The organism is Prosthecobacter sp. GW821-HT29F12 (assembly GCF_058803405.1).
Genome location: NZ_CM179517.1, coordinates 2,070,614 through 2,126,802, shown reverse-complemented (window position 1 = coordinate 2,126,802; position 56,189 = coordinate 2,070,614). Strand labels below are relative to the sequence as shown.

The window sequence follows — 56,189 nt, the reverse complement described above, 5'->3', positions numbered from 1 at the left end:
GCGCAGCTGGGCTTCGGTCCAGGTGGAGGAGTCGCCCCAGCCAGCCAGTTTGGACCAGATGCGCGTGATGTAGTGCAGTCCGGGGCCGTGGAAGTCTTTCGGGTCGTATTTGAAATGGCCAGTGGCCTGAAACTCAGCGGACTTCATCGCGAGGATGGCCTCGTCGGTGTGCATGGGGCGCTCGCCAAGGGTGGGGAAGCGGTAATAAGCGCCAAGGAAAAGAGAGACTAGGGCGAAGATCGTCAGGCCCAGGCGGCCGAGAGATTTTTTCTGAGGAGGGGGCATGGGGGGAGACGAATGACGAAAGCAGAATGCGAGCCGGGCACCGCAAAGCAATGGCGGAAGGTTTTAGATGAGTTCGCGGCGTTCGACCTGAAGGCTTTGCTGACGGGTGCGGCGCAGGTGAAAGCGCTCCTGGGTGGGGGGCAGGGTTTCGCTGCCGCCGTGCTCCACGACCACCGTGACGTATTGCGGATGCACGGACAATTCGAGAAATCGCAGCACGGGGGTGCCGCGCGTGCGGAAGAAGCAGTGCAGGGGAATGTGCGGATGCGCAGCGTTCCACAGCCAGCGCGCTGGTGAAAAACGCTCCTCATCCATCAGGGCGCAGAGGATCTCACGCATCACCATCTCGCCATGCTTGCGCGACCACTTCCAGGCCTCCCGGCGGTTCATGAGTTCATTGAACTTGGCCACAAGCGGGTTGGCATGCGCCTGCTCCATCTCCTGAATGATCTCACCGGTATGCACCGCCATGGCGGTGCGGAATTCCTCCCGTGTGATTTGGCCGCTGTCGAACCAGCGGAACAGCTGCTGCGGCGTGGGGACTGGATCGAGTGGAAGCATGGCGAATCGCCTAAGTTTGGCGCGTTCGCGGGCGTTCGCAAATTCACTCTTGGTCCCGGGCCCCTATTCCTTGATATTCTGCGGGATGTCCAAAATGCGCAGCAGATTGTGATACCGGTCGGTCCAGAGCCGGACGTCCTGCTTCAGTTCGGTCTCATTCCCAAGCAACTCCGCTGGCGTGGCCTTGAGAAAGGCCTCGTTACGGGTCACCAGGATGTAGTCGGTCGAGTCATGGTCGCCATCGGCCTCGGTGGCAATGCGGACGGTTTTGAAGCCGACCGCTGCGGCGATCTTTTCGATCACCGGCGCCAGCACGAGATAACTGTTGGTGATGTGCACGGCAATGATGCCGTCCGGCTTCATGTGGCGGTCATAGATGGTGAAGGCCTCCTGGGTCAGCAGGTGCACCGGTACGGAGTCACCGCTGAAGGCGTCGAGCAGCAGGACATCAAACTGCTGCGATGGCTCGCGGTCGAGCGCCAGACGCGCATCGGAAACGACGATCTCCACCTTGGCTCCGCGCTTTCGGGCATCCGCGAGGTAGAAGAACCATTTCTCCGCGATGCGCACCACATCGGGATTGATGTCATAGAAGCGGAAAGTCTGCCCGCTTTTGGCATAGCAGGAGACGGTGCCTGCGCCCATGCCCACCACGCCGACGCGCGCGTCCGGGCGGTCCTTGAGGCTGTCGAGCGCCTTGCCGATGCCGGTCTGGTGGCCGTAGTAGGTCGTGGGTTCCTCACGGATCGACGCAGCGAGATTCTGCATGCCGTGGATGATGCCCCCGTTGGTGAGCTGGCGGTATTGCAAGGTCTCGCCGCCGCTTTGGTAATCATCCTCCGAGACCGAGAGCATGCCGTAGAAATTGCGCACACGTTCCACCTTTTTGTCATTCTTGAAACCGAGGTCGGTCATGGTGAGCAGGACGAGGGTGAAGAGCATGCCGAGCATGGTGATGGAGATCAGCGCAGGCCGCATGAAGCCGCGCCGGATGGTGCGGAAGACGAGCACGGCCAGACAAAGTCCGATGCCCGCCAGCGTGCTATAGATCACCTCTGGCGGCGGCATGAGGTCGATCTTCAGCTGCTTCTGCACCTCCGCCTGGGTGAGAATGCCGTGATGAATCAGCATCCAGGCCACCCCGCAGGTCACGGCCGTGATGGTCAAAGCGAGCAGCCATTCCCACACATGTTTGACCCTCAGCACCGAGCGCAGCAAAATGTAGCACGCGAGGGCGGCCACCACGATGAGGCTGATCGGCCACTCCGCAAAGGAGGTGAACAGGTGAGGTGCACCCAGGCTCACGAACAATCCGCCCAGCGCGCCGCCGAAGGACATGAGGAGATAAAATTCCGTGAGCCGGCGCGGGGCGGGTTTCAGGCGCGTGAGTTCGCCATGGCAGAGCATGCAGGCGATGAACATGGAGCTGAAGGACCAGCCCAGCTCCCAGATGAAATTCGGCGTGAGGTCAATGCTGGCCAGGTGGAACTTCTGCCCGGTCAGCCGGTTCAGCAGGGGCTCCACGTGGTTGTGCATCATCAATTCGAAATCGATCCAATATGATTGTCCCTGAAGGCGGCTTTCCGTGCAGGTGAGAAACAAAACAGGCAGCGCCAGCAGCGCCCACAGTGCGCAGATGCGCGCATACCAGCGCTCATGCTCAAAGCAGATGATGAAAGTGAGCAGGTAGAGGCTCAGCGGCACGACCCACAGGAAGGGGATCACCGCCACGTCCTGGCAGACGTGATTCGTTGCGGAAAGCAGCACACAGCTGGCCAGTGCGGGCAGCAGCACCCACTGGACTCTCTTCAGCCAGCCGGGGTGATCGGCGGCCGTGTCAATCACCACCGTGGGTTTGGCTTCTGCCTCGATGGCGTGATTGCGGTCCAGCCAGATGCCTGCCAGGGAGAGCACCACAAAGGCGCCGAAGCCCACCGCCCAGAGCGTCGTCTGCTCCACCACATCCCAGTGGACTTCAAAGAACAAAGGGTAGCTCAGCAGCGCCGCGAGCGAGCCGATGTTGGAAAGCGCATACAGCCGCCACGGACTGGCGCCATTTGTGGTGCGAGTGAACCACACCTGCACCAGCGGACTCGTGCTGGAGAGCACGAAGTAGGGCAGCCCCACACTGACAAAAAGCAGCAGCAAAATGCGCAGTGCGGGGTCTTCAGTTCCCGTCGGCTTCCACATCTCATTCGGAGCGATGGGCAGCATGGCGATCGCCATGCCCAGCAGCAGGCCATGGACAATGCCCTGCCAGCGCCGTGGCAGAAGCGTCAGCGTGTGCGCATAGGCATAGCCGGCAAACAACACCACCTGGAAAAACAGCATGCACGTCGTCCACACACCCGGGCTGCCGCCGAACCATGGCAGGATGAATTTGCTGATGATCGGCTGCACCTGAAACAGGAGAAAGGCGCTCAGCAGGCTCAGTGCCGCGAGGATGATACCGGGGACGGCACGGGAAGGGGTGGCGGACATGGGAGAAAGGGCGTGAGGCTGGCATATCACGCTGTTTGTGGGAAGATAAAAGTAAGGACATTGTGCAGAGCCGCTGGCAATCCACGCCTATCGCGACATCATGCCGCATGCCGCAACCGCCTCGCCGCCCCTTCCGTCCTCGTCCCTCACCGCCCCGTGAGCCGGGCAGCCGCGAACAGGATGACCGCCCGCAGGGAGGTCGCGAGCATGGCGATCGTCCGCAGGGGAATGGTGAGCCAAGCAACCGTCCGCAAGGAAACCGCGAATTCGGCAATCGTCCGCAGGGCAATCGTGAGCCATTCAAACGTCCGCAGGGCAATCGTGCCCAGCGCAAACTTGAGAAGAGCAATCGTGCTCAGGGCGGCCACGCACACGGCACCTCCTGGGAAAAATCCGCCGACTGGTACGACGGCATCATTGGCGAGCGCGGCTCAGAGCTTTATCAGGCCGTCGTCATTCCCGGTGCGCTCAGTCTTCTCGCACCCAAGCGCGGTGAGCGGGTGCTCGATCTCGGCTGCGGGCAGGGTGTGTTTTCACGCGCACTCGCACAGGCGGGTTGTCAGGTCACCGGTGTGGACGCCGCTCCCACGCTGATCCAAAAAGCGCGCACCTACCCCGTGAAGCCGCCGGTGCGTTACCTTGCGCGCGATGCCGCGCAGATCGAGGATCTCGGCGAATTTGATGCCGCCTCCGCCATCCTCTGCGTGCAAAACATGGAGCACCTGGATGTCGTCAGCGCTGCCGCCGCCAAAGTCCTCAAGCCCGGCGGCCGCATGCTCTGGGTCGTCAATCATCCCGCCTTCCGCATCCCGCGTCAGACGAGCTGGGGCAATGATGAAGCCACCAAGATCCAATACCGCCGCATCGATGCCTACAGCAGCACCCTGAGCATCCCCATCATCATGCACCCCGGCAGGCCCGACAGCGAGACCACCACCTCCTTCCACCGCAGCCTGCAAACTCTCACCGGCACCGGCTTCGGCGCGGGCTTGCGGCTTGCCGGCATTGAAGAATGGTACTCCCACAAAGAGAGCCAGCCCGGCCCGCGGGCTAAAGCTGAGAACCGTGCGCGGAAGGAGTTTCCGTTGTTTCTGGCGCTGCTGTGGGAGAAGCGGTGAGCGGATTGTTGAACCCGCGCCCGTTCAGTAAACCAGCACTTCGTCTTTCTCCGCCTTGGGCTGCGCCTGCTTCCAGCGGTACACGATGGGATGCACGGTGCGGTTGTCCCCGAAAAAGTCACTGATGAAGGGCGGTGCGAAAACGGTGAAACCGAACTGGCGGTAGATGGGAAGCAGATGCGTTTCCGTCTTGGCGATGAGGTATTCGGCCTTCCATCGCTGGGCGATTTCATTGACGCCAAGACAGAGCCTGAGGAGATAGACGCCGGCGCTGCCGTCTTTGGCGCATACTCGGGAGGATTCCAAACCGAGGCCCTGGGTGGGCAGTGTCAGCCCCTGTGCCTTGGACTCAAGAAAAAGTTCGAAAGGCTGGATTTCATCGCTGCGGAGGATGCGGGCCATTGCCAGAATATCCTCGTTCTTGTCGCACAGGGCAAAGTGATGGGCCAGCGGGTCAAAATCATCCAAGACCCGGAGCAGAGTGCCTTTATAAGCGTCGCGGCGAAACCGCTCGATCAGTTGTTTATGGTTGTTGAATGACAGCTCACGAAGCATCGAATGCAAAAAATGAGTATGGTTGGCCGCAGGGGGGTGCCGTGGGGGGGGCTGCGCTGCAAAATCACGCGATATTCTGGGTGCTGTCAACGGACTCAGAGACACGCATCGCGCGAACTTGCTTGTCGTATGAATGAAGGTTTACACCAGCCTCACATATCTTCTTCCCGGCAGCGCTCTGATCAACCGCTTCATCTCCAGCCGCATCAGTGTCGCTGAAACAGTTGCGGTGGTCAGGCCGGAGGTGGTGGTGATATCGTTGATGTGGGCTTCGTCAGTGCTGATGGCTTTGTAGAGGATCTCCTCTTCCAGCGTCAGCGTGACGACCGGGCGGGACTCTTCGACCTTCGGCGCTTTGGGCGCGGTGGGGAAGAGGGTCATCAGATCATCCAGCACATCGGCGCCATCCATGATGAGCTTGGCACCCTGCTGAATGAGGCGGTTGCAACCGGCGGAGGTCGGCTTGTCGATGGGACCGGGCACGGCATACACGGTGCGCCCCTGCTCGGTGGCCTGCTGCGCTGTAATGAGGGAGCCGCTGCGCAGCGGGGCCTCCACGACAATCAAGCCGCAGCACCAGCCCGCGACGATGCGGTTGCGGTAGGGAAAGGTTTGTTTGTCGGCCACGCGATCCACCGGATACTCGCTGATCACCGCGCCGTTTTGCGCGATGCGTTCGGCCAGCGCCATGTTTTCCGGCGGATACAATTTGCCGATGCCGGAGCCGATGACGGCGACCGTGCGGCCTTTGGCTGCGAGTGCCGCTTCATGCGCTGCGGTGTCGATGCCGCGAGCAAGTCCGCTCACCACGGTGTAACCCGCATAGGCGATCTGGAAGCTGAGCTTCTTGGTGGTGCTCAGACCGTAGTGCGTGGCATGGCGGCTGCCCACGACGCCGAGGGCGTTGTGATCCCGCTTGGTGAGTTCACCCCAGACGGTGAGGACGAGGGGCGGGTTGTAGATTTCGCGCAGCAGCGGCGGGTAGAGCTCATCTTCCTGAGTGAGCAGGGTGAGATCGCGCTCCTTGACCTTCTTGAGCTCGCCTTCGAGATCGACCTGCGCTTCCCATCCGGCGATGCTCTCCGCTTGATTGAGTCCGAAACCTTCGATCTGGAGGATGTCGCTGCTCTTGGCGCTGAGAATGCGCTCAGGGCTGCCGAAGTGCTGCAGCAGTTTGCGGACACGCACAGGACCCACCTGTGGGAGCAGGTTCAGTACAAGCCAGGCCTCGGTGCGGGTCATTGCACGCTCAGGCTCAGGCGGCAGAGGCGGTGGCTTCGCCGTTTTTCGCGGCAGCAGCGGCGGATTCGGGCAGGGCGACGTTCGTTTGCGCGGAGCCGGAACCGATCAGTTTGCGGAAGATCTTCGAAGGGAAGGACTGGCCCTTCTCCTCGTTTTCAAGCTGGCCCAGAGCCGCCGATTTGGCCATCTCCCATGCCGGGGCGAATCCGGGGGCGCTGATGACCATCTGCTTCTCGGCGCGGGCCAGGATTTCCAGCTCGCGCTGCATCTTGTTGTCAGGGCGTTCGTTGAGGCGGGCGATCTGCATGCGCAGGTTTTCGTTTTCCTGCTTCAGCGCGGCGCGCTCCTTGTTGATGTCCTGGCTCTGCTTGGAATCGAGGTCCAGTTTGTCGCTGAGCATGTTTTTGTAGCGTTTGAGTTCGCGCTTGGTCTTCCAGTGGCCCCAGAGGGACTGGACGAGGAAAATACCGCAGAGCACGACGCCGTAGATGAAAGTGTTCTGGGGGGATAGGAGGTCTTTAAACATAACTGGCGAAAACTAACTCATGCCCCGGCGTGTGCAACCGGGCAAAGCACCCCAAACAGGCCATTCCTGCCTCACTTTGTGGATGAAGCCGGATGTTTGGCAAAAATGGGGGGGGGAAGAAAAAGGTGGGTTGGGTTATTTATACCCGGATAAAAATAGCCTTTGATTTTTATCCGGGTAATATTAATAGTGACCCATATGACCGAACCATTGCTCAATCACTCATTCACCACCTTTGACGGCCTCCGACGCATAGCAGAGGGGGCATTGCGCACGAACGCTCTGGCGCTCAAGAATGCGCTCGAAAGTGGCTCACCTGGACCGATCCTGATTTTTGACGATGCTACGGGGCGCACCGTCGAGGTGGACACCCGGGGGACGGAGGAGGAGGTCTGCGCCCGCCTGACTGCGCTCTTCCCATCGCAGGAACAACCTGCTGCTGAAACGCCTGCACTTGAGCCTGCAACTCCCCGGGGGCGGGGACGGCCCAAGCTGGGGGTGGTGCCGCGAGAGATCACGCTGCTCCCAAGGCATTGGGAGTGGCTGGATACGCAACCCGGCGGCGCGTCCGTGGCTCTGAGAAAACTGGTCGAGGAAGCCCGGCGCCAGAGCAGCGAAAAAGACCAGATGCGTAGAGCTATCGAGCGGGCCTACCAGTTCATGGTCACCCTTGGCGGCGATCTTCCAGGCTTTGAGGAGGCTTCACGCGCGCTCTTTGCCAATGACTTGCGGAAGCTGAAAACCCTCCTCTCCACCTGGCCCCGGGACGTAGGCGATCATGTGCTGCGGCTTGCCCAAGCTAAACAGGGAGGCTCAGAGCCATGATGGCCGCCCCGGCATCCGCACCTTATCTCGCACCGACGCAGCAGTCGGGTCGTGAGTTCATCAGGAGAGGCATGCAAGGCGAGGTCATCATGCTGAACCTGCTGCGCTTTCGTGAAACAGCCGACTACTCCGCAGCTCCTGAGCTGGCCCCCGACACCCCCATCCGTGGTGCGGAGGCTTTTGACCGCTACATTCGCCATACCCTGCCTTTTCTACACCAAAGCGGGGGAGATCTCCTTTTCCTCGGTGCGGGTGGCTCGTTCCTCATCGGCCCTGAGCATGAGAGGTGGGATCTGGTCATGCTGGTGCGCCAGAGCAGTGCGGAGGCGTTTCTGGCCTTTGCGGAAAATAAAGACTGCATGGCCGGCCTCGGTCACCGGACCGCTGCGGTTGAAGATTCCCGTCTGCTGCCCTTGAGTCAGATCAGCAGCTTTGACGGCAGCATCAACTAAATGCCAGGCATTATTTTGATGCACCAACGGTGTCCAAAGCACGGAGAGCAAAAAGCCCGAAGGAAGGTGGCTGCGCGGCCATCGTGGGGCCGCTGACGAGTTGCTTTTTTCGGCACGTGCCGGGGATTGAGTGCCACCTCACCAGAGGCTCCAAGGGCACGCCAACAGCTCAAAATATCGCTGCAATCAGTTGACTTCAGCGGGGTGCGAAATTTTTGTTTTTATGCCCACCTCACTTGCGGACGCCCCGCTCTCCGCGCGCTTTTTCACCCCGCTGCTCGACCTCCTCGCCACTTGCGCAAACCGGCGGCACTGCCCCGAACTCCCTGACTCCGACTGGCTGCGTCTCGGCGTCGAGCGCTGTCTCCAGCCGCAGACCAGCGGCCGCGGCTTTTTGCAAACCCTCGCCGCTCTGGCCGCGCCCTGCCGTCCGGAGAACTCGCACTTTTTTGAGTCGCTCAAAAGCCAGCGGCGTCTGGCGCTGTGCGCCGAGATCAACGCCCGCCTCTGCGCCCACGCACGCACCGTGCTGCCCGATGCGCTCGCCGCCTTCCCCTCGCTCAACAAGTTCGACGTGCATGCCGGTGACGGCCACTTCCACGCCCATGCCGCGCACGATCCCACCGACAGCAAGGGCGTGCGCCTCGCCGTGGGCCATCTCTACAGCCGCAACCTGCGCAGCGGCTGCCTGCGCCACCTCACCGTCAACGACCAGCAGGCGCGCAGAAAGGAGCACGACATGCGCGGGCTCAAGCGCCTGGAGATCGCCACCCTGCGCCAGGGCGCGCCCAAGGGCCGCAAGGTGCTCTACATCTGGGACCGCGCAGGCATCGACTTCAAGCAGTGGCACAAGTGGCAGCAGGGCAGTGGCATCTACATGCTCAGCCGCACCAAGACCAACCTGAGGCTCCTGCCCTGCGGCAACCTGCCCTTTGACAGGACCGATGAGATCAACGCCGGCGTGCTGCGCGACGAACTCGTGGGCACCGCCACCAGCGGGCTGATGGTGCGGCGCATCACCTTCCATGACGTGGTCGCAGACCGGCACTTTGAGTTCCTCACCAACGTGCTGGAGAGCGCCGTGCCGCCCGGCGTGCTGGCGCAGCTCTACCGCATGCGCTGGGAGATCGAGAAGAGTTTTGACGAGGTGAAGAACAAGCTCGGCGAGAAGAAGGCCTGGGCCACCAGTGCGACGGCCAAGAGCATGCAGGCGCAGTTCATCTGCCTGAGCGTGAACCTGCTGCAGCTGCTCGAACATGAACTCGGAGAACAAGGCATCCGCAACGAGCCTGAGGAGAAGCGCCGCACGGCAAGGCTGAAGCAGGCGGTCGAGGTCGCCGCCAAGGCCCAAGCGGTGCTGCCCAAAACGCTGCGGTTGATGCAGCGGATCACGCAGCACAGCGTCAAGTTCATCCGCTGGGTAGCAGCCCAGCTCTGGAACTCCATCCCCTGGCAGCAAGCCTGTGCTGTCCTCATCGCCCTCTACGCCAAGTTATGAAGCGCGAGCTTTGGACACCGTTGTGATGCACGTCGATTAACTGACTGAAAGTTAATTGATTGAATCGCATCTAGTCTGCCAAGATTGGCGCGTGAAACAGCATCGGCACGGCGACTGCCTGACATGAAGTGAAAGCTCCAGCCCACATTGGATAGCCGTTGTTGCAGCGGTCTGTTCTGGTGCGAACCAGAGTTTCAGGATCCCAACTCGGTGCCGCAATTCGGACAGGCCACCCAGCCTTGCTGAATGCCGTAGCCGCAGCGGGAACAATCCGCGACGACACGCATGGACTGCGACGGATCAAATTTGGTCTCCGGCACTGGTTCGCGAAGCAGTTCTTGAGACCACGGGGTGCTTTTCCAATAGACCCCATGCCAGATGTTGCATTTGCAGGTCGCGCTCACGAGTTTGCCTGAAGGGAGCGCCAGGGTCACTTCATAAAACGTGTCGTTCCTATCCCCGCCGCCATGGAAGGGCAGCCATTTGATGCTGATGAGCTTCGCCTTCAGCTTGTACACCTCAGTCCGGATGGAGGACTTGTGCGCCCCCATGGCCAGCCAATGGCAGAAAATGACGATGGCGATCACCGGAATGATCAGCCAACCCGAATCGTGGGACGAAGTTTGGGCGAGGTGCACGAGGGGGATGGTATGGTGAATTCCATGGGCGTCGATTCCAGATTAGAGCCGTATTCGCACTCAGCGGTCAGGTCCTGAAAAGCTGGGACCCTGTTGGGAGGGAGCGAAATTTGGCGCTCATGGATGTCTGGTTGCATCCCGCGGCGGCTTCGCCTAGATGCGGGGTAGATCAACCATGCCCCACGCCCTTCTTCTCAAATTTCCTGGAACCAATTGCGATGCCGAAACCGCTCGTGCCTTGGAGGCGGCGGGTTTTACAGCGGAGGTGCTGCCGGTGGCCCTGCTGGAAGCCAGCTCACTCGACAAAGCGCAGATGATCGTGTTCTCCGGCGGCTTCAGCTACGGTGACTATGTGATGTCCGGCCGCATCGCCCAGCTCATCACGAAATCGAAGCTCGGCGACCAGTTGAAAACCTTCGTGGACAAGGGCGGCTATGCTCTGGGCATCTGCAACGGCTTCCAAATTCTGACCCAGCTCGATCTTCTGCCGAAGGGCAGCCTGATCCATAACACCAGCGGCAAGTTCATCTGCCGCTGGGTGGGGCTGAAAAAGACCAAGGGCAAGGCCAGCCCGTATCTGAGCAAGCTGCCCGAGAATTTCGAACTGCCCGTGGCCCATGCGGAAGGCCGTCTCGTCACCGAAGGCGATGCCGCCGCCGGCTATGTGAAGTCCGGCCACGCTGCGCTGCTTTATGCCACCAATGTGAACGGCTCCACGAATGCCATCGCCGGACTGCAGGATGACACGGGCCGTGTGTTTGGCCTGATGCCGCACCCGGAACGCTTCATCTTCAAGAGCCAGCATTACGATCCAGATTGGAACGGCGACACCCAGTACGGCTGGGGACATTATCTGTTCCAGTCGGCCCGTGAGGCGCTGAACTAAGCCCCTTGGGCTAGGGAATAGACTGGATTTATATCCAGTATTTATGGTTAATCTGTTCTGATTCGAATGTTTTCGTTTGTGTTAATATGGTATTTATATAAAATACATATTAATTACTTAGATTCATGAAATCAGACTCATCGTCGGCCTCTTCTCATCCTAACGTTCGCACGACTCAGCTGGCTCTGGCCCTGATTCTCATGCTCTCCGGCTTTTGTTCGCTGGTGTATCAGACGGTGTGGCTGCGTGAGTTCCGGCTCGTGTTTGGCGGGGCAGCCCCGGCAGCTGCTGCTGTCATGGCGGTATTCATGGGGGGACTGGGATTTGGCGGCAAACTGTTCGGCTCCTGGGTGGAGCGCGTGGGGCGGCCGTTTCGGTTTTATGCCAGGCTTGAGGTGGGCATCGCCATCGCGGCGGTGGCTTCTCCCACGCTGCTTGGTCTGGCACGTTCGCTGTATTTGAAGACGGGAGGCACCGCAGGAATGGGCCTCGCTCCGGCGACCTGCCTGCAACTGCTCATGACCGCACTGGTGCTGGGCGTGCCGTGCTTCCTGATGGGGGGCACCTTGCCAGCGGCGATGAAGTTTGCCCAGCGCGATGACGATCCGCGACGTTCGACCACCGCTTTTTTCTACGGCATCAACATCGCCGGGGCGGTGAGCGGGGCGCTCCTGAGCACTTTCTGGCTGCTGCCCACGCTGGGAAACAAAGGGGCGCTGACCATCGCTGTTCTTGCGAATCTCGGCATCGCCCTCGCTGCGGGTGCCATCTCGATGGTACAGGAAAAAGAGCCACGGCAACCTGCACCGGTGGACGAAACACTGCCTGAGGAAAAAGTGGGTGCAAAAGCACCGGCTGCCTTTGTGCTGGCTGCCGCCTTCATGAGCGGCTTCACCTTTTTCGTGGCCGAGCTGGTGTGGTACCGCATCTCCACGCCGCTGCTCGGTGGATCGGTCTATGGGTTTGGTCTTGTACTCTGCGTGGTGCTGGCCGGCATGGGCATCGGCGGGCTGCTTTATGCGCTGATTTTGAAAAAGGCAGAGCCAAGCATCGCAGGCTTCACCATCGTCTCGGCCCTGCAGGCGCTGGCCATTTTGCTGCCCTTCGCGCTGGGGGATCGCATCGCGCATCTGGCGCTGATTTTGAATGACAGCCTGCGCGGAGTGGGCCTTGGTGAAATGGCCATGGGCTGGGCGGTCGTCATGGGCACGCTGGCATTCCTGCCTTCGCTGCTCAGCGGCATCCAGTTTCCGCTGCTCGTGTCCTTGCTTGGCCGTGGCAATGCGGGGGTGGGGCAGCAGCTTGGGCGTGCCTATCTCTGGAACACCTTCGGCTCCATCACCGGATCGTTGCTCGGCGGTTTCCTGCTGGTGCCGCTGCTCGGGCTGAAAGGTTGCTGGCTGCTCGCCGCGCTGCTGGTGGCTGCCATGTCCGCCGCCTCGCTGTGGCTGCAGCTGCGCCGCCGGGAAGGGGATGCTGGCAGCTTTGCCGACCGCTTCACTTGGAATGGCCGCATGGCGCTCGCGGCGCTCTTTGTCTGCGGATTTTTCGCCTTTGGCACCACAGGGCCCACGGCGGTGTGGATGCACACGCCCATCGGCTACGGCCGTGTCTCACGGGAGGAGTACCGCTCGGCGCTCGGTCTGGAAACCTGGCAGCGCAATGCGCGGCGTTCTCTGGTGCAGGCTTATGATGGCCGGGAGACAAGCGTCGCTGTCGTCGGCGGCATGCAGTATTCGTTTTTGACCAATGGCAAGAGTGATGGTTCCGCCGTGGGCGATGCCGCCACGCAGGTCATGCTCGGCATCACGGGGGCTATTTTGCATCCGAATCCGCAAAACGCCTGCGTCGTGGGTCTCGGCACAGGCACCACAGCAGGCTGGCTGGCGGATGTTCCTGGCATGCAGCGTGTGGATGTCCTCGAACTCGAGGAGGAAATCCGCAAAGTCGCGAAATTTTTCGATCCCGTGAGCCGCAACGCGATGCAGAACCCGCGCATCAACAACATCACTGGAGACGCACGGGAGTTTCTCCTGACCAAGGGAGAGAACTACGACCTCATCGTCTCCGAGCCCTCCAATCCCTGCCGTGCAGGCGTGGCCAATCTCTACACACGCGAGTTCTACGAGAACGCCAGCCAGCGACTGACGCGCAATGGCATCTTCTGCCAGTGGCTGCAGGGGTACGAAGTCGAGCCCGGCACCATCACCACCGTCATCAGCACGCTGCGGAAGGTTTTCCCGAAAGTCGAGGTCTGGGCCACGCAGAGCGTGGACATGCTGCTGATCTGCTCGAATGACGAGGCGCCCTGGCAGCTCGAATCCCTGCGCAAGCGTGTCAAACTGGAGCCGATGGCCGAGGCGCTGCGCCGCTTCTGGAAAACGGACAGCGCTGAAGGTTTCCTGACCGGATGCCTCGCCAACAGCGAGTATTGCACAGCACTGGCGGCTTCCTCCAAAGCGGTGAACACCGATGACATGAACCGCCTCGAGTTCAGCTTTGCCCGCAGTGTGGCCAAGCAAACGAACTGCTCGTTCGATCTCGCTCGCGCCGCCACGCGTGCAGGCTGTTATCTGCCCAAGGTCGATGCGGCCATCGACATGCCACGCTACCTTGCAGAGCGTGTCCACATGCCGGGCCGTTTGTGGGAGTCCGCCTCCGCCGATGTGCTTTCCGCTGATACACCTGCGGAGGTCCGTGGACGTGTGGATTCTTTGAAGATGTTCTGGAAGCAGAATTATGCCGGCTACCTGGCCGCCCCCATGCCTGCGGCACCCGTGCTGGCAGACCGCGTCCTTCAGGCCTTTGCCAAGGCGCACACCGGGGCGCCAGATGCGTTTGCAGCCATTGATGCCATTGAAACGCTCTCCGCTGCGGACGCCCACTTTTTGAAGGCCATCGCCAGTCACGTACGGAAGCAGTCGGCCGAGGTGCTTGTCCACATTGAACAGGGGCTCGACAGTCTCATGACCTCGCCGTGGTGCCGCATTCCTCTGGTGGGTGAGGCGGTGACCCTCCTCGGCGAACTCGCCCGCTCCAAAGCTGTGGTGCAGGATCCGCGCTTCCTCGTGATCTTTGACAAGCTGGGCCGTGACTATCCCGTGCATGTCGCACGCACCACCCTGCTGGGCATGCGCTGTGAGATGGCCATGCACCTGAAGGTTCCGCAGCAACTCGCCGCCATTGAAAGCCTGGGCCTGCCTTATCCCTGGCATGGCCGTTCGCTGGCCCTGCGCGTCAGCGCCTACATGCAGGCAAATGATCCACGGCTGGAAATGGCCATGGCAGACATGAACCGCTTTCTGGATCAAGGCGGCACCATCGGCGGTGAAGCCCCTCCCTTTGTCGTTCAGGTGAAGCGGCCCGTGCCCGCTGTCGCGCCGGTGCAGCCGATGGTGATCGGGTCCCAGGCTGGCGAGTGATTTTTCGCGAGCGTGAGATCGTGGCAATTTCATGCGGTGGCGACCGTATGAATCTGCCCCCCCTGAATGTCATTTCTCGCCTCGCATCCTGTACTCCGTCTTCTCGCCTCGCCCCAGCACCTGTGGCGCACACTCTCACTGGGCATCAAGACCATCTGGCTGCACAAGCTGCGCTCCTTCCTGACAGCACTCGGCGTGGTGTTTGGCGTGGCCTCCGTGGTGGCCATGCTTGCCATTGGCGAAGGCGCGAGCCATGAAGCGCAGGAGCAGATCCGCAAGCTGGGCAGCCAGAACATCATCCTGCACAGCGTCAAACCGCCCGACGGACAGGGCTCCAGCGGGGAGTCGCGCAGCATGATCAGCGAATACGGCATCACCCTGCGCGACATCGAGCAGATCCGCCAGACCGTGCCCGGCATCCGCATCGTCGTCCCCAGCCGCTACATTTCGGAAAACATCTGGAACCTGGACCGCAGCGTGGACGGCCACGTCATGGGCGTGCTGCCCGTGTACCCCGAGATGCGCAACCGCCGCATCCTGCAGGGGCGCTTTTTCAACGACATGGAAATGAAGGACAACCTCGCCGTCTGTGTCATCAATGAATCCGTCGCCGCGCGCCTCTTCCAGCTCTCCACCCCCGTGGGCAAATCCGTGCGTGTGAAAGGCTTTTACTACAAGGTCATCGGCATCATTCAGGATGAAGGTGCCGCCGTCGGCGCGGATGCTTCCGGTGGCGATCACTCCGCCCAAGCGCAGGCGCAGATCATGATCCCGTTCACCACGCTGATGGATCAATACGGCGAGGTCTTCTACCGCTTCCGCACCGGCAGCTTTGAGGCCGAGAAAGTGCAGTTTCATGAGGCCGTGATGCGCGTCGATGACGTGAACATGGTGGAAAGCCGCGCCGAGGCCATCCGCCATCTCATGACCAGCAACCACAAAAAGGAAGACTGGCGCATCATCGTCCCCGTGGAGCTGCTGAAGCAGGCGGAGCGCACCAAGCAGATCTTCAGCATCGTGCTCGGCAGCATCGCCGCCATTTCACTTCTCGTCGGCGGCATCGGCATCATGAACATCATGCTCGCCAGCGTCACGGAGCGCACCCGCGAGATCGGCATCCGCCGCGCCCTCGGCGCGCGGCAGAACGACATCGTCGTGCAGTTCCTCATCGAGACCGTCCTGCTCGCCGGCGTGGGCGGCATTCTCGGCGTGGTGCTGGGCTTGAGCATCCCCATGGCCGTGACCAAATTCGCCGGCGTCACCACCGTCATCAAGATGTGGTCGCCCATCCTCGCCTTCTCCATCTCCGTCCTCACCGGCATCGCCTTTGGGATTTATCCCGCCAGACGCGCGGCCATGATGAATCCGGTGGAGGCGCTGAGGCATAATTAGAGGGGCGGTCAGCTGAATGACGAATGCCCGCTGGAATTTCGCCCTCTTCCACTTATCCTTTCCAGCATGAGCACCCTCGTACTGCATCTGGACGATCATCTCGTGAGCCGCCTTGCTTCTGCGGCTGCTCGCAGCCACAAAGCCTTGCCAGACTGGGCGGTCGAGCAGCTTGACCGCGTTGCAGGAGCAGCCAGTGCAGCGACAGAGGAGACTGCAGATTCTCCAGCACGTGACCGCATGCGCGCAGCACTCGCCAGCGTCACTGGCATCTGGGCAGGCCGCGGCACGACCGACGAGTTGATGAACCTCACCCGCGGCGAGGACTGAGGCCATGCCCGTCCTAGTCGATACCAACGTCCTCTCTGACGTGATCCACCAAGACCCCGTATGGTCTGGCTGGTCCAGCGCACAGCTCATTCAGCATGCTGGCGATCTGGTGGTGAATCCCATCGTCTTTGCCGAGCTTTGCTGCCGTGCCACTTCGGCTGCCGAGGTGGATCAGATCATCCGCACGCTGGGTCTGGGCTATGAGGAACTCAGCCAGGAGGCGCTGTTCCTCGCTGCAAAGGCTTTTGTAGCCTACCGCCGTCAGGGCGGTGGTAAAACCGCGCCTCTCCCGGACTTTTTCATCGGTGCCCACGCACAAGCCGCCGGCTATGCTTTACTCACACGGGACAAAGGCCGCTACCAGACCTACTTTCCCTCCGTCACGCTTATTTGTCCGTGAACTCGGCGATGATTAGGATGAACACTGCGTCACCAAGTTCGCAGGTGCCTCGACCGTCATCAAGATGTGGTCTCCCATCTCCGTCCTTACCGGTGAATCCGGTGGAGGCTCTGAGGCATAATTAGAGAGCCTCTTTTGCTGTGGATTTAGAGGCTGAAGTTCAGCATCCGCTGGAGGCGTGACGGCGTAATCACCCCCGCTTGTTTTCCTGAAGGAGCCGGAGGCGCGTAGTGGCTCCAATCGTCTCCTTTCTCAGGTTTTGACAGGCCTCCTTCAGACGAATCCAACCAACGACATGACCCATTTGCAAAAGACGACAGCCGCAGAGATCGAACCCGCCCGAGTGGCACTGCTGGGCCACCCCTTGTATGCCAGGCTGCGAACACTGGAGGATCTGGCGTTGTTCATGGAGTGCCATGTGTTTGCCGTGTGGGATTTCATGTCGCTGCTGAAAGCTCTGCAGCAGCGGCTGACCTGTGTGCAGGTGCCGTGGGTGCCCGTCGGCGACAACCGGGTGCGGCGGCTGGTGAACGAAATCGTGCTGGGGGAGGAGAGCGATCAGGCCCCGGATGGCACGCCCTCCAGTCATTTCGAGCTTTATCTGCAGGCCATGCAGGAGGCCAGGGCGGACACCGCGGCGGTGCAAGGTTTCATCCGCCGGCTGCAAGAGGGTGCCAGCATCGCGGACGCACTGGCCTCTGGTGGCGTGCCGGACTGCGTGGCGGATTTTGTGAAGCACACGTTTGCGGTGATCGAAGGCGGGAAGCCCCACGTGATCGCCGCAGCCTTCACGTATGGGCGCGAGGATCTGATCCCGGCCATGTTTCATGAACTGGTGTCGCGGCTGGAAAGTGAATTTCCCGGCAGGCTCAGTGTGCTGCGCTACTACTTGGAACGGCACATCCAGCTGGATGGTGACGAACACGGCGAGATGGGGCGCACCATGGTGGAACTGCTCTGCGAAGGCGATCCCCTGCGCGAGGAGGAGGCCCGCCGGGCAGCCGTGGAGGCCCTGCAAGCCCGCCTCAAGATGTGGGACGGAATTTCAGCGATGATCGAGTCCGCGAGCCGCCACCAGGCCTAGCGGCGACTCCCTCACACCCTCTCCGCCTTGTGCTTCGCAAAGATGGCGAGGCAGCGGTCGCGTTCTTCGTGGTGATCGACCATGGGAAGGGGGTAGCCTTTGGCCAAAGGCAGACCGGGTGCCGGGGGCTTGTGGAGGAGTTCGGCGGGGACGTTTTTGAGCTCGGGCACCCATTGCTTGATGTAGGTGCCTTCGGGATCAAAGCGGACGCTTTGCAGCCAGGGATTCTGGATGCGGAAGTAGGGGGCGGCGTCGGCGCCGGTGCCGGCGGACCACTGCCAGCCGCCGTTGTTGCTGGCGTTGTCGCCATCCACGAGCTGCTGCATGAAGAAGGCTTCGCCGAGGCGCCAGTCGCAGTGCAGATCCTTGGTGAGGAACATGGCGGTGATCATGCGCAGGCGGTTGTGCATGAGGCCGGTTTGCAGGAGCTGGCGCATGCCGGCATCCACGATGGGGAAGCCGGTGGTTCCGGTGGCCCAGCGCTGGAAATCCACCTCGGTGCCGGGCCAGGGGATGCCCTGCCAGTCGGGGGCGAATTCCTGCTCAAAGACGTGCGGGTAATGCCAGAGGATGGCGACGTAAAATTCACGCCACGCGAGTTCTTTGACGTAGGTCTGGACGGAAGGCTGCGCGGCGCTGGTGCAGGCCATGCAGCGCTGGTAGATCTCGCGGATGCTGAGGAGGCCAAAGCGCAGATCCTGGCTGAGCAGGGAGGTGGTCTGTCCGGCGGGGATGTTGCGCTGCGCGCCGTAGCCGTTGAGGATGCCGGACTCGATGAAGAGCTTCAGGCGGTCGCGTGCGGCGCGTTCACCGGGGGCGGGGATCTGGGCGGTGCAGGGGGGCAGGTTCCAATGCGCGAGCGTGGGGGGCGGCAGGCTGCTGATGGCGGCGTCCGCTGGCGGGCCGAGCGAGGTGATGCGGCCCAGCGGTGCGGTCTTGGGCAGATTGAGCCAGTTTTTGGAATAAGGTGTGTAAACGCGGTAGGGCTGCCCGCCGCCGGTCAGGACGGTTTCGGGTTCATGGAGAACGCTGTCCTGGTAGGAGTGGCACTCGATGCCGAGGCGTGCGCAGAGCGCCTGGACTTTGCCCTCCATGGCGCGGCCGAAGATGTCGTAGTCGCGATTGAAATACAGGGCTTCGGCGCCGGTCTCGCGGATGAGGCGCTCCAGCTCGGCATCGGCGATGCCGCTGCGCAGGATGAGGCGGCTGCCGAGGGTGGTCAGATTTTTGGACAGGGACTCAAGACAGCCGCAGAGGAACTGCTGGCGGTTCGGGCCGGTCCAGCCGTGCTTCTGCTTCCAATCGCTGAGAATATAAAAGGGAATGACCTGGTCTGCGGCCTGGGCGGCGTGGTGCAGGGCGGTGTTGTCAGTGAGGCGAAGATCGCGGCGAAACCAGTGGAGGACAGTGCGGGGCATGTAAAAATAGGGGGAGAGCGGCACAAGATACGGTCAGGATCGGACAAAGGGTGATGTGAATGTTTGCAGCATCCACCATCAGGTTCATGATGAATATTTCACTGAGCTGCCGTTACTAAAAGCGCCATATTATTCCCCCAACCCCGAACTTGATCCCATGTCTTCGAATTCGCCTGAGACCGACGAACCGAAATCTTTAACCGCCGCCTGGATTGCCACGATACTGCTCATCGTGGTGTATGTGGTCGGTCTGCTGATCTTCCCGCCCCTGTATGATGCGCCCAAGGGGGACGCCTCCAGCACCGTGCTTTTCATCGGCCGCTTCCACCCCATCTTCCTGCATCTGCCGGTGGGCATCCTGAGTGTGCTGGTCTTCTTTGAGTTGGTCTGCTCCACCCGGCGTGGCGAGCAGAAGTTTGGCGAAGCCTCCCTGCTGATGCTGGTGCTCGGCTCGGCGGGTGCGATTTTGGCGGTGTTTGCCGGCATCATGCTGTCACGCGAAGGTGGCTATGTGGGTGGCAATTTCAGCCTGCATCAGACGATGGGGCTGATCGGCACAGCGGGTGTTTTGATCTCGCTGGTGGTGCGCCTCATGGGAATGGCCCGTGGCAGCATGGAACTCCTGAACGCCTACCGTGCGGTTTACTTCGTCAGCTTTGGCATCATGGGCCTCGGCGCCCACTTCGGTGGCAACATGAGCCACGGGAACAAATTCCTCGTCGAGCATGCGCCCGAGTGGTTCAAAGCCCCGATGGTGGCCACCGAGAAGCTGCTGCTGAGTTTTGTGGAAAAACCCAAGGCGGGAAAAGCCACGCCTCCGGTCGATTCCACGCCACCAGTCACTCCTGCGCCCCCTGCAGAAGTGAAGCCCGAGGACAAACCCGTGGTGATGGACAAAGGCACCACGCCTCCACCTGCCCCCACGCCTCCAGCGTCCGCTCCTGGCGGCGATGAAAAGCTCGTCTTCCAGCATGTCATTCTCCCGGTCCTCACCGCGAAGTGCAACAAGTGCCACAGCGCGGAAAAGGCGAAGGGCAAACTGCGCATGGACACTTACGAGGCGGCCATGGAGGGTGGTAAGAACGGCAAGAATTTCGTGGCTGGCAACTTGAAGGACAGCCTCAGCATCGTGCGCATTCTGCTGCCTGACAGCGATGACGAACACATGCCGCCGGAAGGCAAGGAGCAGCTCACTCCAGAGGAAACTTCGCTCCTGAAGTGGTGGGTTGAGCAGGGGGCCAGCGGCACGCAAAAGGTCAAAGATGCGAAATTCCCTGCCGAGCTTCAGGCCACTGTTGATGGAATTCTGAAAGGCTAGTCCAATTCACGCCTTTTGTTGCCTGTACCATTTCTGCCGAAAATCTGTCTCATTCATGAAACCAACCTCCCTCCTCTTCGCCCTGGCTCTGGCCTTCACCGCGCATGCCGCCGATGACAAAGCCGCCGCAGATCCCGCTGTCGCCGCTGCGATGCGGAAAGTGAACGCCACCGGTGCTTCATTGATGCCCGTCGCCGCTGACGCGAAGACCTTCCGCTTCACCGCGCTCAATGTGGCCAAGGAGTTCGGGGATGCCGGGCTCGAACCGCTGGTGCCCATCGCCGACAAGATCGCCTCGCTCGACATCGCGCGCAGCAAGGTGACGGACGGCGGCCTCAAGGCCCTGGCTGGCATGAAGAACCTCAAGGAACTGCACCTCGAAGGCACGGCCATCAGCGATGCAGGCATTGATCAGCTCAAGGGCCTCGCGGAGCTCGAATACATCAACCTCTACAACACCAAGGTCACGGATGCGGGCCTCGCCAAGCTCGCCGGACTCGGCAAGCTCAAGGCCATCTACCTCTGGCAGAGCGGCGTAACGAAGGCCGGCGTGGCCGCTTTGAAAGCGAAACTGCCCAAGGCCCACATCAACACCGGCTGGACCGCCGAGGATGATGCCAAGCCCACCGCCGTGGTCGCGGCTGCCGCACCGGCTGCTGCACCTGCCAAGCCTGCTGCCACACCGGCACCTGCCGCCGCCAAACCCGCCGCTGCGCCTGCCACCGCACCTGCTGCGGGTGGCAAGCTGGACCCCGCCATCGCCGCGAAGGCAGTGCTTTACAAGGATGTCGTCGCTTCCATCATGAGCGCGAAGTGCACCGCCTGCCACGGCGTGGAAAAGAAAAAGGGCAAGCTTCAACTGCATGACTACGCCTCCATTTTGAAAGGCGGCAGCGATGGCGCGACGACCGTGATCGCCAAGAACACCAAGGACAGCCTGATGCTTGTCCGCGCCAATCTGCCGAAGGACGACGACGACCACATGCCGCCGAGCGATGAGCCGCAGCTCACGAAGGAAGAGATCGCCGTGCTCAAGTGGTGGATTGAAACCGGTGCCTCCGAAACCGCCACCGTGGCCTCTTTGAAAGCTCCGGCCGATGTCGAAGGCGCGCTGGCCGTGCTGCTTGCCAAAGGCCTGCCAAAAACAGAAGCCGTGGCCAAGGTGACCAAGCCCAAGGCCAAGCCGCTCACCGATGCGGAGAAGAAGCAGGTGGCGGACATTTCTGCCAAGATGCAGGCCCTCAACGCCTCGCTCATGCCGCTGGCACAGGACACCGAGCAGCTTCGCCTGGGCGTGATCAATGCCGCTGATAAATTTGGCGACAAGGAACTCGCGCTGCTGGCCCCCATCGCCACGCAGGTTCTCTGGGTCGATCTCTCCCGCAGCCAGGTCACCGATGCCGCTGTGGAAACACTGGCGAAGATGACCAACCTCGAGCGCCTCCATCTTGAAAACACCAAGATCACCGATGCGGGGATCGCCAAACTCGGTGCGCTGCCCAACCTCGAATACCTAAACATCTACGGCACCAAGACCACGGATGGCGGCATCGCCAAGCTGGCTTCCGCCAAGGGTTTGAAGAAGTTGTTTGTGTGGGAAACGGGAGTGACGCAGGCCGGAGCCAAGGCGCTCGAAGGTCAGGTGCCCGGCCTCAAGGTGAACGTCGGCCTCTCGGCGGAAGAAATCGCCAAACTCACCGCTCCTCCTCCTGCGCCGCCTGCACCACCCGCGAAACCCGCCGCTGCTCCAGCAAAACCTGCTGCTGCTGCTGCGACGCCTCCAGCAAAACCTACTGCCGCACCTGCCACGCCTCCAGCCACTCCTGCGAAACCCGCCTCTGCTCCTGCCCCACCTGCGGCAGGCAGCGATGTCATCAAGACAGTCATGAAGCAGTATCACAAAGGCGATGCCGCCCTCTGCAAAAAGGTGGGCACGACCGCCACGGATGCGGAGCTGGCCTCACTGCTCAAAGCCTACCAGGACATGTGCGCCGCCACGCCGCCGAAAGGTGACAAGACTGCATGGGTCACCAAATGTCAGGCACTCATCGGTGCGGTGAAAAAGGTGCAGGCGAAAGATCCTGCCGGTGCCACCGCCTACAAGGCTGCGGTGAACTGCAAAGCCTGCCACACCGACCACAAGGGCGCGTGAGCTGCCGCGCTGGGAGCGCCGATATTTTATCGGCTCTGGGCGAACGTCCCTGTGCTTAGGCGCGGGATGAGGCTAGTGGCGGTTGGTGAATCAGGGGGCAAAGCCAGAGCCGGTTAAAAATCGGCGCTCCCAGTCCTGACTGCCGCGCGGTTCGTATAGCTTCAGACTCCCAAATCTGCGAGCAACACCCTCCATCAAGCACCCTTCATCCCTGCCTGTTTATCTCCGCGTTCCTGCGCATCTTCGTGGCAATCACGAAGGATGCTGCTAATCATTCCGCCCCCTCATGCGTTCCCTGACGATGACATTCCCCCAACCATCCTGCGCGCTGCTCGCGTGCAGTCTTTTCATGACTTCCTGCGATCGTTTGCAGGAGCGTGAAGCCATCACCGAAACGCGTGACATTTCCAGCCATGCCGCGAAGCCGCATGCGGACATTCCCAGCTCCACACGCTTCTATGATGATGCGAAAGAGCAGCCCCAGCAGCGGCCCAATTTCCGCGAACTGCTCACCTGGACTCTGCCCGAAGGCTGGAAGGAATCCGCCACGCCCGACCCCATGGGCATGCGTCTGCTCGATCTGAGATTTGGCCCGAATCAGGAGGGTGAATGCTACATCTCCCTCATGCCCGGACCCGCAGGTGGGCTGGAGGCCAACGTGAACCGCTGGCGCACGCAGATGGGGCAGCCGCCCTACACGGCGGATGAGATCGCCAAGTTGCCGAAGAAGCCCTTCTTCAACCGTGACGCGACGTTTGTGGCCTTCGATGGCGACTTCAAAGGCTTCGGTGCTGAGGCGGCCAAAACCGGCTACCGCATGCTCGGCCTCATTCATTCCGCCGATCAGGCCACCATCTTCGTCAAGCTCACCGGACCCAAGGCTCTCGTGGAGCAAAACACCGCCGCCTTTGATGCCTTCTGCCTGTCGATCAAACCGAACCTGCCCAAACAGGAATGACGAATGTTGAATGCCGAATGCCGAATGACAGAACCTTCGCATTAGCATTCCCCCTTCAGAGCCCATTCGTCATTCTGCATTCGTCATTTTCCAGCCCACGCCTTTTCCATCGTGTCCTCTCAGTCCCAATCTCCCTTCGCGAAACTCTTCGCCTTCCTCTCCAGCTTCGGCCTCGCCACCTCCGTGCTGGTCATGCTGCTGGTGCTCACCTTTCTCGGCACGCTGGAGCAAGCGGAGCACGGCCTCGTCGCAAGCCAGGCGCGCTACTTTGAGTCGGCCTTCATTGACCGCATCGACATCGGCGCCTGCTGGCGCGCACTCGCCTTCAATGCCTACTGGGACATCGGCAATGTGTCCCTGCCGCTCTACATTGTGCCCGGCGGTTACACGCTCATGGCGATCCTCTTCGTGAATCTTCTGTGCGGCGGCATCATGCGCATCCGCAAGTCGCCCAAGACCATCGGCGTCATCATTTCCCACTTCGCCATCCTGTTCATGATCGCCGCTGGTGCGGTGACGCATCACTTCGCCAAAGAGGGCAACATGAACCTCCGTGAAGGCCAGACGGCGGATGAGTTCCTGAGCTTCCATGACCGCGTGATCGAGATCGAAAAAGTGCAGACGGATCCCAAGGCCAAGCGCAGCGTGCTGGTGATCGATGAAGCGAAGTATCGTGATCTGACCGATGGCAAGGGCCGCACCTTCACCAGCGAGAGCCTGCCGTTTGATCTCCTGATCACCGGCTGGAAAAAGAACGCCCAGCCCAAGCGCGATGCCGAGGGCAGCCGCGCGGATGCCGTGGACGGCTACTTCATTCAGGAGCTGCCTCAGCTCGATGAAGCCGGTGCCGCGATGGCGGACGAGCAGCTTGGCAGCGCCTGCGTTGCCATCGCCAAAATGAAGAAGGGCGACGAAAAGCAGACCGGCATCCTGTGGGAGTTTGCCGCTGCGCCCTGGACTGTCACCGTCGGTGCGGACAAGTATCTCATCTCCCTGGTGCACCGCACCTACAAGCTGCCCTTCGCCGTGCGCCTGGACCAGACCGAGGAGGAAAAACATCCCGGCACCGAGCGTGCGCGGCGCTTCAGCAGCAAGGTCACCAAAATCAACGGCGACCACGAGGAGAAGCGTTACATCACCATGAACGAGCCCGTGCGCAGCGAAGGCTACGCCGTGTTCCAGAGCACCTTCAGCTCGGGCGAGCAGGAAGGCACCGGCGTGAAAAGCTCCGGCTTCATGATCGTCGAAAATCCTGCGGATCACTGGCCGCTCATCTCCTGCATCATCGTGGCAGAAGGCCTGCTGCTGCACTTCCTCATGATGCTGGCCCGCTTCATCAAGGTGAACCCCTGGGCTTTCTCCCTCAGTCTCATCGCCGCCTTCAATGCCGCCTTCGCCCTCGCGATGTGGAAGCTGCTCTAACCGCCCTTTGGCCCACGTATTTCTCTGCATGAAAACTCTTCGTTCCGCCCTTCTCGCGCTGTTCACGCTCAGCGGCTTTGCCGCCGCTGCCGAACTGCCGCCGCTCGATCTGTTCCGCGACAAGGAAGTCGTGGAGACCTTCGCGTCCATCCCGGTGCAGGAATCCGGCCGCATCAAGCCCCTCGAAAACGTCGCCAGCTATCGCCTGCTGCGTTTTCGTGCCCGCCGCAGCATCTGGCTGACGGACAGCGGCGAGATGGATGGCAAGCCGCTCGTGGATCCAGCGACGCAGAAGCCGATCACCAAAGAAGGCGACAAGCCCGTAAAACTTAGTGCCGTGGAATGGATGCTCATGAGCTGGTTCCGCCCGGACATTGGCAGGACGGTGCCGCTGTTCAAGGTGGACAACTCTTCCGCCATCACCGAGCTCGGTCTCACGGCCAAGGCCAAGCGCGACCAGTACACCTACGCTGAGATCGAGCCTGCACGGCAGGTCATGATGAAGAAGATGGGCGAGTATCGCGTGATTCCCTCCCGGAAACAGACACCCGAGCAGCGCATGATCGTGCAGCTTGCCGCCAACTTCCTCGACTATGAAATGATCATGGGGCATTTCGATTTCATTCGTGAGCCCCTGGGTGAAAAGCCGGAAGGACTGCCCGCCGGAGTGACCCTGCCGGTTCGCCTCTCGAAGAGTATCAACACCCTCATTGCCGCCATTCGGACCAACAACGGACCGCCGATGCAGCTCCCATGGTTCAGAGCTTTTGCACAGGGGGCTCTGGGTGCCATGATGAGCGGCAATGCTGAGCAGCAGCTTCGCATCTTCCCGCCTGCACCGGGGGGCAACAATGTCTGGAATGGCCCTGGTGAGATGATCTTCGGCGCGATCAACAGCGACAAGGACGTGCCGGCGGATCAGCTCGCCTGGCTGGCGCAGTATGAAGAGGTTTACCTGGCCCTGCCAGATGCGGCGAAGTTCAAGGCCGCCTCCAAGGCGCTGCTGACCAAAATTCAAGATGCCGCCAAAGTACGCGGGGAAGGGCAGTCCATCGCCCTGGAGCGTCACGCCATGCGGGCAGACTACTTCTTCTATTCGCAGTGGATTTTCCTCGTGGGATTCATCGCCGTGGCATTCACCTGGGTTTCACCGGGGTCACGCTTTGAAAAAGGGGCCCGGCTCTGTGCATGGCTGCTGCTGGGTGCTGCCACAGCCCTGGCGGTGACGGGTGTGGTGATCCGCTGCATCATCATGCAGCGCCCGCCGATCACCACCTTGTATGAGACCATTCTCTTCATCGGCGCCTCCTGCGCCTTGCTCGGATTGATTGCGGAGTGGATCACGAAACGCGGGCTGGGACTGCTCGTGACGGCCATCGGCGGCACGGCCTGCATGTTCCTTTCCATCCAGTTTGAGGCCTCCGAAGCCACCGACACCCTGCAGCAGCTGCAGGCCGTGCTGATCACGAACTTCTGGCTCTCAACCCATGTGCCGATGATCAATCTCGGCTACGCGGCCTGCATGGTCGCCGCCTTGATTTCGATGATCTACTTCATCCAGCGCCTCTTTGGTGTGTTTAAAACCGGGGAAGGGGACTCGCGCCTGCTGACCCGCGTCGCCTACGGTTTCATCGCCACCGGCCTGTTCCTCTCGCTGGTGGGCACCGTCCTCGGCGGCATCTGGGCGAACTACAGCTGGGGCCGCTTCTGGGGCTGGGATCCGAAGGAGAACGGCGCCCTCATGATCGTGCTGATGTGCCTCGTCATTCTGCATGCGCGCCTCGGCGGTTACATCCGCGAGATCGGCCTGCACTGCTGCAATCTCATCCTTGGCTGCATCGTGATCTTCTCGTGGTTCGGCGTGAACCAGCTCGGCGTCGGCCTGCATGCCTATGGCTTCACGGACGGCATCTGGCCAAAGATCTACGGCTACTGGCTCAGCCAGCTGCTGCTGATGGGCTACGGCGTGTTTCTGTCGCTGAACGAGCGCCGGGTCAAGACGCCCAAGGTGGAGAACGTCGAAGACGTGAAGCTGGCAAAGTCCCCGGCACACTGAGAGTGAGACGGTAAGCTGCGGGTGGTTGCTGGCGCGGCACGGATTTTCTGTGCTGGGAGCGCCGATGTTTCATCGGCTCCGGGAGGGCGTCCCTGCACCATCGTCATGGGAAAGAAGCTCACAGTAAGCTCGGCGCATGTCCGTGCTGAGGGGGGCATACCCAGAGCCGGTTAAAAACCGGCGCTCCCAGCAATGAGCTGGAGCCTTGAGAAGGCTGCGACTGCTTCGGGCTCTGCCACCTGTGAGGCGAGTCCCTTCGCCGCTCACTTCGACTTCCTGAACGCGATGATGCCCTGGGCGATGCCTTCGGCGATCCTGGCGCGAAACTCACCGGTCAGCATGCGGGCGCGTTCGGTGGAGTTGCTGACGAAGCCGCACTCGACGAGCACGGCCGGGTTCTTATTGGTGGCACGGATGACGTGGAAGTTGGCGTTCTTCACGCCGCGATTGAGCATGCTGCTGCGCTGCACAAGGTAGGCCTGGATGTAGGCCGCGAGCATATAGCTGGAGGAGAAGTGGTAGTAGGTCTCCGCACCGGCGCCGCTGCCCCCTCGGTTGTAGTTGTAATGGATGCTGACGAAGATGGAGTTGCCCCGGCTGTTGCCGAGAGCGGAGCGGTCCTGCAGGGGGATGAAGACGTCACGGCTGCGGGACATGATGACCTTCAGGCCTTCTTTTCTCAGCAGCTGCTCCACGCGGCGCGCGGTGTCCAGCGCCAGGTGCTTTTCATAAACGTAGCCAATGGCTGCGCCGCGGTCATGGGCACCATGGCCGGGATCCAGGATGACGGTGTCAAAGGCGTGAGCCTTGCTCAGCAGCAGCAAAACCGTCAGCGCAACCCAGCAAGAGCCTGTGAGCAGGCGGTTCAAAGCATGGCGAGAGGAGGTGAAAGTCGGCATGTGATTGGGGAGGTGAGAGCGAGGCAGGTTTCGCATGAACAGGCCTGCAAGCTCATCTGGGGTACAGTAATCGAAGATGCGGGGAAAGGGTCAAGTGGTTTGCCTGCAAACCTTCGGCATAAGGCAGAAAAAAACCGCCGGATGGAGCACATCCGGCGGTGTAGAGCTTATTGAGGCTGATGACTGATTACAGTCCGGAAGGAGGCAGGCCACCAGGGGCGCCACCACCGAGGGGAGCTGGAGGAGGGGCACCGCCGGGCATGCCACCAGGGAGGGGAGCGCCAAGGCCGCCAGGAGGAAGGCCGCCGGGCAGCTGTCCCTGTCCGCCCATGCCGGAATTGGTGTTCATGCTGTTGTTGCCGTAGACCACCTGCAGGATGCGCTGCGGGATGCCCTGTGAGGCCTGGGTGAAGAGGTTGAGGCCGCCAGCCATGATTTTAGGGCCGATGGAACCTCTCTTGCCTGCCAGAGCTTCAACGGCCACGCTGCCGTCGTTGCGACCGATGATGATCTTGCCACCAGGCCAGGTGCGGCCGGGAACGACCTGACCTGCCACGTCGGCATTCCAAAGAGGAGGCCAGCTGATGGAGACGGGGTTTTCAAAGACGATGGGCATGTTGCCCACGGTGGTGTCCGTCTGGTTGCCGGTCATGGCCCAGTGGTTTTCACCTGGCATCAGCGCATTGCCGTAGTTGGGGGCCTGGCCGATGTTGTTGTCCGGGTTGTAGCCGGCAGGGCAGCCGAAGATGCGCTCATCCGTCACGATCTGTTCCTGGATCATGTAGCGGAAGGCGTCATTGGCGCTTTGGGCCATGCTGCCTGTCAGCGGGTTGGCCACGGAGTCAGGATACTGGCTGTTGTTGTCTTTGGAGAACTGCTTGAGCGCCAGGATGACCTGCTTGCAGTTGTTGACGCCTTTCATCTGGTTGCCTTGGGTCTGCACCATCGTGAAGGCAGGCACGGCCAAGCTCGCGAGAATCGCGATGATCGTGATCACCACCAACAACTCGATCAGAGTGAAGGCTTGGTTTCGTTTCGTTTTCATTTTCATTGTCTGGGTATGTTTTTGGTTGGGTATGATGTTATTAGGACACCGGAATTAATTCGGCACCCAAGGATTAGACCCAACTGGGGGCTGAAATGCGAGAAAAAAATGTCACCTTTCGAGACCCGGGGGAAAAGTCATCCCAAGTGCTACACAAGGGCTGGGGATTGCCTGCATGCCCAGGCACAAAAAAGCCGCCGGATGGCGTGCATCCGGCGGCGTGGTAACTCTCTAGATTTTATGACTGATCACAGTCCCGTAGGCGGCAGGCTGGTGGGAGCCTGCGGAACGCTGGGCGCTACGCCGGGGAGCGGGGGGACAGCGGCGAGAGGTGGGATGGGATTGGGCGGATTTGGATTTACCGGAGGAATAGGCGCGGCATTGCCATAAACCACCTGCAAAACGCGCTGCGGGATGCCGTCTGAGGCCTGCGTAAACAGGTTCACGTTACCGGCCATCATTTTGGGGCCAACCATGCCTTTGGTGTCTGCCAGAGTTTCGACAGCGACGCTGCCGTCGTTGCGGCCAATGATGATCCTGCCACCGCTCCAGGTGCGGCCCGGGGCGATCTTGCCTGACATGTCGGCATTCCAGAGCGGAGGCCAGCTGTTTGAGGCTGGGTTTTCAAACACGAGGGGCATGTTGCCCACCGTGGTGTCCGTCTGTCCGGCCGTCATGGCCCAGTGGTTTTCACCGGGCATCAGGGCATTGCCATAGGTGGGGCTCTGACCCAGGCTGCCATCCGGATTGAAACCGGCGGGGCAGCCAAAGATGCGCTCATCGGTCACGATCTTTTCCTGGATCATGAGCCGGAAGGCGTCATTGGCGTTCTGGGCCAGGTTCCCGGTCGCCGGATTGGGCACGGTGTCGGGATACTGGCTGCTGTGGTCCTTTGAGAACAGTTTCATCGAGATGATGAGCTGTTTGGCGTTGTTGACGCCTCGTGCCTGATTGGCCAGCATCTGGACGTAGGTGTAGGTGGGTACCGCCAATCCCGCGAGAATCGCGATGATTGTGATCACCACCAACAACTCGATCAGAGTGAAGGCGTGGTTTCGTTTCGTTTTCATTGTATGCGTATGTTTACCTATCGTTTGTTTTATTATGTTATGTGAATAACGGAATATTCCGCTATCCACCGCCATTAGACCCAAACGCGGGCAAAAATACGAGACAAGAATTGTGCCGTCCGCGACGTGGCGGCAGGCGTAGGGAAAACTCACGCCAGGGCAAGGAGGGTCACTTTGAGCTCCTGGCACAGCCTGAAAACTTCCTCACGTCCGAGGAGGAGGGTCATGCCCGCCTCCACGGCGATGAGGTCCACCCCGGCAGCCGCTGCGGTGCGGATCGTCTCCGGGCCCACCACGGGCACGTCAAAGCGCATGTCCTGCTTCGGCTTCGAAACTTTCACCATCGTCGCACCGCCACGGCCCAGGGTGCCGCCGCGCTTGACGGCTTCGTTCGTGCCTTCAAAGGCCTCCACCGCCAGCACCGTGCCGTTCTTCACCACCACCGTCTGGCCGATGTCCAGCCGGCTGCTTTCCTTGGCGATCTTGAAGCCGTACTCCGCATCCTCCTGCCGCCGTTTTTTGATCTGCGGTCCCGCCACATGGCCGGGGCCGGGCATGAGGTCTTCAAGAAATGTCGTGGCAGGCAGCAGTGTGATGCCATCCTTCGCCAGCTCATTGGCGATCCCGCCAAACAGCGTCTCCGCGTTTCGCTGCTTCAGCTTTGCCATCATGATCAGCGTGCGGAAGTCCGGGCGCAGATCGAAGAGATTCTTCGGCGCGATCTGCCCCACCATCACCGTTTGCGTGACGCCCTGCTTTTTGAAAAAGGAGATCATCTTCCCCAGCTGCCCCACGCGAAACCACTCGATGGCATCGACCAGGCCTGCCAGCTCCGGCTTCGTCTCATTCGTGAAGGCCGCAGCCACCAGCTTCTTCACCCCGGCCTTCCGCGCCGCAGCCACAAAGGTTTCCGGATAGATGCCGTTTCCGGCAATGATGGCGATGGTGTCGAGGTTCGGGGCGGTCATACGGACAGCGCCTACGCTATGGCGGGGGCTCTAGGGAGCGCAATGGCGAAAGAAGGACGGAAAGGACCAAAAGGACCAAAAGGACGGAAAGGACGGAAAGTGCAAAAAACTCCCGAGTGAAATTTAGCCTTGTCCTTTGCGTCCCTTGTGTCTTTTCTGTCCTTTCATATGCCCCCTGACGACTTTCCCGGCTTCATCTCGCCGCACGGCGGTTATGAGAAGCTGCTGTCTTACCAGAAGGCGCGGATTGTCTTTGATGGGACCGTGTTCTTCACGAAGAAGTGGCTGCCCAAATTCGGGGACCGAACGGTCGATCAAATGGTGCAGGCGGCGCGCTCGGGAAAGCAGAACATCGTGGAGGGTAGCGAGGCTTCAGGCACATCCAAGAAGATGGAGATCTCGCTCACGAACGCGGCTCGTCACAGCCAGGGTGAACTGAGGGAGGACTATCAAGACTTTCTGCGCACACACGGGTTGCCGGAATGGCCGGCCACCCACCGTTATGCGCGGCGCCTGAGAGAACTCAATCGATTGCCCGGAGCGACCTATGAGGATTTCAAGAAGGGCATCGAAAGCGACGATCCGGAGATCTCGGCGAATGTACTGCTGGGTCTGGTGAAGGTGACACACTTCTTGCTTGGGAAGCAGATCAAGGCGCTTGAGCAGGCGTTCTTAAGGGAGGGCGGAATGAGCGAGCGAATGACCAAAGCAAGGCTGGCAGTCAGGAACAGGCCGCAGAACTGAGTCATGAATCTTGGCACCAGATCAGACTCCAAATAACAGTGGCATCCCGTGCCGGCGTGCGGCAAGCATGGTGGCTAGTCTGTCGCTGATCATTGGCCGAAGGCCGTAATGACATGGGGGCTCCGTTGACAGCCCCTTGCAGCTTTCTCTGAAACCACTTTTCTGCCCGTGCCCGTATGACGCATCAACAGGTCAATCCACCCCATCAGCCCTCTGGCCTGTCCTTGCTCAAGGATCGAATCCGGGAGCTCCTGCTCCACGTGCAGGTGCTGGGTTTCGTGCGGGGTCTGATGACCTGGCTGCGAGCTAGCGTGCTGCGGCAACAGTTTGAAATTTCGGTCCAGGTTCCTGGATTGAAGGCTCCTGTGATCCTCCGTGCGGGCGGTTCGGACATCGAGGTCTTCAAAAAAATCTTCATCGACCACGAGTATCGCCTGCCATTCGATGCGCGCCCCGGCACCATTCTGGATCTCGGTGCCAATACCGGGCTGGCCTCACTCTACTTTCGCACTCAGTTTCCAGAGGCGCACATCGTCGCCGTCGAGCCCGACGCGGCCAATTTCGCCATGATGCAGCGGCACCTCGGGGCGCTGCCGGGCGTGGAGCTCATTCAGGCCGCTGTTTGGAACCGCGACGGAGAGATCACCCTCACAGATCCGGGAATCGGCTCCTGGGCCATGCGGGTGGAGGAGCCGTCGCAGCCATCTAGCAGCCAGAGCCAGGTGGCGGCTCTTTCCATGCCTTCACTGCTCAAGCATTTCCCTCAGGGCCGGGTGGACTTGCTCAAGGTGGATGTGGAGGGCGCGGAGAAGGAGGTCTTTGAGTCCAGCGCCGCATGGATTGAAAACATCGACGCCATCGTCATCGAGCTGCACGACCGCTACAAACCCGGCTGCAGCCGCGCCTTTTTCACCTCCATAGCTTCACTGCCGTTGGAGCAATGGATCGGCGAGAACCTCTACGTCTGGCGGCCATCAGGCTCGCGGGTCACAGCTTAAACTTCTCATACTGCCCCATGAACGCGGTATGTCAGGCGCATTCGAGCATTGGGCGTACTCTCGCTTTTGGCAGGCGGCGTCCCGCTTTAGCAAAATCACTGATGACTCCGTCCACCACATCGCAAAGTTCCTCATAAAGCTTTACGGGATCATCACCATGGATGCCGGTGATCAAATCGGGGCAATGGCCGATGTATACGCCGTCTTTGGCGCTCCAATCGACCCATTTGTGATATTTGTCGGCGGTTTTCACAGACCCTCACAGCTTAAACTTCTCGCACTGCCCCATGAACTTCCGCGGGTTATCCCACGCCACGCGCTGAATCATCTCAGGAGTCCACCCGCGCTGGCGCATGGCTTGCATGGTCTTGGGCACGGCGAGGGGATCGCTGATGCCCCAGTCGCAGGCGCTGTTCATCCAGATTTGTTCAGCGTGGCGCTGCTCCAGCATGTCGATGGCGCGGTTCGGGGTGCACTTGCTTTCGGGGTACAGCGTTATGCCCGCCCAGAAGCCGTGATCCAAAACGTGGTCGATGGTGTGCTCTTCGACGTGGTCGATGATCACGCGCTCGGGCTTGATCTTGGGGAAGTTTTTCAGCGCCTCGACGATCAGGCGCGTGCCCTTGAGCTTGTCTTCCAAATGAGGCGTGTGTATGAGCACCAGCGCGTCGTAATCCTGCGCCACCTGCACGTGCTGCTCGAAAATCTTGAGCTCGTTGCGGCTGTTCTTGTTCAGGCCGATCTCGCCAATGCCGAGCACGCCGGGCTTGTCGATGAACTGCGGGATCAGCGCGATGACGTCGTCCGCCAGTTTGATATCCTCGGCTTCCTTCGGATTGATGCACAGCCAGGAGTAGTGCTGGATGCCAAACTTAGCGGCACGCTTTGGCTCATACTCGGTGATCTGGCGGAAGTAGTCGTAGAAGCCTTCGGCGCTGGCGCGGTCGTAGCCGGCCCAGAACGCGGGCTCGCAGATCGCCTGGCAGCCGGCGATGGCCATGCGCTCATAGTCATCCGTGGTGCGGCTGACCATGTGGCCGTGGGGCTCGATATAATTCATGGGGGCGGTGGTTGGCGATGGTTTCTGGTTGTTGGGCGGCAATCACAAACGACTGCCAGCAACGACAAACCTTATTTCTTATACGCGCCAATCGCGCCCTGCATTGCCGCTTTCTCCACGGGTTCCACACTCGGATCGCTGAAACTCAGCAGCACATCGCGCGCGCGCTGGGGCTGATCCTGGGAGAGGAGGGCGATGGCGTTTTTCAGGGCCTGCACGCGGAAGTCGCCTTCCTGCCCGGCACGCTGCACGCGGTCGAGAAAGGCGGCGAGGTCGATGAGCTTCGAACGCGAGTCCATGAAGCCCAGATCGACCAGATTGACTTGGGTTGGGGGTGTCCAATCAGGCATGCAGAGAATGTAGTCGCGCCAGGCACCATCGCAACCGCTGGATCGTTGCGCTGTCGATTCTGCATGCCATGGTGGGAGGCTCATGCCTGACCTCCAACCCGACGAACTGAGCCGCTACGCGCGGCATTTGGCCATCCCCGAATTCGGGATCGAGGGCCAGCGCAAGCTGCGCTCGGCACGCGTGCTCTGCATCGGGGCAGGGGGCCTGGGCTCGCCCATCACCATGTATCTGGCGGCGGCAGGCATCGGCGGCCTCGGCCTGGTGGACCCGGATGTGGTGGAAATCACCAACCTGCAGCGGCAGATTCTCTTCGGGCAAAAAGACCTCGGGCGCAAAAAACTGGACGCCGCGCGCGACCGGCTGGCCGACATCAATCCGCATGTGGACATCCAGGTTTACCCGGAGCTTTTCACTGCGGCGAATGCCATGAAGATCGCGGCGGATTACGATGTCATCATCGATGGCACGGACAATTTCCCCACGCGGTACCTTAGCAACGATGTGGCCGTGTGGCTGCGCAAGCCGAACGTGTATGGCAGCATCCTGCGCTTTGATGGGCAGGTGGGCGTGTTTGCCCCGCATCTCGGCGCGCCCTGCTACCGCTGCATGTGCCCACAGCCCCCGCCTCCGGGCATGGTGCCCTCCTGTGCAGAAGGCGGCGTGCTGGGCGTGCTGCCGGGCCTCATCGGCACCATGCAGGCGCTGGAGGCCATCAAGCTCATCACCGGCATCGGCCAGCCGCTCCTTGGAAAACTGCTGCATGTGGACACCCTCAGCATGCGCTTCCGCACCCTGACCCTGCGCCGGGACCCGGGCTGCCCCGTGTGTGGCGAGAATACCACCATCACCGAACCCATCGACTACCAGGGCTTCTGCGGCATCACCGCCAGCGCCCCGCCAGATGTTCCCACCATGACCGTTCACGAACTCAAAGAACTCCGCGAAGCCGGAGACAATCATTTCCTGCTGGATGTGCGCGAGCCGCACGAGCAAAGCATCTCACGAATCTCAGGCGCGGTACTCATTCCCCTGGGCGAACTCGGCACCCGCACCGCCGAACTGCCGCGCGACCGGTGCATCCTCGTTCACTGCAAGAGCGGCGGCCGCAGCGCGCGTGCCGTCAGCCTCCTGCGCGATCAGGGCTTTGAAAACGTCTGGAACATCTCCGGCGGCATCATCGCCTGGGCGCGTGAAATTGACCCCTCCATGGCTGAATACTGATCACTGATGCAAAACGAAACCCCATGGCTGGAAGATTTCCTCCCCCTCCTGCGTTGCCCGGACACCCACCAGCCCCTGCGCCGCGCCACGCCGGAGGAGTGCGCCGCGAACAAGGTGGACTCCGCCCTGGCGACTGAGGATGGCACGCGTGTGTTTGTGATCGATAACGGGATTCCGATTCTGCTACCGAGGTAGGCTTGAGTGCGCAGCATTCTGTACTGGGAGCGCTGGTTTTTAACCGGCTCTGGGAAGCTCCGCAGCGGGAACACGCGCCGCATTCCCAGTGAGCTTCATTTCACGCCGAAGCCACAGGGACGCGCGCCCGGAGCCGATGCTGCGAAGCCGCGAAGCGAAACATCAGCGCTCCCGGCAAAGAGCTCCGCCTGGCGCGGCGCGGGATTCTGTACTGGGAGCGCTGGTTTTTAACCGGCTCTGGGAAGCTCCGCCGCAGGAACACACGCCGCGTTTCCTGTGAGCTTCATTTCTTGTCGCAGGCACAGGGACGTGCGCCCAGAGCCGATAAAATATCGGCGCTCCCAGTAATGAACTCCCAGCAATGAGCCGTGCCTCGCTTCATGCCAGTCCTGGCCCTACACCCTGTTCACCACCGGCACTTCCTTCTGCAGCGCCGCCACGATGATCTCCTCCGCATGCGTGATCGGCAGGGAGTAATGACCATCAATCTCAGACCAGTGCGTCTCCGCCTGCGGGATGAGCTGGGCGATCTGCTGAGTGTACGTCCAGGCGATGTTGCGGTCCTGCTTGCCATGCCAGAAGCGGATGGGAAAATTGATCTGGCTGACTTCAAAGCCCCACTCGCTGAGGTAGATGTCCGCATCGGCGATGACGCTGCGCGGGCCGCGATCCAGCGCGCCGAGCGTGGCATCCCGCACCACATCGTAGATGCCGGGCAGCAGCAGCACGCGGCGGTCTTCGGTGCCGAGCAGTTTCATGAGCCAGCGCAGGGGGACCTTGTGCGGATTTCCCCGGGCCGCCATGCCGCCAATGCCCAGGACGAGCCCGAGGATGGTGGGAAAATAATGCCGCAGCTGGATCATGAAGCGGTAGAGCCAGAACATCTGCCGGTCTCCCAGAAACTTCAGCGGGGGCGCACCGCAGATGATGGAGGCGGAGAGCAGGCGGCGGTTCAGCTTCAGCGCGGTGACGAGCACATAGGGGCCGCCACCCGACCAGCCGAGGACGTGGTAGTTGTCCGCACCCACATGCTTGGCGAGTTGTTCCAGCGTGTCCGGCCAGTCGAGCAAGGCGCGGCGCTGCTGGAAATCGGAGAGGCCGATGCCGGGGCGGTCCGGGCAGATGAGGCGCATGCCGTGCTTTTTGGCATGCTCATGGAAGAGCGAGCCCTGCACGCGTGAGGAGGGCCAGCCGTGGAAGTAGAAGGCCACCTCGCCGCGGGGATCACCATACTCGCAATAGCCCAGCTTGAGGCCGTTGGAGAGGGTGAAGGTGTGGTCTGACATGCGGGAGAGCGGGGGCGGAGTGTGCTGTTTCAAGGCGCGCCTTCAAGCGCCTTTTCACCCAGCAGGGCGCTGCTTTGCGGCACACGGTAGCGGCGCAGGCCGAACTGCGTGACGGCCTTGTCCTGCAGATGGGCCACGGCTTCGTCCACGGAATCGGTCCATTTGATGAGATCGAGATCTTCCGCGCTGATGGTGGCGCCTTTGAGCATGTGGTCCATGAACTGGCGCATCTCCGGCCAGAAATCGCTGCCCATGATGACGATGGGGAAGCTCTTGAGCTTGCGCGTCTGGATGAGCGTGAGCGCCTCAAACATCTCGTCCATGGTGCCAAAGCCGCCGGGCATGATGATGAAGCCGTAGCTGTACTTGATGAGCAGCGTCTTGCGCACGAAGAAATGCTCCATGGTCACCCAGCGGTCGAGGTAAGGATTGTGGCTTTGTTCAAAAGGCAGCCGGATGTTGCAGCCGACGCTGCGTCCTCCAGCATCTTTTGCGCCACGATTCGCAGCTTCCATGATGCCGGGGCCGCCGCCGGTCAGAACGGTGAAGCCCATCTTCGCGATGGCCGCGCCCATGTCCCGCGCCAGCTGGTAGTAGCGGTGCTTTTCATCAAAGCGGGCGGAGCCAAACACGGTGATGCACGGGCCCACGAAATGCAGCGCACGAAAGCCGAGAATAAAATCCTTCGCCACGCTGTAGAGCAGCTGCAGATCCCGCAGACGGCGGTTCGGGCCGCTGAGGAGCGCGCGGTCTTCCAGCTGGCTGCAGAACTGCTCATCGGCATGGATCTGGGCGGGGGTGACTTGCGTGACGGGCGCTGGCGCAGGAGCGCTGGTCGCCACCGTTCCGGGTTCGGGTTCCCGGTCGAGAAGGGTTGGGGCAGGCATGGTTGGTTTGATAAACTTGGAATGCAAATGCGGTGCTTTTGTTCACCACGATGTGGATTATTTAAAGAATTCCTAAACTGATTTCCAGTAAGCGAAACGCCTGCGGTGCTGCTCGCTGGGGGAGCAGAGAAAAGATTGACTCTCTGCCACCTCTGCACCTTTGCCCCTCTGCGGCAAACCGGGCGTCTCCATGTGTGCTTTCCAGAATGGAGTTTCAGGGAACTCCCCCTCTCAGAGCTGCCAAGAAAAAGCCCGCAGGCTCCGTGTGAGAACCTGCGGGCGCAATGAAAACGAGGGATGCGGCCTCTCTTATCAGGCGGCCTGCGCTTCTTCGCGGGAAGGAGCGTCGGAGTCTTCGCCGCGGTTGTTCGGCTTGGCACCGCTGAGCTGCAGCGGGCGGCCCATGAAGTCCTTGCCGCTGAGTTCCTGCACGGCGCGGCGTGCTTCTTCCACGCTGCCCATGGTCACAAAGGCAAAGCCCTTGGAGCGCTGGGTGCGGCTGTTCACCACGACTTCGGCGTTCTTCACAGCGCCGACGCCGTTGAAGAGTTCGAAGAGATCGCTCTCGGTGGCGTCATAGGACAGATTGCCCACGTAGAGGCGGTCGGTGGTGATGTCCGCCGGGTTCACCGAGGGAGGGGCCTCACGGCGCACGCGGGGCTCGCGCTGCGGGCGGGGATTGTCATTCGTGGAGCGCGGGTCGGCGCTGCTGCGATCCGCCTGGGGGCGGCTCTTGGGCTTGGACTTGGCGCCGAGGCCGAAGAAGCCGAGGATCTTCTGGAAGAAGGAAGGAGGGGCATTGCGGCTTTCGCGGCCACCTTCACGGGTGGGGCGGGGGCCTTCAGGACGGGGACCACGTGGGCGGTTGCGATTGCGGTTGCGACGGGGGCCGTTGCCATTGCCGGAGGAGCTGCCTCCGCCATTGCGGTTGGGGTAATCGGACATGAGTTGAGTTTACGTAGGGGTGGGTTGCGTGTTCATGCAGGGCCGGGGTGCTGATAGGGGCGGCGGGCGGGAACGGGCGGCTTGCCTCTTCCACGGGTCCGCGGCACGCGGCGGACCGCACACGCGGCCTGCCACAGCACCACCACGGGCTGCTGCGGTTTTCAAAGCTGGGCCGCTCTGGCCCTGCCTGCCCTAAAGTCATTTCCGCGCACTCTTGCAGCACGCTGGAGATTTCTTTCGGGCGTTCCATCCGCTGGAACGCTTCCTGCTGCGCTGTCGTGGGTCGAAGATAGCGCATGGGGAGTTGACGTTCAAAGGGACGGGCTTCGGAGCACTCAATGAAGGCTCTGAAAACAGCGGGCGGACTGTAATCAGGCCACGGAGGTGGTCAACCGAGAATCACGTACGCATTGCTTGCCCCGGCCGGGCTTTCACCCCATCATGCCTGCATGATCAAACCCATCGTTTACATCAAAACGGGCTGCCCCTGGTGCGAAGAAGTCACGGAATACCTGGATGCCAAGCGCATTGACTATGAGGCCGTTGTCGTCTCCGGCAATCGCGAAGCCATGCAGGCCATGATCGACCTCAGCGGCCAGAGCAAAGCCCCCACCATGGACTGGGACGGCGAGGTGCTGGCCGATTTCGGCGTGGATGAGCTGGTGCCGTTTTTGAAGAAAAAGGGAGCGGTGTAGGGGGACAATGCCGAATGACGAGCTGAAGGATTGACGACGAGCAGGGATGTTTGAGCAAACAAAGCTCCCGAGTCAGACAGCGTTGTTCCGTAGTACCGGCTTTAGCCGGAATCTGGGAGGTGACCGGACCGGCTAAAGCCGGTACTACAATACGTGCCTGGGTTTTCGAGCAGATGCTTGGTGCGGCGGGGGTGAGGACCGAGGCCATGTTCTTCGCGCTGCACACCCAGCTTCGTCATTTGGACCCAAACATGATTTACTCATTCGTCATTCACCCGCTCCTTGCCAGAAGCGCCAGAACCTGCATCTTGCCGCCATGTCTTCCCCTGATTCCCGCTCCGCCTCCCGTGCGTTTTTGCTGCCGCTTGCCCTGATCGTCGCCGCCGCTGCGTTTCGCTGGGCCAAGCTGAAAGGCTACGTCACTCTTGAAGTGCTCGAAAACTTCACGCCGTGGATGGCGCTGGCCTTCACCGGCACGCTCATCTTTTCCAAACGGGTGCCCTTCATCCTCATCCCGCTGCTGCTTGTGGCCATCGATTTCACCGCCACGGGTGCCCAGGTGCTGCACTGGGAGGCGCTGGTCGTGTATGGCTGCTTTGCCGCCGCCGCGCTGCTGGCCAGCCGCTGGCGCGGGCAGATGGGCATGCTCGGCAGTCTGCTGGGCGTGGTGGGCTGCTCTCTCGCCTTTTATCTCATTACTAACACCATCGCATGGATCAGCAATCCGGTCTCCGCCTACGCGCATGACTTCTCCGGCTGGCTGCAGGCCGTCACCACCGGCGAGCCCGGGCATCTGCCCACCTGGTTCTTCCTGCGCAATTCCCTCGTGAGCGATCTCGGCTTCAGCCTCCTGCTCCTCGCCGCCTTCAACACCGAGGCCGCCTTCCGCCAGCAGCAGCGCATCCCGCTGCGCCAGCCCCTGGCCGCCTGAGCCCCGCACTTCCCATGGCCATGAAGCGCATCGCATGGCTCTTCATCTGGGTTTGCATCGCGCTCTCCGCGCAGGCGGCGGAGACGCTGCACCTCTACACCTGGGCGGACTACATCAGCCCGGATGTGGTGCAGAAGTTTGAGAAGCAGCACGGCTGCAAGGTTGTCATCGACACCTTCGACTCGAACGAAAGCATGTTCGCCAAGTTCAAGGCCGGCGCCGCTGGGTATGATCTGGTATTTCCCACCGCCTACATGATCCAGGTGATGCACGCGCAGGGCATGCTGGCGGATCTGGACCCCAAGCTCATCCCCAATCTGCCAAACATCGATCCCGCCGTGCTGGCGAAGGTGAAGGACCAGGCCATGGCGCACAGCGTGCCCTACACCCTGGCCTACGCCTGCATCGCCGTGCGTGCGGACAAAATCAAAGGCCCGCCCGCCGAAGCCACCTGGGCCCTGTTTGACCGCGCCGCCCTGGCCGGACGCATGACCCTGCTGGACGACATGCGCGAGAGCATCGGCGCCGCGCTGAAGTCCCTCGGCCACAGCATCAACACGCGCGATGAAGCCCAGCTCGCCGCCGCGCGGGATGTCCTCATCCGCTGGAAGAAGAACATCGCCCGCTTTGACAACGAAGGCTACAAGAGTGGCATCGACTCCGCCGAGTTCCTCCTCGTCCATGGCTACAGCGGCGACCTCTTCCAGGTGCAGATGGAAAACCCCAAGGTCGAGATCCTCATCCCCCGCGAAGGCGTCACCCTCGGCTGCGATGAAATGGTCATCCCCAAGACCGCGAAGCAGCCCGCCCTCGCCCACGCCTTCATCAACTTCGTCCTCGATCCCGCCATCGCCGCCGAAAACATGGAATGGATGGGCTACTACTGCCCCAACAAACCCGCGATGGAAAAAGTCAGCCCCGAGTTCCTCAAGAACCCCGCCGTCACCATCCCCGCCGAACTGCAGGCCAAATGCGAAGTCATCGAAGACCTCGGCCCCGACCTCGCGAAGTACACCAAAGTGTGGGACCAGGTGAAGGCAGCGCGGTAGATGAGGAGCGCGGACTTCAGTCCGCAGCACTCCGCCAGCACCCGGTACTCCGCATCCCCTCGCGGCCTCTCCAAGCCCATCATCACCGTGCTTGCCACACTCCGCCTAACCACCACCCGCCATGCACCGGCGACCTGCTGCGGACTGAAGTCCGCGCTCCGAAGAATACTTCTCGCCAAAGCTTCGCGGTTTGCTTGGATGGAGTCCTAATCTTTTTCGCCATGCCCTCCAAACGCTTCCGCATCGCCTTCTCTTTTACGGGAGAGCAGCGCAAGTTTGTCGCGCAGGTGGCCGCACTGCTGGCCAAGCGGTTTGAGGAAGACAAGATTCTCTACGATAAATATCACGAGGCGGAGTTTGCGCGAAATGACCTCGGCATCTACCTGCCGAAGCTCTACAACGAAGAAGCGGACCTCATCGTCGCCGTCGTGTGTCCGAAATACGATGAGAAGGAATGGACTGGTCTTGAGTGGCTGGCAATTCACGATCTGCTTCAGCAAGGCCGCCGCAAGGAGGTGCTGCTGAGCCGTTTCGAGAAATCCAAGGTGGATGGACTCTTTCGTGGTGCTGGTTACATCGAACTCGACGACAAAACACCTGAGCAATTCGCCGAACTCATTCTCCAGCGCCTCGCGCTCAACGAAGGCCAGCCCAAGACTCATTACACCAACGCGACGCCTGCTGCTCCCGCTCCTGCCACCGGGTCTCCACCTTCAAATCTCCCCGGAGGTTACATCGGTCAGACATTTGTAGGACGTGAGCAATTCCTGAAGGACCTGCGCGCCTCGCTGCTGAAGCAGACCCACACCACCGCCATCACGCAGGCACAGCGTCCTGCGGCCACGGTCACAGAAGGACTCGGTGGCCTTGGCAAGACCCACGTGGCGGTGGAGTATGCAGATCGCCATCGTCACGAATACACTGCTCTGCTGTTTGTCAGCGGAGACACACCGCAGCGGCTGCAAACCAGCCTCGCCGCGCTGTGCGATGTGCCCGGGCTTCATCTCAATGACAATCTCCCGCCGGAGGAAGCTACGCGTGCCAGCATCGCACTGCACTGGCTTGCCACGAATGAGCGCTGGCTGCTTATTGTTGATAATGTCGATGATGAAGCCGCCGCGCTGGCGCTCAGAGAGCATTTTGAGCAGCTCAGGAATGGCCATGTGCTCATCACCTCACGTCTCCACAATTGGTCGAACAACGTAGACTCGCTCGATCTCTCTGTGCTGAGTCAAAAAGATGCCGCCGACCTTCTACTGCAGCTCACGGACAAACACCGACGTAAATCCGCTGATGATGGCACGAAAGTTCTCACGCTGGCCGAACTCATGGATGGGCTGCCTCTCGCGTTGCACCAAGCCGCCGGTTATATCAATGAGCAGTGCTGCACGTTTTCCGAGTACCTAACCATCTACAAAGACAAAGCCGCCGAATTGCTGAACTGGTCCAATGATTTGATCATCCCCTACGAGCGGCCAGACAAGAGCGTGCCGCGCCCTGTCCTCATCACTTGGAAGACCAGCTTTGACCAACTCTCTCCAGAGGCGCGCCAATGGATGCTTATTTTCTCCTATTTTGCGCCTGATCCCATCCCCGAGTTCCTGCTAGATGCCAAACCGGATGCGGGTGATGACATTAAAAAGCTATACCGTGTCGCACAGAAGGCCATCGCTCATGCGACCAAATTCAACCTTCTCACTCGCTACGATGATCCACCCCGCTTCAAATTCCACCGCCTGGTGCAGGATGTCACACGCCTTACAGCCAGTGTCCAGGATCGTATCGACACGCTTGAAATAGGAGTTCTGATCATTACTGCAAGTTACCCGGGGAGTCCGCAAGACGTGCGTACTTGGGAGCGTTGGACGCCAGTCGAGCCTCATGCAATTGCTATTTGCAATCATTTATCTGATGTAAATGATATGGCAGCACCGACAAGACTATCGTTCCTGTTAATGAGCTTGTCTCAGCTGCTCCACGCTAAATCTCTCTTTTCGCAAGCAGAGCCGTATATACGATGGGCACTTCGGCTCGACGAGGCGCTTCTTAGTCCAGAACATCCAAAGATCGTCGCTGATCTAAACACGCTTGCTGCGTTGCTTCATTCTTTAAACAAGGTGGATGAGGCCGAGCCGCTAATGCGGAGGACTTTGCGAATTGATGAAGCTCGGCATGGCTTGGAGCATCCTGAAGTGGCAACAGATCTCAATAATCTTGCTCAGTTGCTTCAGGACACGAACCGGTTAGCTGAGGCCGAGCCATTGATGCGCAGAGCCCTTAAGATAGATGAAGCCGCTTATGGTTCAGCCGATAGTAGGGTTGCCCGCGACCTGAATAACCTCGCTGCATTGCTACAGGGAACAAACCGATTAGTGGAGGCTGAGCCACTGATGCGGCGAGCATTGCGGATTCGCGAGACAAACTTTGGACCGGATCATCCCATGGTTGCCATGAGTCTCAACAATCTCGCTATGTTGCTGCAGGAAACGAACCGGCTTGAAGAAGCCGAGTCATTGATGCGCAGGGCTCTGAAGATAGACGAAGACAGTTATGGTCCGAACCATTTCATGATTGCCATCCGTCTCAACAATCTTGCTGGATTGCTCAAGGATACTAACCGATTGGTGGAAGCTGAGAAACTAACACGAAGAGCTTTTGGCATTTCTGTGGTCAGACTAGGATTAATGCATCCGGATTCTCAAACATTCGGCTGTAATTACATCGGCCTCCTGAGGGTCTTGGGATTGCCGGAGGCGGAGATCGAACAAAGGTTCGCAGCGGCAATGAACCGGGAATGGCGGGATGTCAAGGCATCGACATGACGAAGAAGCCGGAAGGGGCGTCCTGATCTCTCAAGCTCACGCCTTCTCACATGGTCCTCAAAACCGGGGATCAAGATGATCCTCCTCCGCCAGATCACTAAATACCAGCACCTACCCCGTGCTGCTCTCCGGCTCACACCCACCACCCATCGTACAAGTAGGCGCTCTTTCGCGCCATATTCGCTTTGACAATTTCAAAAGGCGACCCAGTCACGCCTTCAAAGTCTGCGTCGCCAGCCCTTTTCACGCATTCGGCGGATTCAGAAACTTTCTCTGCGGCGTTCTGCAATCTGCGGTGAAAAAAACGGTTTCTCATGATCTGAGCAACATACCACACCATGCTTTTATGTAGCCCTGTGAGCTATGAAAACACCTGCAATGCAATTTAATGAAACAATTGCTTTGACTTCTGAAATCCGGACCCAATTAAAAATGTCGGCATGAATCACTCATCACCGACACACACCACGGCTTCCAGCCTTCCGGCGGGGAAGATCACGCGAAAACAGGTGGCTGCTCATTACGGCCTTTGCGTTCGCATCATCGACAATCTCACGCGCTCCGGCGTGCTGGGGCATTACAGGATCGGCAAGTCCGTCCGCTACGATCTGACGGAGGTGGAGGCCACGCTGCGGGCGCGCTTTCATGTGGGCGGCGCAGGGCAGGGTGGGGCGGGCTGTCCCCAGCCCGCCGCGACGAAGCGCAGAGGCACCGGGGAAAAGCAGAACCTCCAAGAGAACCTGCGGCCTGCGATTCACGAGAGCCACGCCCATGCCGCTGCCGCGAATGCGGGCACGGATTTCCAGGATGCGGGCGAGGAGACGCGCGACGGCGGCTTGAGGACAAGCCGCCCTACCTCAAACCGCCCGGCCACACCCAAAGCTTCGGCACGCAGCATCACTCACTCAACCACCCAAGCCTGAATACCATGCACCATCCTGCTGAATTCACCGGCGCTCAGCTCATGACCCCGGACAGCGAGCAGCAGCTCATCGCTGCGGTGATCGACGATCACTCGGACTGGCTGCCCGCGCTCTGCGCCGTCATCGAAAGCCCCGAGGCCTTTGTGGACCCGGCACGCCGCAGCCTGTGGGAGACGCTGCTGGAAATGCACAGCCGCCAGGAGCCCATCAGCGTGGACACCGTGGCGGTGGTGCTGCGCCGCAAGCACACCGTGCGGGATGCGAATGATCGCTTTCTCCTGCTGGCCGAGGAGCATGCCATCTTCAGCCTCAAGGTGGCGCTGTGGCATGCGCGGCAGATCGCCCATGCGCATGCACGCCGTGTCATGGCAGAGGCCGGGCAGATGGCGGAGCGCGCGGACGCGGGGCCGCAGGAGATGGCGGCGGCTTTGCGCGAGAATTTGAAAAAGCTGGAGCACATCGCCTACAGCACCGGGGAGGATGCGCCGCGCCCGCTGCCGCTGGGCGGTGCTCTGCCGCCGGTGAAGCCCTTCGACACGGCCTGGCTGCCGGATGATTTCCGCCCGTGGATCTCAGACATCGCGGAGCGCATGCAGTGCCCGCCGGAATTCCCCGCCGTGGCCGCCATGGCCGCGCTCTCCAGTGTGGCGGGCCGTCGCTTCTGCATCCAGCCCAAGGCGCAGGACGAATCCTACAGCGAGTTTCCGCACCTGTGGGCCATGCTCATTGGCAATCCTTCGCTGATGAAATCCCCGGCCATGCAGGCGGCCATGCGCCCGCTGCGTCAGTTGGAAACGGAGGCCTACAAAAACTACGAGGAGCTGGAGATGCAGCGCCAGACGGCGGAGATCGCCGCGAAGATCAAACGCAGCGCGCTGGAGTCTGCGGCCAAGAAAGCCGCGAAGAACGGCGAGGAGTTTGATTACTCCCAGCTCATCGAGCTCGCAGGCGAAGCCACCACGCCGCTGCGCCGCTTCATTGTGAATGACGCCAGCGTGGAGGCCCTGGGCGAAGTACTGCGGGACAATCCCACCGGCACGCTGCTCTACCAGGATGAGCTGGCCGGTCTGCTCGCTCTTTTGGAAAAGGAGGGCAACCAGTCCCTGCGCGCCTTTCTGCTGCAGGCGTGGAGCGGCAAGGAGGGCTTCACCTTCGACCGCATCGGCCGTGGTCGCCGGCACATCGAGGCCTGTGCGGTGAGCCTGCTCGGCAGCATCCAGCCCGGCGTCATCGCCGCGCATGTGCGTGCTGCGAATGGACACAGCGCAGGGGCCGATGGCTTCCTGCAGCGCTTCTCGCTCATGGTCTGGCCGGACGTGAATCCGCACTGGGAAAACATCGACCGCCCGCTGGATCGCAGCGCCCAGTTTGATGCCGCGAACGTCTTCCTCCACTTTGAAAACCTCACGCCGCAGATGCTGCAAAAGTCCGGCGTGCCACTCAACGACGACGGCATCCCCGCCTTCCGTTTTGCACCGGATGCGCAGCTGCTCTTCGACCACTGGCGTAGCGAGCTGGAGCACCGCCTCCGCAGCGGCATCCTGCCACCCGCCTTTGAGGCGCATCTTGGGAAATACCGCAAGCTGGTACCCGCCCTCGCCGTGCTCATCCACGCCAGCGAATCCAGCCTCGGCCAGGTCCACCTCGCCGCTCTGGAGCGCGCCATCGCCATGGCCGACTGCCTCGAATCCCACGCCCTCCGCGTCTTCGGCTCCGGCGTCATCGCCGAGAGCGCTGCCGTGCACACCCTGCTCAAAAAACTGTGCGATGGGACTGCGGGATTGCCTGCTGAATTCAAGGCGCGGGATGTGAGGCAAAAGAACTGGAGTGGTCTCACACGCCCCGAGGATGCTGAGTCCGCTTGTGAGCTGCTGGCCGATCACCGCTGGCTGATCGCCTCCACGCAAGCCAGTTCGATTAAGGGCGGACGCCCGACCATCACCTATCGTCTCAATCCGCAGGCGAAAAACACCGCGCACTTGCGTTCATGAACCACCGAAACCACCAAAACCGGTTTCGGTGGTTTCGGTGGTGCTTTTGAGTAGGGTGATTTTTTTCGTGGTGGGGGCTATTCCACAGGTGTTTCTGAAGAGCGAAGGAGTGCCTTTGCACCACCAATAAGGAAGGGAGAGTATTTCAATAACTTCGAGGCTACGGCGTCAAAGGTCTTGAGATGTCTTAAGAGGGCGGCCCAAGCAGAAGATTTTTGCAACTTTGCACGCTCTTCTTCTGAGTCAATTCTGCCGATAATGTCAGAAGCCTCACCTAGCATGCTTTTGAATGCGCGTCTGAGTCCCTGTGCTCCTTCGATGTTGAATCGCGAAATTGAATCCTCAGAAAGACGGATCAACTCAAGCAAAGATTTTTTCAAAAGGGTCGGAATGTCGCCGCTTTCAATTTGAGCTCTAAGCTCTGCGATTGATTGTCGGATGGCTTCAATATCTTCATTGGTTATCGGCGATGACTGATCAATGAAAGTTGCGCAAACTCTGAGAAGTGACGCTTCAGCTTCAGTTACTCCTCGAAACTGTTGATTAATTGCCGTTGGGTATAGTGAATCTTCAATGGAGGCAAGGCCCTTGAGGAGAACTTCACGCTGTTGGTCGTTGATACTGGAATCCAGCATGTCTTGCTTAAATTCCAGATACAGTTTGTGCATATCGAGCAGGAATTTAATGGCTGATTGCTGTTGTACTCTTGGACTGCCGGAGGCCTGGTCATACAGCTTGTATGCGTTATCCAAAATAGAGCTGTTTTTGGGTATGGCAGTGAGCAGGACGAGAAGTCTTCCTGCGGAGTTTTGATATTCGGGTTTATTTAACGACATATGATAAATATCTTTACGGATACATGATTACACTCGTGCTCATGTTGTCAGGCAACTCATATTACGAGTTGAAATTTCTAGAACTAGTTGGGCGCGTAAAATGATGAGAGACGGCAGAAATGGCCGTGACTGTGGTAGTTCACGAAAAAATATTCTCTCCTTCAGAATGAACCACCGAAACCACCGAAACCGGGTTTTGGTGGTTTCGGTGGTTCGGTGGAGGCTTTTAGCAGAAAAATATTTGGAGGCCTGATCGGAGCACGCGAGCCTCAAGGCCGCTCGCCCAGAGCCGATAAAATATCGGCGTTCCCAGCACTGAGCAAAGCCCGGTGCATCACCACTTTCCCAGTGCTGCGCGCTCTTGCAAAACCTGCTGGCAGAGTCCGTAAGGGTGCGTATCCTGCACTCCATGAAACTGGATGAACTCACGGCGGAAGCGGCGAAGCTTTCTGAGGATGACCGGGCTTCTCTGGCGGCCCGGCTGCTGCATGGGCTTGAAAAGCCGCACCACGGTGTTTCGGATGAGGAAGTGATGAGCCGGGTGAGGGAAGGGGATGCTGATGACGGAGTGATGATCACTTTTGACCAGCTCGTTTCCGGGCTTCGCTTCCGTGCGCGTTAGATTTCACCAACGAGTCCAGGCGGATCTGGACTCTATTTTGGAAAAATACGACGAGGTTTCACCAGCGCTCGCGGAGGAGTTTTTCGACGAGTTCCAGGCAGGGCTGTTGAAGGTGGCGGAGAATCCGCGCTTTTTCCATTTCGACGCCTGCGGACTGCGGCGGTGCAACTTCGACCGCTTTCCCTACCACTTTCTCTACGACATCCGGGGTGATTACGCCCGTGTGTGGGTCATCAGGCACAATCGCCGGAATCCAGGCTGGGGCTTGAAGCGCTTTTGATCTTCCGTGGGAGATGGTAGGATGTGGTATGGCGCTCCCGGCAAAGAGCAAAGCCTGACGCGAGGCTTGGCCTTCTGTACTGGGAGCGCCGGTTTTTAACCGGCTCTGGAAAGCTCCGCCGCAGGGACACGCGCCGCATTTGCAGTGAACTTCATTTCATGTCGATGTCGCAGGGACGCTCGCCCAGAGCCGATAAAATATCGGCGCTCCCAGCAAAGAGGCTGCACGCCTACTCAAAAATCTTCCGGTGCGGATTGATGAAGGCCCACGCGGCGGCTCCCACGAGAAAGAGTGCGCCGATGAGGTAGAGGGGCGCATTCCAGTCGTAGTGCTGCTGCAGGCCGATCACGATGAGCGGGCAGATCACGCTGCCGATCTGGCCGCTGGTGTTCATGGCTGCGCCCACCACGCCGGTGTGGCTGCCGCCGATGTCGATGACGGTGCCCCAGGAGGCGCCGAGGGTGAACATGCTGGCCGCCACGGCGGTGGCGATGCACCAGGCCGCGAGCTCGGGCTGCGCAGTGGTGGTGGCTAGCAGCATGGCGATGCCGGCCACGAGGTAGGACGCGGCACCCACACCCGCACGTCCGATGCGCAGGCCAAAGCGACGCGTGGCGGCGTCCGTGGCCAGTCCGCCGAGCAGGTCGGCCACAGGGCTCAGCAGCAGGGGCAGGCCGGTGAAGAAGCCCAGGCGCATCGAGTTGAAGCCGTGCTGCTCCTGAAGATATGTCGGCAGCCAGGTGATGCAGAAGTAGAAGCCAAAGCTGTTGGGGAAATACATGAGGCACAGCGGCAGGGTGTTGCGGTGCTTCAGCAGTTGCTTCCAGTAGGCCCAGCCTTCGTGCTGCCCGCTGCTGGGGTCTCGACCTGCCGTGATCTTTTCCAGCTCCGCCGCATTCACCGCCGCATGCTGTTCCGGATCATCCCGGAACCAGCGCTGCCATGCGATGGCCCACACGATGCCGGGCAGGCCAAAGAGCACAAAGGTCCAGCGCCACCCGCACAGGCCCGCCACGGCCAGCGCGATCACCGGAGTGAGCCCGCCCATGATGTGCGCCGCAGAAAAGAAGATGCCCTGCACCGTGCCGCGCTCCGAGCGGGGGATCCAGCGCGAGAACGTCCGCGCCATGCCCGGCCACGCGCCCGCCTCACCCGCACCAAACAGAAAGCGGATGACGAGCATCGATCCGAAACTCCACGCCGCGCCCGTGGCGATGGTGAACGCCGACCACCACGCCACAATGCGCGTGAGCACCCGGCGCGTGCCCATGCGATCCGCCCACCACGCCGTGGGGATCTCAAACGCTGCGTAAGCGATGGCAAAGGCGCTGTAGATCCAGCTCATCTGATCCTTGCTCAGCCCCAGATCCCTCCGGATGTCCGGCGACAACGTGGCGATGCACGCGCGATCGAGGTAAGTGACGGCCCCGAGCGCCAGCATGAAGCCGACAACACGGTAGCGGACGCGGGTGGGGCGAGGAAGCATCGGCCAATGAAGGAAGAAATGCGGGGGATTCAAGAGGGCTCCGTGATCCATGCAGCGTGAAGGGGCATCGAGCGGCAGATGCGCATGCGCGGCTGTCAGGGCCGCTTCCTGCCACGCCTTTCCCCAAGGTCCGCAAGGAAGGACATAACAGAAAGTGCCATGATGAAGCATCCCGTTCTCTCCATCCACTGTTCCGACGGCGTCCGGGCGGCGGCGATCAGGCCGATGCCGACGACGATCAAAGCCAGGCTGTAAGCGCGTTTGCTCATGGGAAGGGCAGGGTAATGGGGCCCAGGGAATTGAGACAGTCCATTTTTTGCGAAATGGTGGTCCGGAGTTGAAAGGCGATGGGCACTCACACCAAAAGAGCTGTCGTGCTGCGCGGAGTAGCAGTTCTGTACTGGGAGCGCCGTTTTTTAAACGGCTCCGGGAAGCTCCGCCGCAAAGCAAACGCCGCAATTTTAGTGCGCTTCATGCCACGCCGATGCCACAGGGACGCTCGCCCAGAGCCGATAAAATATCGGCGCTCCCAGCAATGAGGCTCCCAGCAATGAGGCTCCCAGCAATGAACGGCGCGCTGCGCGGTCACTGGATTTTGATTGCCACTTCGCAAGGCGTTGCGCACACTCCGCGCATCCCTGCTGCGGATGCCCAACTCCATGACCGCCACTTCTTCCATGCAACGGCTCTGGCTGGCTGTGCTGTGTCTGCTGGCGGTAGCAGTGGTGCCATGCGGGGCCATGGAGGTGAAACTCATCGACCGCAAACCTGTGGCCCATGGTGCCGAGGTGGTGATGGAGGTGGAGCTGGAACTGGAGCCGGACGAAAAGGATGGCCCCGCCTCTTTCTACCGCTACTCCTACCGCACCCCGGCCGGCATCGACTGGGTGTTTTATCGCGAGCCGGTGGACTACAAGAAGCCGTATGACTGGACCAGCTTTGAAAAGAATGCGCTCCCTGCGCTGAAGTTCAATGACCAGCGGGTCAGCCTGTTTCTCATCGATTGGTATGACTGCATCGTCGTGACCGTGGAGCTCGATCCCGCCGCCCCCAAGGTGCATGAGGACAGATTCTCAGACTCCTACGGGCATGGACTCCACCACGCTGAACTCGTGGGGGCCGATGAACTGGAGCTCACCGATCCCGATGATCGAATCTTCACCACCAAGAGGCTCAAGCGCGACCGGGAAGGGGCATGGTGGTTTGCAGGCATCCCGTATGAGAAAAAATGCTGGTCCCGGGTGCTGATCTTCACGCGGGAGTACCAGCTCTCGCAGGTGCTGCAAAACCCGCCCGCAGAAGAGTGGGTGGGTGTGAAGCAGCCTTCCGGCCTGCGGATCATCGCTGACCCCTTTTCCGAGGTCTTCTCCGCCCAGCCTCCACCGGCGGAGTTTTTCGAAGTGGGTCCTCTCCCTGCAAACATGGCCAAAATGGAGCGGCTGAAAGGCATCCACCGCAGCTTTATCCGCCGCAAGGCGCGTGGTCTGACACCCACGATGGATGGAGGGCCGGACTTGCCCATGCCTTCGATGGTTGAGCTGGTCATTCAGAATCTCAATGACGCTGACAACAAAAAGTACGACTGCGGGTGGGCCGGAATGAGGGGACCCAGTTCCATGGGCATGCAGATGGCCCGGGATTATTTCGAGAAGGACGGCTGGATCACCGCCGCAGACCTGCCCTGCTTTAACACCGACTACGACAAGACGCTCAGAGACATCTGTGCGACTTACGATCTCTGGCTGGAGTACTGTGATTCACGCTTGCTGAAGTCTCTGCGGGGCGTCCACACCGCTGGTTTCTTCACGTTCTTCGAATGGGAGATGACTGGAGAGTCGGAAGAGAGCCGAAGCCGATAAAATATATAAAACATCGGGCTCCCAGTCATGAGGCTCCCAACCGAGAGCATTGCACCACTGCCTTCAAGCGAATTAGCGTGGCTGGATCCCCAGCATCCTCCGCCGCAGCATGTCCAGCGCAGCCTGGGAGGTCAGTAGTTTGAAGCGATCGCGTGAGCCCGGTGAAAACTTCTTCTGCGCCCAGGTCTCTCCGTTCTTGGCGGCGAGGCCGATCCACACGGTGCCCACGGGTTTCTCCGGCGTGCCACCGCTCGGACCCGCGATGCCGGTGACGGACAGGGCGTAGTCGGCTCCGCTGTTTTTCAGCGCGCCTTCCGCCATGGCGCGCGCGACTTCCTCGCTCACAGCGCCGTGGGTTTCGATCAGCTCCAAAGGCACGCCGAGGTGCTGGTGCTTGGCTTCATTCGCATACGTCACCCAGCCGTGGCCAAACACGCGTGAGGCTCCGCTGACATCCGTGATGCGATTGGCAATGGTGCCGCCCGTGCAGGACTCGGCGGTGGCCAGCCATTCGCCGCGCTCCGTGAGCATCTGCACGATGACTTCTTCAATGATGCGGCGGTCCTCCGAAACAATGCAGTCGCCCAAGGCCCCGCGCACCACGCTGGCGGCCTCGTCCACGGCCACCTGCGGGCCCGCGAGGCGCACGTCCACATCGCCATTGCGGATGCAGTAGCCCAGGTCCAGCCCCGGGATGGCTTCGAGCTGCTTTTCCACCGCTTCCACGATGTCGGACTCGCCCACGCCGGTGACCTTGAGATACAGCACGCGGCGCGAGATGCCGTCCGGCAGCCATGTGCGCAGGCGTGGCTCCACCTGGCTTTCCACCATGGGCTTCATTTCGCGCGGCGGCCCCGGCAGCAGAAAGATGTGCGCATTCCAGCCCTGCGAGGCGCTGAGCTCTGCGGGGAAGTACAGGCCCGGTGCGGTGCCGAAGTGGTTCGGCATCACCACCGCGCCGTGGGGCACCATGGCCTGCCGCTGCGTGGCCAGGCTCACCGGTTTGCCGCGCTTGGCAAAGTAATCGCTCAGGTGCTGCATGATCTCAGCGTTCAGCTCCATGCCGAGGCCCAGCAGCTCGGCGGTGGATTCCCGCGTGACGTCATCATTCGTCGGCCCCAGCCCGCCGGAGACCAGCACCACATCCGCCCGCTGCGCCGCCTCGGCGATGGCCGAGCGGATCACGGTGCCATCCGGCACGATCGTCTGCCGCGCCACCTGAATGCCCAGCGCCGCCAGCCGCTGGCCGATCCAGGCCGCGTTCGTGTTGATGGTGTCTCCCAGAAGGAGTTCAGTGCCGGTGTTGACGAGTTCGACGTTCATGCACCCGTCTTTACGCCCGGCGAGGCGGTTTGATCAATGGTTCTTTCGTGGCGCGGTGGGGCCGGGCTTGAGTTCTGTACTGGGAGCGCCGATATTTTATCGGCTCTGGGAAGCTCCGCAGCAAGACGCAGCACCGCCTTTCCAGCGATCCTCATTCCAAATCAAAGCCGCAAGGACGCCCGCCCGGGGCCGATTAAAAATCGGCGCTCCCAGCAATGAGCCGCTCCGGCCCGCTCGGCCCCCTACTTCTTCTTTCTTTTCCGCTCCTTGCAACCCAGTTCGCTCACCATGCCATCCAGCACGGCGAGGCCGAAGCTGATCTTTTTGAAGAAGGACGGATTGTGCGGCACCAGCATGAATTTCGGATGCTGGCTCCACAGCTCCCGCAGCTTGCGGTCCAGCTTGATGGCCTGCTCCGCAGTCTCATTGCGGATGGGATTCCCACCTTCGATGCTCATGTGGCCCACCGCCGCGCTTTCAAAGAAAATCACCGCATCGTAGCGCAGCAGTTCGCGCTCCAGCGAGCTGCCGAGGTCCTCGAAGAAACCCTCCGGTCCGCTCGGCCAGTAGGCCGCGCCGTCCACCGTGCCGCGATCGCACAGCAGGATCTGCTCCGGGTGCTGCGCCATCACGGCCTCCTCCAGGTGAATCTGCACATGGTAGATCGCCCGCTGCGCCGCATGGACGGCGTCCGGTATGCTCACGCGCGGGAAGCCGCCGGTGAACATCATCGTCGCCGCCTCCGGCACCATCACCACCTGGTCACCCATCTCGCGGCGAAAGAGATCGCCCGCCGTTGTCTTGCCTCCGCCGGGGCCTCCGGTCAAAACGATGCGACAGTGGCCATTGGTCAGCGGTTTGGGTTTGCGGGGCATTCGTACAATGTGGTCGCGGCAGCACAGCGGCGTCAAGCTTCAGCGTAAGATTGCGCAAGGATGGCGTAGTGGGGTTTCACGGTTGTCGTTAGGCTCGCAGCATGAACCTTCGTTTCCTTCCCCTCCTTGTCATCGTCACCGCCACCGCCTGCACGCAGCCGCCCGCCAGCAAGAGCACGCGCGAGCACTACTTCCTCACGCAGGTGAAGCCTGTGCTGCAGGAGCACTGCCTGAGATGCCACAACGGCAGCCTGCCGCCGCCCTCGCTCAATCTCATGACGAAAGTCACCGCCTTCAAGCGCAGCGCCAGCGGGCGCGACTACATCCTGCCCGAAGACCCCGACTGCAGCCTGCTCATCAGCGCCGTGCAGCGCGGCGGCACGCACCCCAAGATGATGCCGCGCACCGAAGTGAGCCTCACGGATGATCAGATCGGCATGCTGCGCGAGTGGATCGAAGACGGTGCCTACTGGCCCGAAGGCGAAGCCGGTACACTGCATGCGCAAAAGAGCGCAGAGAATCCCTAAGCACACCCGCTTCTCGTGCGTTCACCTGGTCTCATCATCACAATCATATTGACGGCCAGATAATTCGTATGCGCACAAAAATACCGCCACATGCTGCAAAGCGAGTAGCAGCATGAAGCCGGTACCTCCACTATCATTCCATGGGCAAAGAATTCAGCATCACACCACAGACTGTTCCACACGTCGAAACCAAGCATCGCCGCATTTGCACGCCATTGCCGCACCCGGACTCCGTTCCTACTCTGGAAAAGCTGCGTCACTTTGAACCCCAGTCCATGCGCGGCATGCCGCCCATCGTGTGGGACAAGGCCCTGGACATCCACATCTTCGACAAATACGGCAACAAGTGGCTCGACTGGAGCAGCGGTGTGCTCGTGACGAATGCCGGCCACGCCGCGCCTGAGATCTGCAAGGCCATGATTGATCAGATCAGCAGCGGCCTCATTCACAACTACGTCTTCCCCAGCGAGGAGCGCGCCGAAGCCGCCGAGATCATCGCCTCCGTTTCCCCGGATGGCTTGAAGAAAGTCTTCCTCCTCAGCACCGGCAGCGAGGCCACCGAGTGCGCCATCAAGCTCAGCCGCAGCCACGGCATCAAAGTGGGCGGGAAAGAGAAGATCGGCATCATCGGTTTCACCCGCGGCTTTCACGGCCGCACGCTCGCCAGCCAGCAGGCCGGCGGCATGGCCGGGCAGAAGGCGTGGATCGTCAATGAAGATCCGGCCATTCTCAATGCGCCCTTCCCGGATGGTTACTGGACCGAAGACATCAGCTTCGACAGCTTCCTCAAAACCATCGCCGACAAAGGACTCACCGGAGCCAACATCGCAGGCGTCATCATCGAGAGCTATCAGGGCGTGGGCCCCGACTTCGCCCCGGTGGAGTACATTCAGAAACTCCGCGCCTGGTGCGATGAGCACAACGTCGTGCTCACCTTTGACGAAGTGCAGGCCGGCTTTGGCCGCACCGGCAAGTTCTGGGCCTTCGAGCACTACGGCGTCACGCCGGACATCATCTGCTGCGGCAAAGGCATCAGCAGCGGCATGCCCCTCAGCGCCGTCATCGGCCGCGAAGCCATCATGGATCAGTTCCCACCGGGCAGCATGACCAGCACGCACACCGGAAATCCCGTGTGCTGCGCCGCCGCCGTGGCCAACATCAAAAAACTTCTCGACGAAGACCTCACTGGCAACGCCGCCCGCCTCGGCCCCATCCTGCTGGAGCGCTGCAAGGCCATTCAGAAGCGCCACCCCAGTGTCGTCGGCAACGTCACCGGCGTCGGCCT

Annotated in this window: 53 protein-coding genes (2 of these 53 running past the window's edge); 30 read left to right on the top strand and 23 right to left on the bottom strand. The window is 60.7% G+C overall.

All coding sequences use genetic code 11. The annotated features are described in order from the left end of the window. The 3 genes from AC3RLQ_RS08680 to AC3RLQ_RS08670 all read right to left on the bottom strand — a co-directional run. Positions 1-285, bottom strand: partial view of a flippase activity-associated protein Agl23 gene (locus AC3RLQ_RS08680; RefSeq protein WP_493036220.1) — the 5' portion only. 1,311 nt of this gene lie to the left of the window's left edge; only the first 285 of its 1,596 coding nucleotides appear in the window; its start codon is at positions 283-285; the stop codon falls past the left edge of the window. Between the two features lie 63 nt (positions 286-348). Next, positions 349-846 (bottom strand): hypothetical protein, encoded by a 498-nt coding sequence (locus AC3RLQ_RS08675; RefSeq protein WP_493036218.1) that lies wholly within the window; start codon positions 844-846, stop codon positions 349-351. A gap of 63 nt (positions 847-909) precedes the next feature. Then, entirely contained in the window at positions 910-3,327 is a 2,418-nt protein-coding gene (locus AC3RLQ_RS08670) for a spermidine synthase (protein WP_493036216.1), read from the bottom strand. A gap of 107 nt (positions 3,328-3,434) precedes the next feature. Between AC3RLQ_RS08670 and AC3RLQ_RS08665 the strand changes: the two genes are divergently transcribed. Then, positions 3,435-4,445 carry a class I SAM-dependent methyltransferase gene (locus AC3RLQ_RS08665; protein ID WP_493036214.1) on the top strand — a complete coding sequence of 337 codons (1,011 nt, stop codon included), beginning with the start codon at positions 3,435-3,437 and terminating at the stop codon, positions 4,443-4,445. A 24-nt stretch (positions 4,446-4,469) separates the two neighbouring features. Here AC3RLQ_RS08665 and AC3RLQ_RS08660 read toward each other — a convergent pair whose 3' ends face one another. The 3 genes from AC3RLQ_RS08660 to AC3RLQ_RS08650 form a co-directional block, all read right to left on the bottom strand. Further along, complete coding sequence (locus AC3RLQ_RS08660) at positions 4,470-5,000, bottom strand: GNAT family N-acyltransferase (RefSeq protein ID WP_493036212.1); 531 nt, start codon at positions 4,998-5,000, stop codon at positions 4,470-4,472. A 141-nt stretch (positions 5,001-5,141) separates the two neighbouring features. Beyond that, positions 5,142-6,242 carry a DNA-processing protein DprA gene (dprA, locus tag AC3RLQ_RS08655; protein WP_493036210.1) on the bottom strand — a complete coding sequence of 367 codons (1,101 nt, stop codon included), beginning with the start codon at positions 6,240-6,242 and terminating at the stop codon, positions 5,142-5,144. Positions 6,243-6,255: 13 nt separating this feature from the next. Next, positions 6,256-6,768: a hypothetical protein gene (locus tag AC3RLQ_RS08650; protein ID WP_422320261.1), complete on the bottom strand. Its 513-nt coding sequence runs from the start codon at positions 6,766-6,768 to the stop codon at positions 6,256-6,258. 198 nt (positions 6,769-6,966) lie between these two features. Between AC3RLQ_RS08650 and AC3RLQ_RS08645 the strand changes: the two genes are divergently transcribed. The 3 genes from AC3RLQ_RS08645 to AC3RLQ_RS08635 all read left to right on the top strand — a co-directional run bounded on the left by AC3RLQ_RS08645 (position 6,967) and on the right by AC3RLQ_RS08635 (position 9,543). Beyond that, positions 6,967-7,593 (top strand): DUF2239 family protein, encoded by a 627-nt coding sequence (locus AC3RLQ_RS08645; RefSeq protein WP_493036208.1) that lies wholly within the window; start codon positions 6,967-6,969, stop codon positions 7,591-7,593. Next, positions 7,593-8,045 (top strand): DUF1330 domain-containing protein, encoded by a 453-nt coding sequence (locus AC3RLQ_RS08640; protein ID WP_493038833.1) that lies wholly within the window; start codon positions 7,593-7,595, stop codon positions 8,043-8,045. Before AC3RLQ_RS08645 ends, AC3RLQ_RS08640 begins: the two co-directional genes overlap by 1 nt. Before the next feature lie 223 nt (positions 8,046-8,268). Next, complete coding sequence (locus AC3RLQ_RS08635) at positions 8,269-9,543, top strand: transposase (RefSeq protein ID WP_493034340.1); 1,275 nt, start codon at positions 8,269-8,271, stop codon at positions 9,541-9,543. Positions 9,544-9,737: 194 nt separating this feature from the next. Here AC3RLQ_RS08635 and AC3RLQ_RS08630 read toward each other — a convergent pair whose 3' ends face one another. Continuing rightward, complete coding sequence (locus AC3RLQ_RS08630; protein WP_493036206.1) at positions 9,738-10,181, bottom strand: zinc-ribbon domain-containing protein; 444 nt, start codon at positions 10,179-10,181, stop codon at positions 9,738-9,740. 175 nt (positions 10,182-10,356) lie between these two features. On the opposite strand from AC3RLQ_RS08630, the gene purQ reads away from it, so the two are divergent. From purQ to AC3RLQ_RS08600, 6 genes are all read left to right on the top strand, one after another. Beyond that, positions 10,357-11,067, top strand: a complete 711-nt coding sequence (gene purQ, locus AC3RLQ_RS08625; RefSeq protein WP_397385460.1) for a phosphoribosylformylglycinamidine synthase I — start codon at positions 10,357-10,359, stop codon at positions 11,065-11,067. 125 nt (positions 11,068-11,192) lie between these two features. Then, positions 11,193-14,489 carry a spermidine synthase gene (locus tag AC3RLQ_RS08620; RefSeq protein ID WP_493036204.1) on the top strand — a complete coding sequence of 1,099 codons (3,297 nt, stop codon included), beginning with the start codon at positions 11,193-11,195 and terminating at the stop codon, positions 14,487-14,489. A 66-nt stretch (positions 14,490-14,555) separates the two neighbouring features. Next, positions 14,556-15,881: an ABC transporter permease gene (locus AC3RLQ_RS08615; RefSeq protein WP_493036202.1), complete on the top strand. Its 1,326-nt coding sequence runs from the start codon at positions 14,556-14,558 to the stop codon at positions 15,879-15,881. Positions 15,882-15,947: 66 nt separating this feature from the next. Then, positions 15,948-16,208 carry a hypothetical protein gene (locus AC3RLQ_RS08610; RefSeq protein WP_493036200.1) on the top strand — a complete coding sequence of 87 codons (261 nt, stop codon included), beginning with the start codon at positions 15,948-15,950 and terminating at the stop codon, positions 16,206-16,208. 4 nt (positions 16,209-16,212) lie between these two features. Beyond that, positions 16,213-16,608: a type II toxin-antitoxin system VapC family toxin gene (locus AC3RLQ_RS08605; protein ID WP_493036198.1), complete on the top strand. Its 396-nt coding sequence runs from the start codon at positions 16,213-16,215 to the stop codon at positions 16,606-16,608. Between the two features lie 295 nt (positions 16,609-16,903). Further along, entirely contained in the window at positions 16,904-17,692 is a 789-nt protein-coding gene (locus AC3RLQ_RS08600; RefSeq protein WP_493036196.1) for a DUF3050 domain-containing protein, read from the top strand. Between the two features lie 11 nt (positions 17,693-17,703). Here the strand turns inward: AC3RLQ_RS08600 and AC3RLQ_RS08595 are convergent, their stop codons facing one another. Beyond that, entirely contained in the window at positions 17,704-19,110 is a 1,407-nt protein-coding gene (locus AC3RLQ_RS08595) for a cryptochrome/photolyase family protein (RefSeq protein ID WP_493036194.1), read from the bottom strand. 157 nt (positions 19,111-19,267) lie between these two features. Here AC3RLQ_RS08595 and AC3RLQ_RS08590 point away from each other — a divergent pair, with 157 nt between their 5' ends. The 5 genes from AC3RLQ_RS08590 (at position 19,268) to AC3RLQ_RS08570 (ending at position 27,016) form a co-directional block, all read left to right on the top strand. Then, positions 19,268-20,428, top strand: a complete 1,161-nt coding sequence (locus tag AC3RLQ_RS08590; protein ID WP_493036192.1) for a c-type cytochrome domain-containing protein — start codon at positions 19,268-19,270, stop codon at positions 20,426-20,428. A 55-nt stretch (positions 20,429-20,483) separates the two neighbouring features. After that, positions 20,484-22,580: a leucine-rich repeat domain-containing protein gene (locus AC3RLQ_RS08585; protein ID WP_493036190.1), complete on the top strand. Its 2,097-nt coding sequence runs from the start codon at positions 20,484-20,486 to the stop codon at positions 22,578-22,580. Between the two features lie 349 nt (positions 22,581-22,929). Further along, positions 22,930-23,538: a hypothetical protein gene (locus AC3RLQ_RS08580; RefSeq protein WP_493036188.1), complete on the top strand. Its 609-nt coding sequence runs from the start codon at positions 22,930-22,932 to the stop codon at positions 23,536-23,538. Between the two features lie 111 nt (positions 23,539-23,649). Further along, positions 23,650-24,960 (top strand): cytochrome c biogenesis ResB family protein, encoded by a 1,311-nt coding sequence (locus AC3RLQ_RS08575; protein WP_493036186.1) that lies wholly within the window; start codon positions 23,650-23,652, stop codon positions 24,958-24,960. A 28-nt stretch (positions 24,961-24,988) separates the two neighbouring features. Then, positions 24,989-27,016: a cytochrome c biogenesis protein gene (locus tag AC3RLQ_RS08570; protein ID WP_493036184.1), complete on the top strand. Its 2,028-nt coding sequence runs from the start codon at positions 24,989-24,991 to the stop codon at positions 27,014-27,016. Positions 27,017-27,279: 263 nt separating this feature from the next. On the opposite strand, the gene AC3RLQ_RS08565 is transcribed toward AC3RLQ_RS08570, so the two are convergent. The 4 genes from AC3RLQ_RS08565 to AC3RLQ_RS08550 form a co-directional block, all read right to left on the bottom strand. Further along, entirely contained in the window at positions 27,280-27,915 is a 636-nt protein-coding gene (locus AC3RLQ_RS08565; RefSeq protein ID WP_493036182.1) for an N-acetylmuramoyl-L-alanine amidase family protein, read from the bottom strand. Positions 27,916-28,102: 187 nt separating this feature from the next. Continuing rightward, the gene (locus AC3RLQ_RS08560) at positions 28,103-28,960 is read right to left on the bottom strand and encodes a type II secretion system protein (protein ID WP_493036180.1); all 858 of its coding nucleotides are present in this window, start codon (positions 28,958-28,960) and stop codon (positions 28,103-28,105) included. A gap of 248 nt (positions 28,961-29,208) precedes the next feature. Next, positions 29,209-30,030, bottom strand: a complete 822-nt coding sequence (locus AC3RLQ_RS08555; RefSeq protein ID WP_493036178.1) for a type II secretion system protein — start codon at positions 30,028-30,030, stop codon at positions 29,209-29,211. A gap of 149 nt (positions 30,031-30,179) precedes the next feature. Continuing rightward, complete coding sequence (locus tag AC3RLQ_RS08550) at positions 30,180-30,998, bottom strand: LpxI family protein (protein ID WP_493036176.1); 819 nt, start codon at positions 30,996-30,998, stop codon at positions 30,180-30,182. A 168-nt stretch (positions 30,999-31,166) separates the two neighbouring features. Between AC3RLQ_RS08550 and AC3RLQ_RS08545 the strand changes: the two genes are divergently transcribed. After that, positions 31,167-31,742, top strand: a complete 576-nt coding sequence (locus tag AC3RLQ_RS08545) for a four helix bundle suffix domain-containing protein (RefSeq protein WP_493036174.1) — start codon at positions 31,167-31,169, stop codon at positions 31,740-31,742. Positions 31,743-31,966: 224 nt separating this feature from the next. After that, complete coding sequence (locus AC3RLQ_RS08540; protein WP_493036172.1) at positions 31,967-32,740, top strand: FkbM family methyltransferase; 774 nt, start codon at positions 31,967-31,969, stop codon at positions 32,738-32,740. 31 nt (positions 32,741-32,771) lie between these two features. Here the strand turns inward: AC3RLQ_RS08540 and AC3RLQ_RS08535 are convergent, their stop codons facing one another. The 3 genes from AC3RLQ_RS08535 to AC3RLQ_RS08525 form a co-directional block, all read right to left on the bottom strand. After that, complete coding sequence (locus tag AC3RLQ_RS08535; protein ID WP_493036170.1) at positions 32,772-32,993, bottom strand: pilus assembly protein HicB; 222 nt, start codon at positions 32,991-32,993, stop codon at positions 32,772-32,774. A gap of 6 nt (positions 32,994-32,999) precedes the next feature. Continuing rightward, the gene (locus AC3RLQ_RS08530; RefSeq protein WP_493036168.1) at positions 33,000-33,800 is read right to left on the bottom strand and encodes a TatD family hydrolase; all 801 of its coding nucleotides are present in this window, start codon (positions 33,798-33,800) and stop codon (positions 33,000-33,002) included. 71 nt (positions 33,801-33,871) lie between these two features. Continuing rightward, positions 33,872-34,234, bottom strand: a complete 363-nt coding sequence (locus tag AC3RLQ_RS08525) for a hypothetical protein (RefSeq protein WP_493036166.1) — start codon at positions 34,232-34,234, stop codon at positions 33,872-33,874. Here AC3RLQ_RS08525 and moeB point away from each other — a divergent pair. Beyond that, positions 34,233-35,372, top strand: coding sequence for a molybdopterin-synthase adenylyltransferase MoeB (gene moeB, locus AC3RLQ_RS08520; RefSeq protein WP_493036164.1), 1,140 nt, complete (start codon positions 34,233-34,235; stop codon positions 35,370-35,372). The genes AC3RLQ_RS08525 and moeB overlap by 2 nt on opposite strands. Before the next feature lie 6 nt (positions 35,373-35,378). Next, on the top strand, positions 35,379-35,567 hold the full coding sequence (locus AC3RLQ_RS08515; protein WP_493036162.1) for a hypothetical protein: 189 nt from the start codon (positions 35,379-35,381) through the stop codon (positions 35,565-35,567). A gap of 395 nt (positions 35,568-35,962) precedes the next feature. On the opposite strand, the gene AC3RLQ_RS08510 is transcribed toward AC3RLQ_RS08515, so the two are convergent. The 3 genes from AC3RLQ_RS08510 to AC3RLQ_RS08500 all read right to left on the bottom strand — a co-directional run bounded on the left by AC3RLQ_RS08510 (position 35,963) and on the right by AC3RLQ_RS08500 (position 38,685). Further along, the gene (locus tag AC3RLQ_RS08510; RefSeq protein WP_493036160.1) at positions 35,963-36,853 is read right to left on the bottom strand and encodes an alpha/beta fold hydrolase; all 891 of its coding nucleotides are present in this window, start codon (positions 36,851-36,853) and stop codon (positions 35,963-35,965) included. A gap of 29 nt (positions 36,854-36,882) precedes the next feature. After that, positions 36,883-37,740 (bottom strand): LOG family protein, encoded by an 858-nt coding sequence (locus AC3RLQ_RS08505; RefSeq protein ID WP_493036158.1) that lies wholly within the window; start codon positions 37,738-37,740, stop codon positions 36,883-36,885. A gap of 312 nt (positions 37,741-38,052) precedes the next feature. Beyond that, the gene (locus AC3RLQ_RS08500; RefSeq protein ID WP_493036156.1) at positions 38,053-38,685 is read right to left on the bottom strand and encodes an RNA recognition motif domain-containing protein; all 633 of its coding nucleotides are present in this window, start codon (positions 38,683-38,685) and stop codon (positions 38,053-38,055) included. A 449-nt stretch (positions 38,686-39,134) separates the two neighbouring features. Here AC3RLQ_RS08500 and AC3RLQ_RS08495 point away from each other — a divergent pair, with 449 nt between their 5' ends. From AC3RLQ_RS08495 to AC3RLQ_RS08470, 6 genes are all read left to right on the top strand, one after another. Next, positions 39,135-39,380, top strand: coding sequence for a glutaredoxin family protein (locus AC3RLQ_RS08495; RefSeq protein ID WP_461526735.1), 246 nt, complete (start codon positions 39,135-39,137; stop codon positions 39,378-39,380). A 316-nt stretch (positions 39,381-39,696) separates the two neighbouring features. Further along, positions 39,697-40,311 carry a DUF6580 family putative transport protein gene (locus AC3RLQ_RS08490; protein ID WP_493036153.1) on the top strand — a complete coding sequence of 205 codons (615 nt, stop codon included), beginning with the start codon at positions 39,697-39,699 and terminating at the stop codon, positions 40,309-40,311. 20 nt (positions 40,312-40,331) lie between these two features. Further along, positions 40,332-41,360 carry a polyamine ABC transporter substrate-binding protein gene (locus AC3RLQ_RS08485; RefSeq protein ID WP_493036151.1) on the top strand — a complete coding sequence of 343 codons (1,029 nt, stop codon included), beginning with the start codon at positions 40,332-40,334 and terminating at the stop codon, positions 41,358-41,360. Between the two features lie 221 nt (positions 41,361-41,581). Beyond that, a complete protein-coding gene (locus tag AC3RLQ_RS08480) occupies positions 41,582-44,182 on the top strand; it encodes a tetratricopeptide repeat protein (RefSeq protein WP_493036149.1) in 2,601 nt (866 codons plus the stop codon). A 440-nt stretch (positions 44,183-44,622) separates the two neighbouring features. Next, positions 44,623-45,105, top strand: coding sequence for a helix-turn-helix domain-containing protein (locus AC3RLQ_RS08475; protein WP_493036147.1), 483 nt, complete (start codon positions 44,623-44,625; stop codon positions 45,103-45,105). A 5-nt stretch (positions 45,106-45,110) separates the two neighbouring features. Further along, the gene (locus tag AC3RLQ_RS08470; RefSeq protein WP_493036145.1) at positions 45,111-47,096 is read left to right on the top strand and encodes a DUF3987 domain-containing protein; all 1,986 of its coding nucleotides are present in this window, start codon (positions 45,111-45,113) and stop codon (positions 47,094-47,096) included. Between the two features lie 77 nt (positions 47,097-47,173). Here the strand turns inward: AC3RLQ_RS08470 and AC3RLQ_RS08465 are convergent, their stop codons facing one another. Next, positions 47,174-47,932 (bottom strand): hypothetical protein, encoded by a 759-nt coding sequence (locus AC3RLQ_RS08465; RefSeq protein ID WP_493036143.1) that lies wholly within the window; start codon positions 47,930-47,932, stop codon positions 47,174-47,176. 409 nt (positions 47,933-48,341) lie between these two features. On the opposite strand from AC3RLQ_RS08465, the gene AC3RLQ_RS08460 reads away from it, so the two are divergent. Both AC3RLQ_RS08460 and AC3RLQ_RS08455 read left to right on the top strand, forming a co-directional pair. Continuing rightward, positions 48,342-48,554: a hypothetical protein gene (locus AC3RLQ_RS08460; RefSeq protein WP_422318103.1), complete on the top strand. Its 213-nt coding sequence runs from the start codon at positions 48,342-48,344 to the stop codon at positions 48,552-48,554. 37 nt (positions 48,555-48,591) lie between these two features. Further along, the gene (locus AC3RLQ_RS08455; protein ID WP_493036141.1) at positions 48,592-48,834 is read left to right on the top strand and encodes a hypothetical protein; all 243 of its coding nucleotides are present in this window, start codon (positions 48,592-48,594) and stop codon (positions 48,832-48,834) included. Positions 48,835-49,063: 229 nt separating this feature from the next. Here the strand turns inward: AC3RLQ_RS08455 and AC3RLQ_RS08450 are convergent, their stop codons facing one another. After that, complete coding sequence (locus AC3RLQ_RS08450; protein ID WP_493036139.1) at positions 49,064-50,320, bottom strand: MFS transporter; 1,257 nt, start codon at positions 50,318-50,320, stop codon at positions 49,064-49,066. Positions 50,321-50,415: 95 nt separating this feature from the next. Then, positions 50,416-50,589, bottom strand: a complete 174-nt coding sequence (locus tag AC3RLQ_RS08445; protein ID WP_493036137.1) for a hypothetical protein — start codon at positions 50,587-50,589, stop codon at positions 50,416-50,418. Between the two features lie 390 nt (positions 50,590-50,979). Between AC3RLQ_RS08445 and AC3RLQ_RS08440 the strand changes: the two genes are divergently transcribed. After that, complete coding sequence (locus AC3RLQ_RS08440; RefSeq protein ID WP_493036135.1) at positions 50,980-52,179, top strand: hypothetical protein; 1,200 nt, start codon at positions 50,980-50,982, stop codon at positions 52,177-52,179. 72 nt (positions 52,180-52,251) lie between these two features. On the opposite strand, the gene AC3RLQ_RS08435 is transcribed toward AC3RLQ_RS08440, so the two are convergent. Next, positions 52,252-53,502 carry a competence/damage-inducible protein A gene (locus AC3RLQ_RS08435; protein ID WP_493036133.1) on the bottom strand — a complete coding sequence of 417 codons (1,251 nt, stop codon included), beginning with the start codon at positions 53,500-53,502 and terminating at the stop codon, positions 52,252-52,254. Positions 53,503-53,744: 242 nt separating this feature from the next. Further along, entirely contained in the window at positions 53,745-54,377 is a 633-nt protein-coding gene (locus AC3RLQ_RS08430) for an AAA family ATPase (RefSeq protein WP_493036131.1), read from the bottom strand. A gap of 101 nt (positions 54,378-54,478) precedes the next feature. Here AC3RLQ_RS08430 and AC3RLQ_RS08425 point away from each other — a divergent pair, with 101 nt between their 5' ends. Both AC3RLQ_RS08425 and AC3RLQ_RS08420 read left to right on the top strand, forming a co-directional pair. Further along, complete coding sequence (locus AC3RLQ_RS08425) at positions 54,479-54,904, top strand: c-type cytochrome domain-containing protein (protein ID WP_493036129.1); 426 nt, start codon at positions 54,479-54,481, stop codon at positions 54,902-54,904. A gap of 140 nt (positions 54,905-55,044) precedes the next feature. Continuing rightward, positions 55,045-56,189, top strand: the 5' portion of a protein-coding gene (locus tag AC3RLQ_RS08420) for an aspartate aminotransferase family protein (protein ID WP_493036127.1). It continues 229 nt past the right edge of the window; only the first 1,145 of its 1,374 coding nucleotides appear in the window; its start codon is at positions 55,045-55,047; its stop codon lies beyond the right edge, outside the window.

Excerpts from the sequence above, each read along its gene's own strand:
- AC3RLQ_RS08675 (WP_493036218.1), bottom strand. The coding sequence starts at position 846 with ATGCTTCCACTCGATCCAGTCCCCACGCCGCAGCAGCTGTTCCGCTGG.
- AC3RLQ_RS08670 (WP_493036216.1), bottom strand. The coding sequence starts at position 3,327 with ATGTCCGCCACCCCTTCCCGTGCCGTCCCCGGTATCATCCTCGCGGCA.
- AC3RLQ_RS08665 (WP_493036214.1), top strand. The coding sequence starts at position 3,435 with ATGCCGCAACCGCCTCGCCGCCCCTTCCGTCCTCGTCCCTCACCGCCC.
- AC3RLQ_RS08660 (WP_493036212.1), bottom strand. The coding sequence starts at position 5,000 with ATGCTTCGTGAGCTGTCATTCAACAACCATAAACAACTGATCGAGCGG.
- dprA (WP_493036210.1), bottom strand. The coding sequence starts at position 6,242 with ATGACCCGCACCGAGGCCTGGCTTGTACTGAACCTGCTCCCACAGGTG.
- AC3RLQ_RS08650 (WP_422320261.1), bottom strand. The coding sequence starts at position 6,768 with ATGTTTAAAGACCTCCTATCCCCCCAGAACACTTTCATCTACGGCGTC.
- AC3RLQ_RS08645 (WP_493036208.1), top strand. The coding sequence starts at position 6,967 with ATGACCGAACCATTGCTCAATCACTCATTCACCACCTTTGACGGCCTC.
- AC3RLQ_RS08640 (WP_493038833.1), top strand. The coding sequence starts at position 7,593 with ATGGCCGCCCCGGCATCCGCACCTTATCTCGCACCGACGCAGCAGTCG.
- AC3RLQ_RS08635 (WP_493034340.1), top strand. The coding sequence starts at position 8,269 with ATGCCCACCTCACTTGCGGACGCCCCGCTCTCCGCGCGCTTTTTCACC.
- purQ (WP_397385460.1), top strand. The coding sequence starts at position 10,357 with ATGCCCCACGCCCTTCTTCTCAAATTTCCTGGAACCAATTGCGATGCC.
- AC3RLQ_RS08620 (WP_493036204.1), top strand. The coding sequence starts at position 11,193 with ATGAAATCAGACTCATCGTCGGCCTCTTCTCATCCTAACGTTCGCACG.
- AC3RLQ_RS08615 (WP_493036202.1), top strand. The coding sequence starts at position 14,556 with ATGTCATTTCTCGCCTCGCATCCTGTACTCCGTCTTCTCGCCTCGCCC.
- AC3RLQ_RS08610 (WP_493036200.1), top strand. The coding sequence starts at position 15,948 with ATGAGCACCCTCGTACTGCATCTGGACGATCATCTCGTGAGCCGCCTT.
- AC3RLQ_RS08605 (WP_493036198.1), top strand. The coding sequence starts at position 16,213 with ATGCCCGTCCTAGTCGATACCAACGTCCTCTCTGACGTGATCCACCAA.
- AC3RLQ_RS08600 (WP_493036196.1), top strand. The coding sequence starts at position 16,904 with ATGACCCATTTGCAAAAGACGACAGCCGCAGAGATCGAACCCGCCCGA.
- AC3RLQ_RS08595 (WP_493036194.1), bottom strand. The coding sequence starts at position 19,110 with ATGCCCCGCACTGTCCTCCACTGGTTTCGCCGCGATCTTCGCCTCACT.
- AC3RLQ_RS08590 (WP_493036192.1), top strand. The coding sequence starts at position 19,268 with ATGTCTTCGAATTCGCCTGAGACCGACGAACCGAAATCTTTAACCGCC.
- AC3RLQ_RS08585 (WP_493036190.1), top strand. The coding sequence starts at position 20,484 with ATGAAACCAACCTCCCTCCTCTTCGCCCTGGCTCTGGCCTTCACCGCG.
- AC3RLQ_RS08580 (WP_493036188.1), top strand. The coding sequence starts at position 22,930 with ATGACTTCCTGCGATCGTTTGCAGGAGCGTGAAGCCATCACCGAAACG.
- AC3RLQ_RS08570 (WP_493036184.1), top strand. The coding sequence starts at position 24,989 with ATGAAAACTCTTCGTTCCGCCCTTCTCGCGCTGTTCACGCTCAGCGGC.
- AC3RLQ_RS08565 (WP_493036182.1), bottom strand. The coding sequence starts at position 27,915 with ATGCCGACTTTCACCTCCTCTCGCCATGCTTTGAACCGCCTGCTCACA.
- AC3RLQ_RS08560 (WP_493036180.1), bottom strand. The coding sequence starts at position 28,960 with ATGAAAACGAAACGAAACCAAGCCTTCACTCTGATCGAGTTGTTGGTG.
- AC3RLQ_RS08555 (WP_493036178.1), bottom strand. The coding sequence starts at position 30,030 with ATGAAAACGAAACGAAACCACGCCTTCACTCTGATCGAGTTGTTGGTG.
- AC3RLQ_RS08550 (WP_493036176.1), bottom strand. The coding sequence starts at position 30,998 with ATGACCGCCCCGAACCTCGACACCATCGCCATCATTGCCGGAAACGGC.
- AC3RLQ_RS08545 (WP_493036174.1), top strand. The coding sequence starts at position 31,167 with ATGCCCCCTGACGACTTTCCCGGCTTCATCTCGCCGCACGGCGGTTAT.
- AC3RLQ_RS08530 (WP_493036168.1), bottom strand. The coding sequence starts at position 33,800 with ATGAATTATATCGAGCCCCACGGCCACATGGTCAGCCGCACCACGGAT.
- moeB (WP_493036164.1), top strand. The coding sequence starts at position 34,233 with ATGCCTGACCTCCAACCCGACGAACTGAGCCGCTACGCGCGGCATTTG.
- AC3RLQ_RS08525 (WP_493036166.1), bottom strand. The coding sequence starts at position 34,234 with ATGAGCCTCCCACCATGGCATGCAGAATCGACAGCGCAACGATCCAGC.
- AC3RLQ_RS08515 (WP_493036162.1), top strand. The coding sequence starts at position 35,379 with ATGCAAAACGAAACCCCATGGCTGGAAGATTTCCTCCCCCTCCTGCGT.
- AC3RLQ_RS08510 (WP_493036160.1), bottom strand. The coding sequence starts at position 36,853 with ATGTCAGACCACACCTTCACCCTCTCCAACGGCCTCAAGCTGGGCTAT.
- AC3RLQ_RS08505 (WP_493036158.1), bottom strand. The coding sequence starts at position 37,740 with ATGCCTGCCCCAACCCTTCTCGACCGGGAACCCGAACCCGGAACGGTG.
- AC3RLQ_RS08500 (WP_493036156.1), bottom strand. The coding sequence starts at position 38,685 with ATGTCCGATTACCCCAACCGCAATGGCGGAGGCAGCTCCTCCGGCAAT.
- AC3RLQ_RS08495 (WP_461526735.1), top strand. The coding sequence starts at position 39,135 with ATGATCAAACCCATCGTTTACATCAAAACGGGCTGCCCCTGGTGCGAA.
- AC3RLQ_RS08490 (WP_493036153.1), top strand. The coding sequence starts at position 39,697 with ATGTCTTCCCCTGATTCCCGCTCCGCCTCCCGTGCGTTTTTGCTGCCG.
- AC3RLQ_RS08485 (WP_493036151.1), top strand. The coding sequence starts at position 40,332 with ATGAAGCGCATCGCATGGCTCTTCATCTGGGTTTGCATCGCGCTCTCC.
- AC3RLQ_RS08480 (WP_493036149.1), top strand. The coding sequence starts at position 41,582 with ATGCCCTCCAAACGCTTCCGCATCGCCTTCTCTTTTACGGGAGAGCAG.
- AC3RLQ_RS08475 (WP_493036147.1), top strand. The coding sequence starts at position 44,623 with ATGAATCACTCATCACCGACACACACCACGGCTTCCAGCCTTCCGGCG.
- AC3RLQ_RS08470 (WP_493036145.1), top strand. The coding sequence starts at position 45,111 with ATGCACCATCCTGCTGAATTCACCGGCGCTCAGCTCATGACCCCGGAC.
- AC3RLQ_RS08465 (WP_493036143.1), bottom strand. The coding sequence starts at position 47,932 with ATGTCGTTAAATAAACCCGAATATCAAAACTCCGCAGGAAGACTTCTC.
- AC3RLQ_RS08460 (WP_422318103.1), top strand. The coding sequence starts at position 48,342 with ATGAAACTGGATGAACTCACGGCGGAAGCGGCGAAGCTTTCTGAGGAT.
- AC3RLQ_RS08450 (WP_493036139.1), bottom strand. The coding sequence starts at position 50,320 with ATGCTTCCTCGCCCCACCCGCGTCCGCTACCGTGTTGTCGGCTTCATG.
- AC3RLQ_RS08445 (WP_493036137.1), bottom strand. The coding sequence starts at position 50,589 with ATGAGCAAACGCGCTTACAGCCTGGCTTTGATCGTCGTCGGCATCGGC.
- AC3RLQ_RS08440 (WP_493036135.1), top strand. The coding sequence starts at position 50,980 with ATGACCGCCACTTCTTCCATGCAACGGCTCTGGCTGGCTGTGCTGTGT.
- AC3RLQ_RS08435 (WP_493036133.1), bottom strand. The coding sequence starts at position 53,502 with ATGAACGTCGAACTCGTCAACACCGGCACTGAACTCCTTCTGGGAGAC.
- AC3RLQ_RS08430 (WP_493036131.1), bottom strand. The coding sequence starts at position 54,377 with ATGCCCCGCAAACCCAAACCGCTGACCAATGGCCACTGTCGCATCGTT.
- AC3RLQ_RS08425 (WP_493036129.1), top strand. The coding sequence starts at position 54,479 with ATGAACCTTCGTTTCCTTCCCCTCCTTGTCATCGTCACCGCCACCGCC.